The organism is Ruegeria sp. CG4 (assembly GCF_056537185.1).
On sequence record NZ_JBQFRB010000016.1, the window covers coordinates 1 to 53,487 of the forward strand.

Annotated in this window: 56 protein-coding genes and 1 tRNA gene; 34 read left to right on the forward strand and 23 right to left on the reverse strand. The window is 51.9% G+C overall.

Annotation, left to right across the window (positions count from 1 at the left end; all coding sequences use genetic code 11):
• Positions 1-120: 120 nt before the first annotated feature.
• The gene (locus ACR0J2_RS23475) at positions 121-1,836 is read left to right on the forward strand and encodes an adenylate/guanylate cyclase domain-containing protein (RefSeq protein WP_480814059.1); all 1,716 of its coding nucleotides are present in this window, start codon (positions 121-123) and stop codon (positions 1,834-1,836) included.
• Positions 1,837-2,080: 244 nt separating this feature from the next.
• Here ACR0J2_RS23475 and ACR0J2_RS23480 read toward each other — a convergent pair whose 3' ends face one another.
• Complete coding sequence (locus ACR0J2_RS23480; protein WP_058282241.1) at positions 2,081-2,275, reverse strand: DUF1059 domain-containing protein; 195 nt, start codon at positions 2,273-2,275, stop codon at positions 2,081-2,083.
• 31 nt (positions 2,276-2,306) lie between these two features.
• The gene (locus ACR0J2_RS23485; RefSeq protein WP_082643648.1) at positions 2,307-2,717 is read right to left on the reverse strand and encodes a GFA family protein; all 411 of its coding nucleotides are present in this window, start codon (positions 2,715-2,717) and stop codon (positions 2,307-2,309) included.
• Between the two features lie 183 nt (positions 2,718-2,900).
• On the opposite strand from ACR0J2_RS23485, the gene ACR0J2_RS23490 reads away from it, so the two are divergent.
• Positions 2,901-3,773, forward strand: a complete 873-nt coding sequence (locus ACR0J2_RS23490; RefSeq protein WP_058282239.1) for a LysR family transcriptional regulator — start codon at positions 2,901-2,903, stop codon at positions 3,771-3,773.
• A gap of 53 nt (positions 3,774-3,826) precedes the next feature.
• Here ACR0J2_RS23490 and ACR0J2_RS23495 read toward each other — a convergent pair whose 3' ends face one another.
• From ACR0J2_RS23495 to ACR0J2_RS23505, 3 genes are all read right to left on the reverse strand, one after another.
• Positions 3,827-4,201 carry a rhodanese-like domain-containing protein gene (locus ACR0J2_RS23495; RefSeq protein ID WP_170352233.1) on the reverse strand — a complete coding sequence of 125 codons (375 nt, stop codon included), beginning with the start codon at positions 4,199-4,201 and terminating at the stop codon, positions 3,827-3,829.
• A 207-nt stretch (positions 4,202-4,408) separates the two neighbouring features.
• Positions 4,409-6,055, reverse strand: a complete 1,647-nt coding sequence (locus ACR0J2_RS23500) for a hypothetical protein (RefSeq protein ID WP_058282237.1) — start codon at positions 6,053-6,055, stop codon at positions 4,409-4,411.
• A 385-nt stretch (positions 6,056-6,440) separates the two neighbouring features.
• The gene (locus tag ACR0J2_RS23505) at positions 6,441-7,721 is read right to left on the reverse strand and encodes a tetratricopeptide repeat protein (protein WP_480814060.1); all 1,281 of its coding nucleotides are present in this window, start codon (positions 7,719-7,721) and stop codon (positions 6,441-6,443) included.
• Positions 7,722-7,987: 266 nt separating this feature from the next.
• On the opposite strand from ACR0J2_RS23505, the gene ACR0J2_RS23510 reads away from it, so the two are divergent.
• The 3 genes from ACR0J2_RS23510 to ACR0J2_RS23520 all read left to right on the forward strand — a co-directional run bounded on the left by ACR0J2_RS23510 (position 7,988) and on the right by ACR0J2_RS23520 (position 10,339).
• A complete protein-coding gene (locus ACR0J2_RS23510) occupies positions 7,988-8,908 on the forward strand; it encodes a sulfurtransferase (protein WP_480814061.1) in 921 nt (306 codons plus the stop codon).
• Positions 8,909-8,971: 63 nt separating this feature from the next.
• Positions 8,972-9,763, forward strand: coding sequence for a methyltransferase domain-containing protein (locus ACR0J2_RS23515; protein WP_170666545.1), 792 nt, complete (start codon positions 8,972-8,974; stop codon positions 9,761-9,763).
• A gap of 66 nt (positions 9,764-9,829) precedes the next feature.
• Positions 9,830-10,339: a MaoC family dehydratase gene (locus ACR0J2_RS23520; protein ID WP_480814062.1), complete on the forward strand. Its 510-nt coding sequence runs from the start codon at positions 9,830-9,832 to the stop codon at positions 10,337-10,339.
• A gap of 159 nt (positions 10,340-10,498) precedes the next feature.
• Here ACR0J2_RS23520 and ACR0J2_RS23525 read toward each other — a convergent pair whose 3' ends face one another.
• The 5 genes from ACR0J2_RS23525 to ACR0J2_RS23545 all read right to left on the reverse strand — a co-directional run bounded on the left by ACR0J2_RS23525 (position 10,499) and on the right by ACR0J2_RS23545 (position 14,221).
• On the reverse strand, positions 10,499-11,512 hold the full coding sequence (locus tag ACR0J2_RS23525; RefSeq protein WP_082643646.1) for a LysR family transcriptional regulator: 1,014 nt from the start codon (positions 11,510-11,512) through the stop codon (positions 10,499-10,501).
• Positions 11,513-12,068: 556 nt separating this feature from the next.
• Positions 12,069-12,224, reverse strand: a complete 156-nt coding sequence (locus tag ACR0J2_RS23530) for a hypothetical protein (protein ID WP_480814063.1) — start codon at positions 12,222-12,224, stop codon at positions 12,069-12,071.
• Between the two features lie 116 nt (positions 12,225-12,340).
• Complete coding sequence (locus ACR0J2_RS23535; RefSeq protein WP_480814064.1) at positions 12,341-12,877, reverse strand: hypothetical protein; 537 nt, start codon at positions 12,875-12,877, stop codon at positions 12,341-12,343.
• Complete coding sequence (locus tag ACR0J2_RS23540) at positions 12,861-13,631, reverse strand: hypothetical protein (RefSeq protein WP_480814065.1); 771 nt, start codon at positions 13,629-13,631, stop codon at positions 12,861-12,863. Before ACR0J2_RS23540 ends, ACR0J2_RS23535 begins: the two co-directional genes overlap by 17 nt.
• A gap of 74 nt (positions 13,632-13,705) precedes the next feature.
• On the reverse strand, positions 13,706-14,221 hold the full coding sequence (locus ACR0J2_RS23545; RefSeq protein ID WP_117870863.1) for a DUF805 domain-containing protein: 516 nt from the start codon (positions 14,219-14,221) through the stop codon (positions 13,706-13,708).
• Positions 14,222-14,781: 560 nt separating this feature from the next.
• On the opposite strand from ACR0J2_RS23545, the gene ACR0J2_RS23550 reads away from it, so the two are divergent.
• From ACR0J2_RS23550 to ACR0J2_RS23585, 8 genes are all read left to right on the forward strand, one after another.
• On the forward strand, positions 14,782-15,081 hold the full coding sequence (locus ACR0J2_RS23550) for a hypothetical protein (RefSeq protein ID WP_170520114.1): 300 nt from the start codon (positions 14,782-14,784) through the stop codon (positions 15,079-15,081).
• A gap of 201 nt (positions 15,082-15,282) precedes the next feature.
• Positions 15,283-15,744, forward strand: coding sequence for a hypothetical protein (locus ACR0J2_RS23555; protein ID WP_480814066.1), 462 nt, complete (start codon positions 15,283-15,285; stop codon positions 15,742-15,744).
• Positions 15,745-15,799: 55 nt separating this feature from the next.
• Positions 15,800-16,414: a hypothetical protein gene (locus ACR0J2_RS23560; RefSeq protein ID WP_480814067.1), complete on the forward strand. Its 615-nt coding sequence runs from the start codon at positions 15,800-15,802 to the stop codon at positions 16,412-16,414.
• Between the two features lie 52 nt (positions 16,415-16,466).
• Positions 16,467-16,772, forward strand: coding sequence for a hypothetical protein (locus ACR0J2_RS23565; RefSeq protein WP_480814068.1), 306 nt, complete (start codon positions 16,467-16,469; stop codon positions 16,770-16,772).
• Complete coding sequence (locus tag ACR0J2_RS23570) at positions 16,762-16,989, forward strand: hypothetical protein (protein ID WP_170709943.1); 228 nt, start codon at positions 16,762-16,764, stop codon at positions 16,987-16,989. The genes ACR0J2_RS23565 and ACR0J2_RS23570 overlap by 11 nt, the downstream gene beginning before the upstream one ends.
• Positions 16,990-17,109: 120 nt before the next feature.
• Positions 17,110-17,754: a protein-tyrosine phosphatase family protein gene (locus tag ACR0J2_RS23575; protein WP_480814069.1), complete on the forward strand. Its 645-nt coding sequence runs from the start codon at positions 17,110-17,112 to the stop codon at positions 17,752-17,754.
• 19 nt (positions 17,755-17,773) lie between these two features.
• On the forward strand, positions 17,774-19,207 hold the full coding sequence (locus ACR0J2_RS23580; protein ID WP_480814070.1) for a hypothetical protein: 1,434 nt from the start codon (positions 17,774-17,776) through the stop codon (positions 19,205-19,207).
• On the forward strand, positions 19,197-20,138 hold the full coding sequence (locus ACR0J2_RS23585) for a metallophosphoesterase family protein (RefSeq protein ID WP_171676889.1): 942 nt from the start codon (positions 19,197-19,199) through the stop codon (positions 20,136-20,138). Before ACR0J2_RS23580 ends, ACR0J2_RS23585 begins: the two co-directional genes overlap by 11 nt.
• Here ACR0J2_RS23585 and ACR0J2_RS23590 read toward each other — a convergent pair whose 3' ends face one another.
• Positions 20,139-20,897, reverse strand: a complete 759-nt coding sequence (locus ACR0J2_RS23590; protein ID WP_170428316.1) for a DUF4956 domain-containing protein — start codon at positions 20,895-20,897, stop codon at positions 20,139-20,141. It lies immediately after the preceding gene.
• Between the two features lie 182 nt (positions 20,898-21,079).
• Here ACR0J2_RS23590 and ACR0J2_RS23595 point away from each other — a divergent pair, with 182 nt between their 5' ends.
• Positions 21,080-22,009 carry an SdiA-regulated domain-containing protein gene (locus ACR0J2_RS23595; protein WP_171676891.1) on the forward strand — a complete coding sequence of 310 codons (930 nt, stop codon included), beginning with the start codon at positions 21,080-21,082 and terminating at the stop codon, positions 22,007-22,009.
• A gap of 88 nt (positions 22,010-22,097) precedes the next feature.
• Here ACR0J2_RS23595 and ACR0J2_RS23600 read toward each other — a convergent pair whose 3' ends face one another.
• The gene (locus ACR0J2_RS23600; RefSeq protein WP_480814071.1) at positions 22,098-24,176 is read right to left on the reverse strand and encodes an autotransporter family protein; all 2,079 of its coding nucleotides are present in this window, start codon (positions 24,174-24,176) and stop codon (positions 22,098-22,100) included.
• Between the two features lie 574 nt (positions 24,177-24,750).
• On the opposite strand from ACR0J2_RS23600, the gene ACR0J2_RS23605 reads away from it, so the two are divergent.
• A complete protein-coding gene (locus tag ACR0J2_RS23605; RefSeq protein WP_480602540.1) occupies positions 24,751-24,924 on the forward strand; it encodes a hypothetical protein in 174 nt (57 codons plus the stop codon).
• 259 nt (positions 24,925-25,183) lie between these two features.
• Here ACR0J2_RS23605 and ACR0J2_RS23610 read toward each other — a convergent pair whose 3' ends face one another.
• Complete coding sequence (locus tag ACR0J2_RS23610) at positions 25,184-25,381, reverse strand: DUF3955 domain-containing protein (protein WP_170657922.1); 198 nt, start codon at positions 25,379-25,381, stop codon at positions 25,184-25,186.
• A gap of 123 nt (positions 25,382-25,504) precedes the next feature.
• On the opposite strand from ACR0J2_RS23610, the gene ACR0J2_RS23615 reads away from it, so the two are divergent.
• On the forward strand, positions 25,505-26,281 hold the full coding sequence (locus ACR0J2_RS23615; RefSeq protein WP_480490771.1) for a 2-keto-4-pentenoate hydratase: 777 nt from the start codon (positions 25,505-25,507) through the stop codon (positions 26,279-26,281).
• A 129-nt stretch (positions 26,282-26,410) separates the two neighbouring features.
• On the forward strand, positions 26,411-27,862 hold the full coding sequence (locus ACR0J2_RS23620; protein WP_480814072.1) for a DUF2779 domain-containing protein: 1,452 nt from the start codon (positions 26,411-26,413) through the stop codon (positions 27,860-27,862).
• 85 nt (positions 27,863-27,947) lie between these two features.
• Here ACR0J2_RS23620 and ACR0J2_RS23625 read toward each other — a convergent pair whose 3' ends face one another.
• The gene (locus tag ACR0J2_RS23625) at positions 27,948-28,922 is read right to left on the reverse strand and encodes an adenylate/guanylate cyclase domain-containing protein (RefSeq protein WP_480814073.1); all 975 of its coding nucleotides are present in this window, start codon (positions 28,920-28,922) and stop codon (positions 27,948-27,950) included.
• Between the two features lie 465 nt (positions 28,923-29,387).
• On the opposite strand from ACR0J2_RS23625, the gene ACR0J2_RS23630 reads away from it, so the two are divergent.
• The 6 genes from ACR0J2_RS23630 (at position 29,388) to ACR0J2_RS23655 (ending at position 32,118) form a co-directional block, all read left to right on the forward strand.
• Positions 29,388-29,481, forward strand: a tRNA-OTHER gene (locus tag ACR0J2_RS23630).
• Between the two features lie 19 nt (positions 29,482-29,500).
• Positions 29,501-29,662, forward strand: a complete 162-nt coding sequence (locus ACR0J2_RS23635; RefSeq protein WP_170517544.1) for a hypothetical protein — start codon at positions 29,501-29,503, stop codon at positions 29,660-29,662.
• A complete protein-coding gene (locus tag ACR0J2_RS23640) occupies positions 29,655-30,713 on the forward strand; it encodes a hypothetical protein (protein WP_480814074.1) in 1,059 nt (352 codons plus the stop codon). The genes ACR0J2_RS23635 and ACR0J2_RS23640 overlap by 8 nt, the downstream gene beginning before the upstream one ends.
• Positions 30,706-30,870, forward strand: coding sequence for a hypothetical protein (locus ACR0J2_RS23645; protein WP_170334772.1), 165 nt, complete (start codon positions 30,706-30,708; stop codon positions 30,868-30,870). The genes ACR0J2_RS23640 and ACR0J2_RS23645 overlap by 8 nt, the downstream gene beginning before the upstream one ends.
• A 144-nt stretch (positions 30,871-31,014) precedes the next feature.
• The gene (locus tag ACR0J2_RS23650; protein WP_170334771.1) at positions 31,015-31,326 is read left to right on the forward strand and encodes a hypothetical protein; all 312 of its coding nucleotides are present in this window, start codon (positions 31,015-31,017) and stop codon (positions 31,324-31,326) included.
• 195 nt (positions 31,327-31,521) lie between these two features.
• Positions 31,522-32,118, forward strand: coding sequence for a hypothetical protein (locus tag ACR0J2_RS23655; protein ID WP_480814075.1), 597 nt, complete (start codon positions 31,522-31,524; stop codon positions 32,116-32,118).
• A 711-nt stretch (positions 32,119-32,829) separates the two neighbouring features.
• On the opposite strand, the gene ACR0J2_RS23660 is transcribed toward ACR0J2_RS23655, so the two are convergent.
• A complete protein-coding gene (locus ACR0J2_RS23660; RefSeq protein WP_170613983.1) occupies positions 32,830-33,306 on the reverse strand; it encodes a MarR family transcriptional regulator in 477 nt (158 codons plus the stop codon).
• A gap of 209 nt (positions 33,307-33,515) precedes the next feature.
• Between ACR0J2_RS23660 and ACR0J2_RS23665 the strand changes: the two genes are divergently transcribed.
• The 6 genes from ACR0J2_RS23665 (at position 33,516) to ACR0J2_RS23690 (ending at position 37,454) form a co-directional block, all read left to right on the forward strand.
• A complete protein-coding gene (locus ACR0J2_RS23665; RefSeq protein WP_170613982.1) occupies positions 33,516-34,046 on the forward strand; it encodes a GNAT family N-acetyltransferase in 531 nt (176 codons plus the stop codon).
• Between the two features lie 38 nt (positions 34,047-34,084).
• Complete coding sequence (locus ACR0J2_RS23670; protein WP_170613981.1) at positions 34,085-34,483, forward strand: helix-turn-helix domain-containing protein; 399 nt, start codon at positions 34,085-34,087, stop codon at positions 34,481-34,483.
• A gap of 71 nt (positions 34,484-34,554) precedes the next feature.
• Positions 34,555-34,827: a helix-turn-helix domain-containing protein gene (locus ACR0J2_RS23675; protein WP_170613980.1), complete on the forward strand. Its 273-nt coding sequence runs from the start codon at positions 34,555-34,557 to the stop codon at positions 34,825-34,827.
• 1,477 nt (positions 34,828-36,304) lie between these two features.
• Positions 36,305-36,442, forward strand: coding sequence for a hypothetical protein (locus tag ACR0J2_RS23680; RefSeq protein WP_170613979.1), 138 nt, complete (start codon positions 36,305-36,307; stop codon positions 36,440-36,442).
• Complete coding sequence (locus ACR0J2_RS23685) at positions 36,442-37,131, forward strand: hypothetical protein (protein WP_170613978.1); 690 nt, start codon at positions 36,442-36,444, stop codon at positions 37,129-37,131. Before ACR0J2_RS23680 ends, ACR0J2_RS23685 begins: the two co-directional genes overlap by 1 nt.
• A gap of 74 nt (positions 37,132-37,205) precedes the next feature.
• Entirely contained in the window at positions 37,206-37,454 is a 249-nt protein-coding gene (locus ACR0J2_RS23690; RefSeq protein ID WP_170613977.1) for a ParB N-terminal domain-containing protein, read from the forward strand.
• Here the strand turns inward: ACR0J2_RS23690 and ACR0J2_RS23695 are convergent.
• From ACR0J2_RS23695 to ACR0J2_RS23720, 6 genes are all read right to left on the reverse strand, one after another.
• A complete protein-coding gene (locus tag ACR0J2_RS23695; RefSeq protein ID WP_170806681.1) occupies positions 37,446-38,459 on the reverse strand; it encodes a fatty acid desaturase in 1,014 nt (337 codons plus the stop codon). The two genes, ACR0J2_RS23690 and ACR0J2_RS23695, sit on opposite strands and share 9 nt — an antisense overlap.
• A 72-nt stretch (positions 38,460-38,531) precedes the next feature.
• On the reverse strand, positions 38,532-38,738 hold the full coding sequence (locus ACR0J2_RS23700; RefSeq protein WP_170328727.1) for a cold-shock protein: 207 nt from the start codon (positions 38,736-38,738) through the stop codon (positions 38,532-38,534).
• A 749-nt stretch (positions 38,739-39,487) separates the two neighbouring features.
• Positions 39,488-41,317 (reverse strand): TniQ family protein, encoded by a 1,830-nt coding sequence (locus tag ACR0J2_RS23705; RefSeq protein WP_170567567.1) that lies wholly within the window; start codon positions 41,315-41,317, stop codon positions 39,488-39,490.
• Positions 41,289-42,269: a TniB family NTP-binding protein gene (locus ACR0J2_RS23710; RefSeq protein WP_170567565.1), complete on the reverse strand. Its 981-nt coding sequence runs from the start codon at positions 42,267-42,269 to the stop codon at positions 41,289-41,291. The genes ACR0J2_RS23705 and ACR0J2_RS23710 overlap by 29 nt, the downstream gene beginning before the upstream one ends.
• Complete coding sequence (locus ACR0J2_RS23715) at positions 42,250-44,202, reverse strand: Mu transposase C-terminal domain-containing protein (RefSeq protein ID WP_170567563.1); 1,953 nt, start codon at positions 44,200-44,202, stop codon at positions 42,250-42,252. Before ACR0J2_RS23715 ends, ACR0J2_RS23710 begins: the two co-directional genes overlap by 20 nt.
• Complete coding sequence (locus tag ACR0J2_RS23720; RefSeq protein ID WP_170567561.1) at positions 44,199-44,852, reverse strand: hypothetical protein; 654 nt, start codon at positions 44,850-44,852, stop codon at positions 44,199-44,201. The genes ACR0J2_RS23715 and ACR0J2_RS23720 overlap by 4 nt, the downstream gene beginning before the upstream one ends.
• Positions 44,853-44,973: 121 nt before the next feature.
• On the opposite strand from ACR0J2_RS23720, the gene ACR0J2_RS23725 reads away from it, so the two are divergent.
• A complete protein-coding gene (locus ACR0J2_RS23725; protein ID WP_170567559.1) occupies positions 44,974-45,798 on the forward strand; it encodes a hypothetical protein in 825 nt (274 codons plus the stop codon).
• Between the two features lie 267 nt (positions 45,799-46,065).
• Here the strand turns inward: ACR0J2_RS23725 and ACR0J2_RS23730 are convergent, their stop codons facing one another.
• Entirely contained in the window at positions 46,066-47,979 is a 1,914-nt protein-coding gene (locus tag ACR0J2_RS23730; RefSeq protein ID WP_480814076.1) for a DUF3604 domain-containing protein, read from the reverse strand.
• A 264-nt stretch (positions 47,980-48,243) separates the two neighbouring features.
• On the reverse strand, positions 48,244-49,602 hold the full coding sequence (locus ACR0J2_RS23735) for a tetratricopeptide repeat protein (RefSeq protein WP_010443745.1): 1,359 nt from the start codon (positions 49,600-49,602) through the stop codon (positions 48,244-48,246).
• Between the two features lie 118 nt (positions 49,603-49,720).
• Here ACR0J2_RS23735 and ACR0J2_RS23740 point away from each other — a divergent pair, with 118 nt between their 5' ends.
• From ACR0J2_RS23740 to ACR0J2_RS23755, 4 genes are all read left to right on the forward strand, one after another.
• Positions 49,721-49,963 carry a hypothetical protein gene (locus ACR0J2_RS23740; RefSeq protein ID WP_029622278.1) on the forward strand — a complete coding sequence of 81 codons (243 nt, stop codon included), beginning with the start codon at positions 49,721-49,723 and terminating at the stop codon, positions 49,961-49,963.
• 21 nt (positions 49,964-49,984) lie between these two features.
• On the forward strand, positions 49,985-51,625 hold the full coding sequence (locus tag ACR0J2_RS23745; protein WP_010443743.1) for a sulfatase-like hydrolase/transferase: 1,641 nt from the start codon (positions 49,985-49,987) through the stop codon (positions 51,623-51,625).
• Between the two features lie 67 nt (positions 51,626-51,692).
• Complete coding sequence (locus tag ACR0J2_RS23750; protein ID WP_170806687.1) at positions 51,693-52,439, forward strand: hypothetical protein; 747 nt, start codon at positions 51,693-51,695, stop codon at positions 52,437-52,439.
• 198 nt (positions 52,440-52,637) lie between these two features.
• The gene (locus ACR0J2_RS23755; RefSeq protein WP_170798961.1) at positions 52,638-53,282 is read left to right on the forward strand and encodes a hypothetical protein; all 645 of its coding nucleotides are present in this window, start codon (positions 52,638-52,640) and stop codon (positions 53,280-53,282) included.
• Positions 53,283-53,487 lie beyond the last annotated feature (205 nt).

Sequence of the window (53,487 nt, forward strand, 5' to 3'; positions counted from 1 at the left end):
GAAGCAGACATTCACAGTCACGCTTTTCAGTTTTGCACTAAGCCATTCACTACGACATGCGCGACGTTCAGAAAATCATGTTGTCTTTTCCAAGCAGCGTAATTTGCGCTACCAATAGACATGAATGGAGACCGCAGACTTTCCGCAGTACTCTCGGCCGATGTAGTAAACTACTCAGGCCAGATTAAGGCAGATGAAAATAGGACTCTCAGCGAACTTCGTGTTCTACGTCGAGAGTTATTTGATCCTTTGGTTAGCGATCATCGAGGTAATGTCGTTAAGAGGATGGGTGATGGATGGATAGTCGAGTTTAACTCGGTATCTGATGCAGTACGATGCGCCCTTGATCTTCAAAGCCAGGTGTCAACTCAGTCCTCATTGAAACTACGAGTGGGTGTGCATCTTGGAGATGTCGTATTCGACGACGATGACATTTTCGGCGATGGCATCAATCTGTCTGCACGTCTACAAGAGGCTTCCAACGAAGGGGCTGTGTTAATTTCAGATGTCGTCCATCGCAGCCTTGACGAGCGCCTCGCTGAGCAATTTTATCGCGCTGGAGAGCGACAGTTTAAGAACGCGCCGTCACCAATAGAAGTTTTCCAATGGTCGCCGCCAGGTTCTGCCCCACCGCGAGTAACTCCGGCTAGCCATACAAAGTCTCTGCTAATCGGCGTCTTACCTTTCGATAATCTTTCTTCTGACCCCGATCAGGAGTTTTTTGCAGATGGAATTACCGAAGAGATCATCACCACTTTATCAAAACTCCCGAATTTACTGGTCGTCGCGCGTAACTCTACATTCGTCTACAAAGGTCGCTCCGTTGACGTGAAACAGGTCGGTCTGGAGCAGGGTGTCGATCTTGTTCTTGAGGGAAGTGTCCGTCAAAGCGGTAACCGGGTGAGGATCACAGCACAGCTAATCGATGCAAAGTCCGGCATGCATATTTGGGCAGACCGCTATGATCGCCTCATTGAAGATGTATTCGAAGTTCAGGATGAAATCGCACTTAGGATTGCAACCGAGCTTCAAGTCGAACTGTTGGCGGGAGAAATGGCTCGTTTCAGAGGATCCGGCACAAATAACCTAGGCGCGTGGACTGCTCAACTAAAGGCCGTTGAGGCTTCGCGCAGAATTACCAGGGAAGCTCAGGCCGACGCTCGCCGATTTGCACAACAGGCAATTGCACTCGACCCGGGTTACTCGGCTCCGTATTGTACTTTGGGATTCATTTGCACTGTCGAAGCACGACATGGATTTGTTGCTGACCGGCGTGCCGCGCTAACGGAGGCTCGTGACTGCGCTCAGCGGGCTCTGGAAATAGACAGCTACAACCCAGAGGCTCACGCTATTGCGGGTTTTGCGGATGCAATCGATGGCAAGCTGGTTTCGGCTATCGAGAAGTTCAACGAGGCACTAGCGCTGAATCCAAACCACGCTGACGTGGCTGCCAGACTGTCAATCACCCTAGCTTTCAATGGACAGGCAAATGAAGCGATCCAAGTCGCACAACAAGCCATTACCCTGAACCCTCACTATCCAGGTTGGTACGCAGGCGTTCTGGGTTTAGCCCTTCGACTCGACGGTCAATACGAGGAAGCCAAGAAAGCATTCACCGAATATGGTCAAAGGGTTGAAGGCTTTGGTCACCTCGACCTCGTAATCGTCCATGTAGAGACGGAGAACCTTGAGGCCGCTCGCGATGAAGCACGGAATGTGATGAAATACCGCCCTCAGTTTTCCATATCGGACTGGGCGAATACTCAACTTTTCTCTGACAGAAAAAGGCTGGAGAAAGACTGTGCGTCTTTGCGACTAGCCGGTTTGCCTGAATAGAAGCAGGGTTTCGCTGTAGCAGGATGGTTTGTGATGGAAACCAATCTCACACGTTTCCGATTTGGGTTCGTGATGGCCTTGCGCTTCTAGGCGCCTTGGCGGTAGGCCGCAGCCCAAACCGGATACTCACAAATGGGCCTAGCAATTTCCCAGCTGCGGAGGAAAGCTGCCCTTCGCGGTTAAACAAACCAAGTTGATAGTTTTGGCCGATTATCCGTAGGAACTTGAAGCTTAATTTATTTGATCACGCGGGCTTTATCAGTGTTTCCAGATATTCTCGAGTGTCGGCATCCCACGAGCTGGGGTCCTCTCCATGGGCGACCACCGCGTGCAGTTCCATGAGCTTCCAGACTTCGTCCTTGGTCGCTGCAACCACTTTGCCTGGGCAGGCCTCCATGCCCTCGCAATCATTGCAGGCATATGAATAAACAGTGTTCATCGCTTTCTTCTCCGTTCGCTCGAAAAGTTGCTTAAAACTCAGGAAACGTCGGCAGCCCGTCGTCGAGTTTTATCCATGGCTGCTGATGTGACACGAAGATGTGGGCCTTGGGTTGCGCAATCGATGGGTCGTCCAACGTTACAGCAGAAAACCAAGCGTCAGCGCTCCAGTCTTGGCCCTCAACTTCATTTAGGGCGGCATAGGTCAACGTCGTTCCACAGTCCCGACAAAACCCGCGGCGAATACCCGAAGTTTTCTCAATGTGTTGGATTTCGCCTTTGATAACGGCGAAGTCTTCGGCGGCTACCTTAGCCCAAGTTGCAAAGGCGCCACCAAGGGCCATTTGGCATGAACGACAATGGCAATGCCCCGACCAGACAGGTGGTGTCGCGATCTGGTATCGAACAGCACCACAGTAACATCCACCTTGAATTTTTTTCATCGTATCAAGCTCTCATGACGTACGGCTAGGTTTACATCGATAATGAGGCATCTGCTCTAATATCTCATGATTTTAGAACAGATTTCACTGTGAATAATGTCAAGAATGCCGATATCATGCGACTCAAATAGTCTAACAAAGCTTTAGAAAAACTACAGTATGGATTGGTTGCACCTTCCCCCGATGAACGCTTTGCGCGCTTTCTCAGCAGTTGCGGAAGCAGGGAGTTACACCGTGGCGGCTGAACGCTTGAACGTTACCCAAGCGGCTGTCAGCCAGCAGGTGAAATCGTTGGAAAGACATTTGGGTGTAGCTCTCGTTGCTAAACGTGGGCGCAGCATTGAGCTGACCGAGCCAGGCATCATGCTTGCACGTGAACTGGGTATCGGCTTTGAAATTATCGGAAGGGGTGTCGAACGACTGGCAGAACACACAGCGCAGCGCCCCGTTCAAGTGACAATGTCACCCGCATTCGCGGTGGAGTGGCTATTGCCGAGAATGGCAGAGTTTCAACGTGAACATCCAGAGATCACTTTGATGCTGAACCCAACTTCGGAACTGGTTCAGATAGGACCAGGTGGTATCGATGTCGCCATTCGGTATCACGACAGACGCATGCCGAGAAAAGAAGAGGATACTGTCCTTGTTTCCGACATGGTCGTGATCGGGGCACCTTCACTGGTGGGAGGCCAAGATCTGCGTGACCCGGCCTCTTTAACGAAGCTGCCCTGGTTGCAGGAACTGGGCACCAACGAGGCGGCTGACTGGTTCACCTATCACGGGGTTATTCCTGCCGAACCATTGACCATAAATCACATGCCGGGGAACCTGATCATGACTGCGGTTCGCCGGGGTGACGGTATCACGTATACCGCCAGAGCTTTTTTCGAGGACGATCTATCATCTGGTCGGATGACTGAATTGTTCTCTGAGCCTCTCTTCGGCGTCTATTACATCCAGACGCAGGCAGAATTTCAGCGCCCCGAGGCTAAGGTTTTCGTCAATTGGCTAAAATCTCAGTCGCAAGTCGTATCGAGACACAACTCTGCAAGCTGAGAAGCTTCTATTGACCCCTGCGTGTTGGCTCAACACCGTTGGTTTCGCCTTTTTTAAGGCTGCTTTGTAGAGGAGCCCGCTGCGATCAGAGCCGCCATCCCTCCATCGATGAACTGCACGTTTTGAAAACCCATCGCAGTCAATACATTTGCCGCTGCCGCGCCTCGATAGCTCGGAGCTCCGCCACAAGTGGTGAAAATTCGCCTTCCACGATCCTGTAACTCTTGAGATCTGTATTCACTTTCAAGGTCTGCCATCCAAGCGACGGCGCGACCAGGAGCCGGAATTGCTCTCGGGCTGATACCTGTGGCCGCCATTTCAGCGCTATCCCTTACGTCCACCACAAGTGCGTTGGGGTCTTCGATCAGTACTGCCAGCGCGTCAGTTGCTGAAATTGGATTTGCTTTGGATATTTCCTGAGTTTCCATTTGTGCGAATGTTAAGACCATGTTGCCCCCCGACTGCAAATCCTACGCGATGCTACCATGCGGCTGATTTACCGCAAAACGGCATCCAAGCGATGATTGCCGGTCTTGTGGTCGCCCAGACGGTTGCCATCAACGAAGTTAAACAAGTCCCGATCAACGGCAGAAGCGGGCCTCGCAATTGCCCCAGCCATTGCTGTTGATCCGAGATTACTCGGCGGCCAACGCCTTCTGCCTGCAATAACACGACGCCTTTATCGGCACCTCGGCGCGGGCAGCGGCCTTGTCCAGTTGTAGCTTAATGTGGGCGGCTTCGACCGTTTCACCGCGCCGGGCGAGACATTCGTGCAAGCCATGCAGGCTCCAGACGTTGCCCGGATGCTGACAGGCCCGGCTAAGCGTTGCATCCAGGCCAAGGTCTGCACGGTAAACAGCTTCGGCTTCCTCCATCTGGCCCTGTTCAAGAAGAAGAGCACCCAGCGCATGACGGGTGGGTTGCATCCAGCCCCAGGGCTCGTCGTATGGCAAGTTGTCGTCGATCTCGACTGACTTTCGCAGGTGGTCAAAGGCCGTTTCTTGCTCTCCTGTGTGATAGGCCAACTCACCCAGCATCATTTGCTCAGCGACCTTCAGAATGTCCCGGCATGTGTTGTTGAACAGCATTCGGGTCTCAGGAACTCTGGCTAGAGCATCATAGAACTTGGCTTTTTCACTCTCGGCTTCAGCGACCCTGTGTAGGTTGGCCAAGGCAACCGTCCTTGCATACCGCATCATGGCGATAGTGACGCTGTAGAGCTCCGCATCTTCAGGTAAATCCTGATCAAGGATAGCCTGCCAGCGTCCAAACCTGATCAATACATGTTGTTTCATAGGAATGAACGCCTCGAACCAATCAGCCATTGGCCGAAGTGTCTCTGAAGGTAAAGTTTCGACAAGCTCATCAGCAGCTTCCAGTGCCGCCGTTGGCTGCCCCAAAAACATCGCTCCGTAGATTTTGAAGTGGTAGTTATGACACCTGTAAACGGAATAGAAGTTGTCAGGGCCTTCGCGTTCCAGGAACTTTCGATCTGACAAGATGGCTTTGTGATTACGCAACACAACGTTCATGTAATCTCCACACAAGACGTCAATATGGGTGGGCATGTGAAGCAAGTGCCCGGCTTCAGGCACCAACGTGCTGAGCACATCACCATGGCGAAGGGCTCGCTCAGGATTTGGCGACATTTCCATCAGGTGAATGTACATGTGCAGGAGCCCTGCGTGTTCCCATGCTCCGGGGAGTGTATCAAATGCAGTTTCGAGGACTGCTATGGCTTCAAGTGTATCGGCCCCTTCGGCGGGCTTTCCGGTCGGCAAATCCCAAAGCTGCCAAGGTGTGCGGTTCATGAGCGACTCGGCCAGAATCGCAGACACGTCCAGGTCCTGATCGAATTCGGAGTGAACCTTTCGCATCGCATCAGCGAAGGCATCATTCCAGGGGCTGAAATCCTCAATATCCGATGAGGATGGATAACGCGCTGGAATGGCTTCGATGAGCGCGCGTTCAACAGGCGTCAGTTTGTCCTTTAATGACGCAGCAGCCTCGATTGACGCTTTTGCCAAGGCGATACAGTCAGGCTTCTCGTCTTCTTCGAATGTTTCCCAGGGCTTGTTGTAGTTCGGCCCAATGCAATACGCGATGCCCCAGTGCGCCATTGCGCAATTTGGATCCGCAGCCACGGCATTCTGAAAGCATACAATCGCTTCTTCGTGGTTGTACGCGTAAGTCCAAGCCAAACCACGATCAAACCAAAGCTGGGCTTCGTCCGACGAGGTTGTGATCCTTCGGCTGTAGCTACCTAGATCATAGTATTCCATCACAATAACCCCCTAATTAAAGGTAGGAGATTACCACAATGGGCTGTTTCTCGATACTAGCGACATCAAAGCCGATCCAAGGCATAGACCCATCTTATTTGAACTCCATTTGATCGAAGCACTCTTCTTGGCGACTGATCAACTTGTTGGCCGCGTGAGTGACGCGTCGTCCAATCCCTCCACAGTAGCCCACCGACAAGACCACAAACACCGCTCGCACAATCCTAAGACGGGCTTTTGAGAAAGCTGATGTTAGCAGTCAGATTGGTCTTTTCCGCCAACCAACACTTTTGGGGCCTAGTAACGTCGTGCGACAGCTTCTGTTCTAACTGGCGTTGAAAACGTGTAATTTGCGCACATTGCGGGCGTCAAAAATGCGGGCACCCTATCCTTCTAGCGTGGCAACTGCATGGTCGTGAGAGGTATGCGGTCGATGCATGTTGAGAATGCGTCGAGCTTCATTCGATTGTCCCGAAATTGCCAGCGCATGCGCCAATGAAAACTCAATAATGTCGCGTTGCGCCCGGCTGCCGCCAAGGCGTTCGTGCTCAGACATGACACTTACGAATTTCTCAATCGCTTCATCCGCATTTCCATCCGCAAGCGCGCGGAATGCGCCTGCGACTGAGGCAACGGTGGGGCCTGCGGGTCCCTTTGCGCCGTCAATGGTTGTTTCCAGACGCTCTCTGTTTCCAGCCATCGCATGCGCAAGAGCCGCGTGAACATCCGCAAAAGCCAAACCGGGTGAAGGAAAGAACTGAACAGCATAGTCGCTGAGTTGTTGCCAACGCTCCTGAGGAATTTGCTCGCCAGCCAAAAAGGCGCGGTGAACAATTGCCACACTATCAGTCAGAACGTTCAGTGGTGGCGCAGGAGGTCGGTCGGGGGAAACATAATCATCGAACAGCTTCCACATACCTGCCACATCGCCGCTCTCAAGCGCCCACAGAGCGACGTGCCAGCTGAGATGACAGTGCAAATACGCTGTGAAGGGATAGTCTTGCCAGAATTCGCGCAGATAAGCGTAGCCAGCGTCCGTCTCCCCGTTCTCATAGTAGAGATGGGCCCTGACATGTGCACTGTGTGCGCTGTCTGGCTTCAACTCAAGCGCGCGCTCGATGTTTTCCGCGGCCGGGCCGATCTGTCCGGCCTCCATCTGGGCAAATGCATGCTGGCAGAGAAACCACCAGTCGTCGCCATAGTGTGGCTTCAACAGGGTTGTGTACGCAAGCTGCTCCGCCTCGCGTCCAGCCTGACCTGAAAACCCAATTAAGCCAAATACGCTGGTACATGTCTGAGCAAGCAAAATATCTCGCGGATGGTCTGTGACGTGATCTCGGATGCGCCTGTAGGCCTGCGGTGCACGCCCCTCAATGAGATCGCTGATAATGTCGATCTGGGCGGCTTCGCGCGGGCTGACGCCATGCGACAGTTCCTTTGCGACGACTATTTCACGCTTTGCATCTTGTCCACGCCCGACAGTAACAAGGTAGCGTGCAAGGCCAACATAAGGCATAGCAAAACTATCATCTGCCCGCATTGCAGAACGGTAGGCTTCTTCAACATCATCAAAAGCACCCAGAAAACGGTCGATGCCTTCAACGTAGGCGTCTCGCGCAGTTTGTGATGTGGTCGTTAGCGGGCTTCCATACCGATCTTCAAGCATCCAAACCTTCCACTATCTGTACCAATCCTGTCCGTCAGTGAGCTTTATGAGCATGCCTAGCCATATACGAGTCAAAGGAAATCGACGTTACGAGGCGCCATGACTTCAGCATCCGTTTCTTTCAGAAGTCTCACGAAATCATCGAAATACCGTTCAAACCAAAGTTGCTTCATCAAATCTCGATTTTCCAAAATTGGACTCCGAAAGCAATTTTGGGGATTATTCCATACGGCTCGACCCGCGTCCGGTTAGAGGAGAACGTAGGTATGACAACCCCAACTCGCCCGCTCATTGATACGGCTTGGTTGGCAGATAACCTGACTGACCCGAAACTACGCATCATTGATGTTCGCTGGAAGTTTAGGGAGGAAAACGGCAAGGGCGTAGCCTATGACGATAGGAGCGAGTTCCAGGCCGAGCACATTCCTGGCGCCGTGTATGTTGGCATGTCGACGGAGCTTGCAGACAGCACTCAGAACACTCCCGACATGATGCTCGGCCCAGAGGACTTCGGGGAAAGGATGCGCGAGTTGGGTGTTTCCGACGACAGTCATGTCGTGGTCTACGACGACTCCGGGCTTCCATTGGCGTCTGCGCGTCTTTGGTGGGCACTTTCGCACTATGGCCATAAAAACGTGCAGGTCTTGGACGGCGGCTTGCAGCAATGGAAACTCGAAGGTCGACCCACTGAAACTGGCGATCTAACCGTTGAGCATGGTGACTTTGAACCAACAGTGCAGAGCAATTGGATTGCCCGCAAAGCTGATGTCTTGGATGCGATGGGTAAGCCCGGAGTCAGAATTGTGGACTTTCTACCAAACAACCTCTTCCGAGGCGACGGAGTTCACACATGGGGAGGTCGCTCGGGACATATTCCCAGTGCCGTCAACATACCGGCGATATCGAACATCGATCCGGATTTGGCACACATACCCATTGCCGAACGTGCAGCCAAACTAAAGGAACGTGGTTCATTCAAGTTGGCGGATCATTCCAAGCTCCTCAAGCACTATCAGGACAAGGGAATTCAAACTGACGATGAGGTCATCGCCTATTGCGGCCGTGGCATAGCTGCTTCTTGTGGGCTCCTTGCGTTGCGCCAAATGGGGTTCGAAAAGTCCCGCCTGTACGATGGTTCATGGGCTGAGTGGAGCGCCGATGAGAGCCTTCCGGTTGAAACCTCGTGAGATTACGATTTTGGGTCACTTTGGGTGGTCCAATTATTGACGCGTTGCTAGGAGGATATTTTGATGACGGACAATTTCCGGCTGACCAAAGAGGCTGCGCAGAAGTACAATAACCATAGTGTGCCTGCGATGTTCGGCCCATTGGCTGAAGCAACAATGCAGAAGGTTCAGCTTCGAAGCGGCACTTGTGTTATCGACATCGCATGCGGCACCGGGGCTTTGACGCGAGAGATTGCAAGGAAACTGACGGGCAAAGGCCGGGTTGTTGGCGTAGATCTGAACGAAACTATGATTGAAGTCGCGCAGTCCAATCAGCCGGATTGTCGTCATGTGCTCGAGTGGTATGCAGCAGATGTAACCGAGTTACCTTTCGAAGATGCTACGTTTGACTATGCCTTCATACAACAGGGGCTTCAGTTCTTCCCCGACAAATCCGCCGCTTTGCAGGAAGTTCATAGGATCTTACGCAATGACGGTCAGCTATTTTTGACATGTTGGCGCGCAGTGTCGCCCTTCAATGGAGCGCTTGCAAAAGCTCTCGAACGGCATGTTGGAACAGATGCCGCAGTAAAAGCCAGAGCGCCTTTTTCGTTTCGAGATGGGGACCTCATTTCTAAGTTGTTGGTCGATGCAGGCTTCAAGATAGCTCGTCACGAGCCATTGGTACTAGAGCGAAGATTTATTGACCTTCGTGCGCAAATCATGGCGCTGCCAATCGAAACTGATCTTAGGGATGCAGGTGCTGACGTCACCAACAAGGTCGTGGAAGAGGTTGCAGACGCTTTGTCTAGATATGACAAAAAAGGCGTATTGCACGTACCGCAAGAAGCGCACCTTTTTGTCGCCGCGGTATAGGTCAACGACCACTGGCTCAGTTCTCCAATACGATCTTTGCCATGGCCGAAAGATAATGCGGCATTAGTGGCGGCCGAGCCTGGCTCCGCGTTGACGGTTGAGTCTGCATCAAACTATACTTTTGCCATGGCTAGCGGAAAATACATCGACGATTTGTCGGTTGGCGAAACCTTCGAAACCGGAGGCGTTACGCTGACCGAGGGAGCGATTATTGACTTCGCACTGGTTCATGACCCGCAGCCCTTCCACGTTAACAAAGTGGCTGCCGCAGAGTCGATGTTCGGCGGTCTCATCGCCAGTGGATTTCAAACAATAGCGCTTACTTTCAGGTTGTTCCGCGACACTGGTGTACTTACCGGCACCAATCTGGGTGGACATGGTATGGACGAGGTACGGTGGCTGGCTCCGGTGTATTCCGGTGACACGATCAGCGTGCGCGTCACGGTTGAGGCAATTACACCGTCACGTTCAAAGCCAGACCGGGGAACGGTCAAATTCCGATACCAGACATTTAACCAGAACGATGTTGAAGTTCTTAACCTGGTCATGCACCACGTGATGGCATGTCGGAGTTAAGGCGGTTTGCAGCGACTGGGGCGCGGCGATCAATTTGATCTCCCCTTGTCATCTTCAAGAGTATCCTTGGGCTCGCCACATAAGGCTTCTATTGCTGCGGTCGTGGCGTACATGCAAACTAGTTTGTTCGCGTGTTCTCAATCCTTTTTGCATAAATAACTACTTGTAGATTGCCGCATAGCGAGGTGCGAAGAACTTAACGAAGGCTCTAACCTCTGGCCGACGATAGGCTTCCGGCGAAATGAGCATTAGGTGCGGCACCGCAAGTTCAGGGATTTCGTCGAAACATCGGATGAAAGACATGTCTGTTTCCACCAGCTTGACATTGCTGATCCCAAGGCCTTGCCCTGACCTGATCGCCGCATGCATTAGCTCCAGTTCAGTGAAAGACATGACAATCTGGTCCGGCTCCACGTGATTGGTCAACCATTCGTGGAATACATTTGGCACATCGTCCCGCTGAAAGGTAACAAACTGATGCCCGGCCAGATCATTCGTTGACCCCGGTAAGCCAAATTTGTCCGCGTAGTTTCTGCTGCCGAACAAAGACCAGCGGGCCGTGCTGATCTTACGACAGATCAGGTCAGGATCGGGATCGGTTCTTGCAAGGCGCAAAGCAATGTCGGCCTCGCCCGCCATCAGGTCCAGCGCCCGAACGCTGGACAAAAACTCGAATGCGACATCCTGATTGACGGCGGAAAACTCGTTTACGATTTCGATCATGCGTGCGGAGAAATTTGCCGAATAAGCGGTGATACGGATGGGTTGTGTCGACGTCAATTCTTTCGCGCAATCGACAAATTCAAGGACTGAAGTCTCGATTGCTTCGGCGAGGGGAACGAGGCGAAGGGCTTCTGGGGTCGGTTTGAACCCGTGCGTACCGCGCTCAAAAAGCGTCAAGCCTGTTTCTCTTTCGAGAACATCAATGCGTCGGGCAACCGTTGGTTGGGAGACCTTTAGCTTTCTGGAGGCCGCAAGCGTCGACCCTTCTCTGAAGACAGAGAGGAACACACGAATATCCGACCAATTTCGGAACCCGTTCTTCATTTTTGTAGAACAGCACAATTTTGTGCCGGATACCAGAAAAACAGGTGAACAGTTACTGTTGTTGCGACAGCACAAGTAACTCGGAAAGGACCATGAGATGGCTTCCCATACAATGTCACCCAGCATCTGGACCGTATTTGGTGGACTGTTCGGTTGGACCAAAAGAGCCTTCCCCGAAACCCGGAAACCGCGGCTTACGGACAATGATCTTCACTCGGAACGCGACTATATAAATGAGGTGATCTGGAATAATCCGGACGCGTTTTCGAGTGAGCTGGACGTTCAGAACATGATGAGTCTGTATCCAGAAAGGTTCTGAAAACACTTGGTGACAATCGGCCGAACAGGGCGATTAGATCACGCCAAATACAGCTGCAAGCTGGAAGTGACAGCCACGCACCTGTGTTGTCGCCATTGAGTAAGTACCAATACGAGACCTTCTGTCATCACGCCTATCGCTGCGGTCGTTCGAACGTCTGATCAATGCCTGCACGTCTGGCACTTCCTTGGGACTTCACCGACGACAATTAAGTATGGACAAAGGATTTGCAGCACCTGTTGGGGCGCCTGTGACACCAATGGGGGTCTCTTGAACCGCGACTTTCATGAAGCCCGCGAAAGAACCTAGGCCGATTTACTTAGCTCAATCACCCCTTTTTGCGCACCACGACGACAAATTGGGTCATCGAAAAGAAGAAGCGTCCAGTCCTTGCAAGGCTGAGCTGCTCATCAAACCACGATTGCGCAACTGCGGGATCAACAACTGCTTGTAGGTGCGCTCATAACGCTGCATTCCCAAAATTGATTTCATTGAAGAAAATCTTGAAAGATTGCCCATAACTCTGCGCGGTATTTGCGCATAGCTATGCACAATTTTCCCTTAAGTTTACATGCTACAGAGAACCCATCGAACAAACCAGCTCCTATGGCTTATCTGCAATTCTCAAATGCAGCTTACTCCCAATCGCCAGCAGACGAGCGCCACGTTTTAGCATCCGCATCCCAAACACTGGCGGTGACGCAAGGCGTTGGGTTTATTCCGTCGCAATTGGATCCATGAATATCCGCAACAACAACGCGTTGACGCCCAAAATCAACAACCGTCCAGCCCTGGTTGAGCAAGGATTGAACCTCCTCTTCAATCAAGAAGTGCGACATGCATCCGCCAGTTCCGCAGTAAAGAGATGCGGCGCTCGAACACGCAAAACCAGACTCATTCAAAACCCAGTCGCGTTGTAGATCTCCGTCGAGATCGACCCTTTCAACCGCGCCCCAATCTAAGTCAAAGTGACCGTTGTTGAACTCCGTGCAGGCTCGTGCCGCCAGATCAACCTTCGCCTGCAAACCGGGCGGAAGTTGCGATACATCAGCCGCGACAGCTGGTGAGGTCCAAACAATGCCCGAAGCAAGCATAACCCCGGCGACCAAACATTTCATCTGACGCGCTATTTGGGAAGCTGGTTGGAAGGAGGTATCAATTGCACTGATCATACCTGTAGTCCCCATATTCCAGCCAGTTTGCCGAGCCTTCGTTAAAAATCAGAAATTCGGACCTGTCTTCCCCAAGAAGGGCGACGATAAATCCGGCCGGTGGCTCAGAGTTTCCGAAGTAGCTGTAGGCTGTCATGGCTCTGATCGACTCGCCGTTGACCGTTACTCTCGCGTCCCACTCCTCCTCTGGATTGTCCAAAATTACGGGTTCGATCACGCGCTCTATCGCCCCGCCACCACAATAGACGATGCCTTCGGGCGCTTCGTAGGAGGCCCCCTGGTTAATATCTGACTCGCAGGCGGAACGAAGGGACCGAATTGCCGCGCTGGAACCCTTCAAGTCAAAGATTCCGTAGCTGACATCTTGATCAATCATCGACAGATTAACCGATGCATTGGCCGCAAGCTGGGCCAGTACAAAACCATAGTCCTCTTGACTATTGAAACTGACCTCGACCGGATAGTTGTCGACGATCTGGACGGCAGCGTTTTCTGCGCCAACCTGAAATGCCCCAACTTCGGTGGTGCCGTTCTTCAAAAATCGAATGGAGAGCCCCTGCTTTTCCACAATGTCCTGGCTGTCCTCATATCCAGCCGGAGCGAAGCGGATACGGTTACACTGAAGTTCCAGGGTCATGTTTCCGGTCTGAATAAACGCATTGGGATTAGGCCCGGAGTTGAACGACCACTCCGCTGATGCTGTGGTCGCTCCTGCCATCAGTAGCATTCCAATGGAAATCGATTTGAAACTCATTTTCTCTCTCCATGGTGTTGTGGTTCGTACTGTCATTCAGCCAGAGTTTCCGGCCCGTTACTCGGGCAACCAGATCAGGAAACAGGTGCGCCGTATTCGTTTGCGCCTTCTTGGGAAGGTCGCGTCAGCCACCAGATCATCAGGATGGACAGAACCAATTGAAGAATTGAGACAACAACAATGCCGGTCACGCCCAGGACGGCCGCAGGTCCTCGCAATGCATCGGGGTTTTCGGTCCCTTGCTCCAATACCGAGAAGAACGCCACCCCACCCAGCATAACAAAAAGAGTTACAATGCTGAGCGCCATCGGCAGTAGCAAGTACCAGCCAGGTCGTCCTGTATCGTGCAGCCTCCGCCAACCGGCGGCCAGCATAGGTATGAGAACGGCCAGTTGGAAAACAGAGGACAAAACCCGTGATCCCTGCCCCGTTTCAGGGTTGGTCCCGAATAGGATCGTATCCAGCACAGCTAAAGCCGCACTCACGAGAACCACAAACAAGAAGAACCACCAGTATTCTGAGCGTATAGCCCGACCGGAAAACTGGAAGTATTTCGAGAAACACGTTTTAACGGCTTCACCAAATCCCATTTTTCAATCCCTTCATTGTTTCTGTGCGGCCTCAAATCGCTTCGCCACTCAGGGGAACACACTCGCAGCTCCCACTTACTTTTTTGTTTGAACGCAGAGGCCTATCGTACGAGAGCGTAGAGAAATTTACGCGCAGAAAAAACATTGATTTATGAGAAATTAGATTCAAACATGCGAATTCGACACAACTTTATTTTACCTCCGTTGTTGTCGTTGCTGCTCGCTGTGCCGAGCCCTTCCGACTGCTGGAGTGAGTGCTGGCGGTCGGAAGGCACTTTACATTGATTGAGCGCTGGGAGGACGCGATGCTCAGACTTAACGTACTCGCCCTCTTTCCAGAGTTTGCTCTAGCATTTGCCAGTGACGTCATTCGGCCTTCACACGTTATTGTCGGCCCCGATAGTCAACGAAATATCGTCCCGCCGACCAAGCCCCCCGCGGCAAGTTTTGGGTAAGATGGTCACAGGATCGAGGTATGTTCTATTGGCTGCACAGACGCGAGAGCTTCAAACAAGCGCATCCAATTTCAATAATTTCATGGGAACAAGAGGGAGAAGAAAATGTCCAACAAGATGGTGATGATTGCAGGCGCGACATGTTTCGCACTGCTTGCGGCCTGCGACGAGACGAGTACATCCAGTGCGTCCGCCGAACTCACGCCGGCTCAGCAGGCGTGTTTGCGAGATGTAGCCAACACGACGAACAATTCGCAAGTCGTGGTGCTCTCATCTGCGTTTAGCGAGGCGGGAACACAGGTCACAGTCGGCGTTGGCGAGGATCGTGCTCCTTGGAATTGCATTGCTTACAGTGATGGCGCGACAGCTGGTATCGAGTTCCTGGGCGACGAAGGCGCATTGTGACCTGTCTGCTGCGTAGCTGAAAACGGCTGCGCAGCACTGGCTTGATCTGCTGAGGCTCGACTTGGTTTGTAGAACCACCATCATCGTATTCGCGGTCCTGTACCTGTTGGCGTTGGTTGCATTCTTGACAGGCACATTTGGCTGGTTGGGACAGGAACGAGACCCTTTGTCCGGAGTGTACCTACTGCCGTTGGGACTACCTTGGATACTTGTAGCGGACTTAATTTCGGAGTCCGCCAAGCCGTGGTTTGCAGCGATTGCTCCGATGCTCAACATTTTGGCGCTGGTTTTCATTTGCAGATGGGCTCGCAGTTTACACCAGAAATGAAGGTGGAGCTCTGTCTCACCAAAAGGGAGGAAAACATGGGAAAAGTGATCTTGGGAATTGTGATCGGGCTCGTCCTCGGCGTCGTTGGGGCGATGACCTTGGGTGGTGGGGCCGCGATGGGTGTCGGCGTTGCGACAGGCTTGTCCGCCGGTGTCTGCACCACATTGAAAGGAGCACAAGCTGAGAACCTTATCACCGCCGAGCAAGCGGATCAGATCCTCAACCGCGTAAATTCCGAAATGGCGTCACTGCAAGGAATTGAAACGACGGGCGAGATCGTCGGCAGCGCACAGGCATGCGATGAATTTCTGTCAAAGTTACGAGAAGCGAAGTGAGGTTCCGCTTTGTAAGGAACAAATCTCTAAGGACAAGCCAACAGGGAACCATCTGATGAAACTCGTTTTATTCAAACTCCTCACACCCATGTTCGCAATCGCGGGCGCAGCTGCCTTTGCAATGTCAGAAGCCGACGACGCGTGTATCGACCATTTGCGGCAGGTTGGTGGACCAGACGGTCAGTCCGGTACGATTGAAAGCTCAGAGTTCTCAGAAGCGGGCACGCTCGTCATGCTGCGAGATGCAGGTGGAACATTTTGGCGCTGCATCGCGTACAAGGATGGAAGCATCGGCGAGATGTCGGTTGTCGAAGCGATGGATGATGGCGGTGGAGCCATGGCAGGCGCCGCCGGGTCTACTGGTAGCCAACGTGTCAAATTTGATTCTGGTTCCACTGGCGCAGAACTTGTTGGTGAACTCGCGCCCGGAGCGTCGCAGCAATACGTTCTGGGTGCCAAAAACGAACAGTTCCTCTACGTTCGCGTTGCTCCGCGAAATGGCTCCTTGGACTACGTTATTCGCAACCCCGATGGTTCTGAACTGTTGGGATTGATGTCGGCGGACAAGGAGTATCGAGGACAGCTTTGGCAATCTGGTGATCATGTTGTGGAGGTCATCAATCGCAGCAACTCTTCCGTCGGCTACAACGTAATTTTCGGAATTGAATAGGTGATCAATCAGAGACCCTGGAACGCAAGTCCAAAAAGCGAAGGAAAAACAGATGAAACCCAAGGTCCTATTGGTGATCGGCACAGCGTGTATTTCTGCGCTTGCAGCATGCGACGACAGTGGTGGATCAGTGGATGCAAGTGCACCAACTGTGGGCAGCTCTAGCGATCTTTCGTCATTTGAAGGGGCAAAAGCGGGCCAAGCTGAAATGGGCATCCAGAGTCTCGGATTTGAACTCGTCCGCAGCGAAGGGCTGACCTCGTACTGGTTTAACAAGGATACTGTTGCTTGTGCTCGGATCACGACGTCTGAGGGAAGGTACTCAGATGTAACTATGCTGCCATCAGGTGACTGCTGACACATTTTTCATCAATCAAATATCTGCAATAGGGAGCTTTAGTTTGCATTTCGACTTGGCACATGCGGCGGTTACCATCGTCGCTCTAATTGTAACAAACCTGGCATTGAAATCGGCCGGCGTGATAAACGAAGAAAACAAACACCAATTGAACTGGAAAGTTTTTCTGGCCTACTTCGTGGTCGTCTTTATCATCAATCTGGTGTGGCCGATTTAAAGCTTCACGTCGGAAAGTCTATCGCGCACTTGATAAGGCTGCTGAGATTGAGCCGCTCCAATAGATTTCCAAGTGGGAAGAGTGTGAGCATAACAGGCTGAAAAATAGAAAGGAGCTGGCATGCGGTTTTTGACGTCCCTCATATTCATTGGTGTTCTCGCAACCGCTGCGAATTCTGACGTAACCAGTCGAAATGGCGGTCCAAGCAACAGTCAAATGCTCTCAAAAGGTAGCGACGGAGGCGTTGACGGCGTTGCTTTCTTTCGCCCAGTTTTAAGCGGAGTATTGTATCGCTCTGGTTTCAAAGGTGGCGATAAGGATCGAACGGGCCTGAGTGAAGGTCAACGCGAAACTCTGTGCGGTGAAGGGTTTTCAACCGGGTTTTATGCCGACTTTGGCAAAAACACTGAATACGGTCGCACCAGTTGTGGAAACGGATCCTTTGACTATCAGAGCGCCAGATCCTCCCGTCCCAGTGCCGTCATGGCGTCCATACATGAGGTGATTGAAAACCCAAGAAAGGGTCCTGTTCTGGTGCACTGCATGTGGGGCGTTCATTCCTCGGGAGCATTGTCGGCAATGGCGCTCGTTCAGTTTTGCGGTTGGACGGAAGAAAGGGCCAAGGATTATTGGAATGAGGCCCGTAACGGTGCCCCATGTTCAGGCGGGTGTGACCAGTGGATTGACTCAAAGTTCTCCAAATTCAGTGTCGACCCCAATTTGACGATCTCTACCGAACAACAGGCAGCGATTTGCCCCAAATGATATCGGGAGGAGTATCCAAATGAGGTTCAATCTTCTGGGGTCACTGGCTTTCATTGCACCCACTGCCTTGTGGGCGAGCGACGATGTCCTCGGTGAAGCCACGACATTTGAGAGTCCCAACGGCGTTACGGAACGCTGCATTCGGATCGAAAAAGTTCCAACGGGCGCGTATCAAAAAAGCGATCTTGAGGAAGAGACAGCCTATTGCGAGATCGATTTCTATGCCTCCGAAATTGCTATTTGCCCGAAAACCTGGAGCACCAGCCCAGGAATGGCCGTCTACGATATTTCGGAAGGACCCTACACGGGGAACCGTTCTGAGTTCGAGAGAAACGCTTGCAAAGAGGGGAAGGCGGCGAAAGATCTGGCCAAGGACAGGGTGGCCAAATTCAAATCCACCATGAACCAAAAGGGCACCAGTGGAACCTTTTCCACCTCGTCGCTGCTTTACTATCATTTCTCCAGATATTTCGACACGACTGTAAAAATTCCAGTCGCCGTTTGGCGTAGCATGGACACCCAGGCGCATTTTTCCGAGGTCGCCGAGCCTGGCCTTGCGATTTCTGGTGGCTCTCATGGCGGACGCATGAACCATGAAGGCTGGCGGGTCTTCGCAGCTGCGGATGCTGACCCAGCCTCATACCAGCCAACCGACGATTTATTCACTTCGGATCGAACGCAAATATACGGTGTACTGCTTGATAGTCCTGGGCATAGATACGGCTCGGAAATCAACGGCACACGCAAATCTGGATGGGGGAAAGGTCAGAACCGCGATTTTCAGGAAACCCCCGCTTTCTTAGCTTTGCGTTCTTCGAAACCCATGCCAGAGGCCATTGCAGAGGGCGTTGAAGAAGGCCGTAAAGACCGGATGATCAACAAGGATCTCGGTCCCGATGTCAGTGACCAACAGATGACCTTTTGGATGCAAGAGCTTACCGAGATTGTTCTCCTTGATTTTATCTTTAGCCAGCAGGACCGCGTGGGAAACATAGACTTCACACCCTATTGGTATTGGGTCGAAGACGGAAAACTGAAGCATAAGAAAGCCAAGCACCATGAACCAAACGATGGAGACGTTCCCGCCGACGCGTTATTGATCCGTCGCAGCAATCTAAACGACAACGATGCTGGTGGGCGTGTCGAGTATGCCAACTTCGCGAAATCTACTCAAATGCTGGAGAAAATTCGCCACTTCTCTCCAAGCACATATCGACGCCTGGTTGCATTGAATAGTGACCTTCAAACCCAAGGCCCGATCCATGACTGGCTATCGCAAAGCTTTGGTTTGTCAGACAGTCAGATTGCACAAGTTGTCAAAAATACTGCGCTGGCAACGTCCATCCTCCAGAGCAATTGTTCAAATGGCGATTTGATGTTCGACTTGGATCCTGTCGCATTCTTTTTGAGAAACGACACCGAGGTAGGGGCCTTGGACTGTAATGACCCGTAGGTGTTCTGCTCTTATTGCGGTGTTCATTTGGACCGCTCTGCTCGCCTGCAAAGCGGCGGCATTGGATGTTATCGTCATATCGGATCTGAACGGAAGCTATGGTTCGGTAAGATACGATGCCCGCGTCGACAAAGCGATTAAGCGGATAGTCGAGATTGATCCAGATCTGGTTATTTCGACCGGAGATATGGTTGCGGGACAGCGCATTCCCAACGTGTCCGACAAACAGGTCAGGGATATGTGGAAGGCGTTTCACGAGGCCGTATCAGATCCTTTAGAGGCTGCCGGCATTCCATTTGCGGTCACGCCAGGAAACCATGATGCCTCTGCGTACCGTGGGTTCGAGCGTGAAAGAAAAATATACGCAGAGGAATGGATACCACGAAAACCAGACGTCGATTTTCTGGTTTCGGATGACTACCCGTTCTTCTACGCTTTTGAGATGCAGGGCGTAACGTTTGCGTCTTTGGACGCTACGACCTTGGGACCTCTATCCGGCGACCAGCAGGACAGACTTGAGGAACTGGGGGCAAATGGAGACCCGATTGTCACTTTCAGTCACCTCCCACTCTGGCCCTTCGCGATTCAGCGCGAACGCGAAATCATCGGTGACCCAACACTTGAAAAAATCTACCTGGAAAGCGGTGTCGTACTGCATTTGTCAGGGCACCATCATGCCTTCTATCCAGGTTGGAAAGACGGCGTGGCTTACGTCTCTCAAGCTTGTTTGGGAGGTGGCCCGCGACGGCTTATCGGCTCAAAAGCCAGATCACCTCACAGCTTCACTCATGTTACGTTCCAGCCAAACGGAGAATTTGGGATAGCAGTATATCGTGGACCCGATTTCGAAAGGTCGGTAAACTTCAAGTCGCTACCGAAAGAGATCAGATCCCCGAATGCGGTATTAAAGCGCTTAGACCTTGTGAAATGATTAGAGGTTGAGTTTCAACTCAACTTTTTCAGGGACCAGATCGTTTATCATCTCTTCGATCCGAGCTTCCGACAATCCACCCGAAGTGATGAAAAGCAAAGAAACGCGAGATTTTCCAGGAACGTGGTGTTTTCGGACCAACTTCCAGCCAGCGTCTGCGGCCATGGCTTCAATGTCCCCGCTGACTTTCAATGAGTGCTCTTCGTTTGAAGCCTTGAGCGAAATTTCCACGCCCTTGTTTCGCCCACCGAGCCAAATGAAACACCAACATACAACCGCCACCAGTGTGGCCATCAAGGGCAAGCCCAGCCCTACCGCCAGCCCAAGCACGGTGACTATAATCATTTCCACCGTGTCGACCGGGTCATCCATATTTGATCGGAACCTTAACAGAGCTCCTATTCCAAAAATCACGAACCCGATCATCGATCCGTGCTGTACGACCAGAAACCCAACCGCCATGCCGACAAGCGCATAAAGGAAGAACAGTCGCGGCATGACGATATCGCTGACACTTCTACGGGCTTTACGTCTCACCGGATGATAGACGATCAAGCCAGCCAGAATGATCGTAACGATCACATCGAGAGTAAAGAAATACAGTTCCTGTTTGCCACGAAACTGCGTCCACCGGCGTTCGATAACGATTTCCGACCCCGAAGCCCCGGCCAGCATCGTCGCAGGGTCGACTTGTGACACCGCAGCACCTGGCAACAGCAGCATCAACAACACGGTCACAAATGTGAGGGTCGTATTCAACTTGTCTTCCTTCCTGCTCACGCCAAAGGCTTACGCTTCACCAAAGGCACATCGTGCCCTATTCAATTCAATCGCAACAGGCGGGATCAGGTAAAGAGATTACCGTGCATTCTTCGGACATCGCGTCCGGACTGTGATACGAACGCTGATACAAGGATATGGTCCAAGCGCGAGAAAACCCAATGTCAGAACACAAGCTGCTTCGGTCGAAACTTGGGTTTTCACGGTGCTTCCCCAAGCTTGGAACACTAGCTTCTTTTGCAAGCGCTACTGTTGCATTTCTTGCATGGATCGAGCTCGCCCACGCCGAGAGTCCCGGTTTGACTCTCATCGACTCCTTCAAGGTGGCGGATAAATCGGAAGGCTTCTCGGAGCCTTCCGGATTGTCTCTGTCCAACGCGGAAGGCTTCTTATGGTCAGTAAGCGACGCTGAACCTAAACTGCACCTACTTGGAATCGACGGGGCATTAGGAAACTCATTCAAGCTGCCTTCATTGGCGGGATCAGATCTGGAGGGCGTCGCATCACGAAAAGATGGGTCTGTTTTAGTACTTCAGGAAACTGATCGATCAATTCTAGTCGTTCACCCGACAGACCCCATTCAACTAACTACAATCCCTCTCACATCTCTCACGGGCTACTCGGACGCCTCTGAATTTCTCGTCGGCAACCCTTTGAACAAGGGACCCGAAGGCATCGCCGTTGACCCGGAATCTGGGCGGGTCTTTGTTGGCATTGAGGGACAACCAAGGTTGTTAATGGTGTTATCGCCAGAACTAGACGAAATTGTTGAGATTATTCCTTTAGCCCGCGATGCAGGTTTTATCTCCGAACGTGTAGATGATAATGAACTGGATTTGAGTGGCCTGGCATGGTCTCGGTCCTCGCGTTCACTTTGGATTGTGAGTGACAAAAGCCGTCAGATCTTCGTCTACAATCCAAAATCCAAGTCAGTAAAGTCTATCAGTTTGACGTTCTCAGAAGATGGCAAACAAAAGGAAGTTAAACATCCCGAAGGGATCGCTCTCGATGAGACCAAAGGGCTTCTCTACATCCTGACAGACGATGCCAAGAAATCGCGGCTCTATGTTTTTAATATCCCCAAATTTTGATCGCTGGGGAATGAAGCTCACATCGCCACAATAGCTTCCGCAAGTTGTTGCAGCTAGATTACTACTCCTCTTCGTTGGTGCGCCCTAATCAGAACCGAACACTTAAGTTTGCACCGAGGCCATGCTCTTGGCCGTTGGAGCGAACTGAATAGCCATATCCTGCCGTTAGTCTGGCCAGATCAGAGATCTGATACCCTAGCCCCAGGCCAAGAACGAAGCCATTTGCTCCTCGGTTTTGACCGACTTGCGTGAACGTGCCAAATATCGGGCTTGTTACAGTGATTTCGTGCTCACTGTCTTTGTTGGCAAAGAAGTCATATTCATACCGGGCAAAGGCGATTGGTGTTAGCAAACCATTCTCTGTCAAGAAGTCCCGTTGGTAGTCAAACCCAATGGAAGCGACCAGAGACTCTGCATCCGCTTTTTCAATTGAGTAGTTGAAGTCACCACCGCCAGTCTCTGTGCCTGAACCTTGTTGAATACGCCCGTAGTTCAATCCAAAAACCGTAGAAACCCTTGCACCGCTGTCCAGGTTAAACAACTTCCGTGCCTGGATACCGGCGTGGATTCCCTCTTGGTCCAAATCGGACTTTGCCTCGCCTCCGGTAAAGCCATCAACAGAAGGGTTATTCCGCTTGGCGTCGGTTTCACCGAACATGTAACCGATCAGTCCGGAGAACTCCCAAGTTCCGGTTGTTGTACGCCCATAGACGCCCACATGATAGCTGTCGGTCGAAAAGTCCTGATTGACTTGATCGTGTTCATCCATGGAGGATGTCCCAAAACCTGCGTACACGCCTACCACACCTCTATCGGTGCTTGCGACATCCGCTCCGACCAAAATGGTGCCCAGCGAATAGTCGAATGTCCCAAGGCCATTGCTTCCATCAACGTCCCCGCTCACATAGGCCGTGTCGATCCACCAGCGCCGATCAGAGCAGTCTATTGCGCCACTAGGGCTCTGGGCCGAGTCGATGTCGCCTGCTGCAACGGGTTGATCCGCGTTGCTGAAGCCAACCGCTTGATACTTGCGGCAGTCAGCGTGGCTCAGCACTGTGTTGGTTATCAGGTCAAGTTGCTCCAACCCAACGGTCAAATTGGAGGAATAGGGTTCTGCGTGCACACGATTAAACCCAGCTAAACCTGAATTGGTGAGCGTGTTAACGGTATTACCCAGGGTAGAGCCGTTGGTCAGGTTGGTTCCAGGTGACGTGTTTGTGGTGTTGGCCACCGCTCCAGCAAGGTTGCTTGCATTGGGAGATCCAACAACTGCTGGATGCTGCGGTAAGCTCGAGACAGGGAGGGTCGAAAACGCAATATCAATTCTACCGTCCGCGGTTGGCGTGTTTGAGATACTCAGACTGGATAGGGCGGGCAATGATCCTCCGGCAACAAGAGTTGGGGAGTTTCCATCGAAACTCGAGGCTTGAAAAACCGTGTAGTCGTTGCCAGCAGCATAGTCCTGCGTAGTCAGGCCGGGACGAGCGGCTTCGACTTGTATAGTGGCGCGGTTAATCCCTATAACGGGCCCGCTGGATGACACCAAATCGGCTTTCTGACCGGCCGTCGGATCGACTTCACTTAAGATCCTTGACCCAGTTTCAAAGGCGATACCGCCACTATTGTTAAGCGTACCAATTGAAAAGCCCGGCGAAAGCACCCCTCCGTTCTTAACTGTGAAGTTGAATGCGTTCACGGTTCCCGTTCCGGCCAGCGTGCCAAAATTCTCAAAGTTTACGGTGTTCAAACTGCTTGCTGCATCGAGCCGAACGGTCGTGCCTGCCGCTATCGCCATGTCACTGGTTGAAGAAATCGAACTGTTCGTCAGTGTGAAATCAGAAGCCTCAGCAACCCGCGTCTGAATATAGTAGGCCCCAAAAACCACTTCAGTAGCACCCATAACAGTAAGGTTGTCGTACGTTAACGGTCGGTCTGACTGGAAGTAGACTTCAGTGGGGTCGATATTCGCGCCGTTGAAGGGAGCGAACGTCATTGATCTGCCGGAACCAATCGAAGTTCCAATGAGGTTCACTCTGAGCTTCCCGTTGATGTTTGTTGCCAACGCTTCCCGGGATACAAAGTCTCCGCTACCCGCCGCGACATCAACATTCAGAAGAGTTAACACAGAAGCATTGCTTGGGACGGTATTTTGGCCCGGAACATACAACTCAATTTCACCTGAGGACGTAATTGAGGAATTTCCAATTGTAAGTCCTGTAATGGGTCCGTTTGGGATCGGGAGACACGTGCGTTCCGTCGTTGAGATTGTTTGATTAACGCGAGTGCTTTCAGATCCAGAAGCATACTCTATTCGAGGAGACCCCAATTCTACGCAGGCCTGTGAGCTTTGGGCTTGTACTTTGGTTGGCGACATCAAATAAGCCAAAATTACGAATGAGATATTCGCCAGAGTGATGAGCTGAGCAATTCGACTTAGTGGGAACGGCCTATTGTTTGTCACCAACTTTCTCCTCTCGCGGTACAAGCGAAGCTACCTCAACTTAGGACTGGAAAAACAAAGTTTATCTTTTTGGATTTTTTGTTGTGGCATATGAGCAAACTCACAACACGGGAAGGTCTGCCCAATGCAGACCTGCTCGTGCAATTACTGCGAGGCAAGACAAGCCGGGTTTTGCATTCCGACCATACCCACCTTTGCGTAGAAGCAGTCGCAAAAGGTCAAGCCTTGAAACGATTTTCCCGAGCTTGACGGGCGCTGAACAGCGCCATTGAGTATAGGCATGGATCATTGGATTTCGGAGTCGATAGCTAAGATCAATGCAGATGCTCACCGCTCTGCCGATACGCACCTTTTCAAGCTAGTAGGCCAAAACTTCTGGACCGAGATTGATCTGATCGAGGGCGCGTTCCTTATTCAGAAACTCGACGAAACCAATTTGAAGTTTGAGTTTTAGAGTTTGCCAATTTTCGACAATATCTGAAAGCTGGTTGACTGACACCAAGAGAATGAAACAATAAACTGAGCAATGACACGGAGTACGAAGATACTGTTGGCGCTCACCGTATTGACGGTGGGGTTATGCATGTTCCTAGCGGGACGTGCGGTCGAACGTTACCAATATTAGGAGGCCTGCCTAGACTTGGGCGGAGGTCGCCATCCTGGAGATTACCCGATTTGCGTTTTGGAACAGCGTTCTAACTGACGGACGCGTCTCAGTCACGCCGCGATTGGAACAAAGAAGCTACGAGCACAACGATGCCAATTGCTGCGAGAATGAAAGTCAGCGGCAAAAAGAAGCTTTCTTGCAGAACGCCGTTTGGGTCGACACCGCCATAAAACAGATGCTCTGAAAGCCCACTTAGTGCTGCAAGGAAAAGGATGACGATACCAAAAAGGCGAAGTTTGGTCATGTCAGGTCTCCTAGGGAATGGACCAATAGTTAGCATCGTTTTTCATACCTGTGCATTGAGGAACCTAATTCTTCAATACCTTGATTGCATCGCAATCCAGCCGTCGGCGCGTATAATGCGAATATGACAAGAGATATTGAAGCTAACGCTAAAACAATCGCTGATGCCCTGACCTCTGCTCAGCAGATAACTAAACTGTCTTCAGATGCAGTACCGCTGACTCTGGATGACGCTTATTCGATTGCAAGTCGCGTCCGAGAGCTACAGGGCAAAAAGAGAGTTGGCCGGAAGGTCGGCTTCACGAACCGCGCGATTTGGCCTGTTTACGATGTAGATCAACCCATTTGGGGAGAGGTCCACGCAGATGGGCTGTTTTCGACTGATCAGCCGGTAAACTTGGCAAGGTATTCAGAACCGAGAATCGAGCCAGAAATCGTACTTGGTCTTGGCTATACGCCGACGGCTGAAATGAACAATGAGCAATTGGCAGGTTGCGTAGAGTGGGTTGCTCCAGGATTTGAAATTGTTCAATCGATTTATCCCAACTGGAAATTCTCGGTCGAAGACTCAATCGCAGCACAAGGATTGCACGGCTGCCTTGTTCTTGGCGACAAAATCGCGGCGACGCATGATGTCTTGACCGGCTTGGCCGAAGTGCCTCTAGCATTGTTCAAGGGCACCGAGGCTATCGAGTCCGGCAAGGGTGAAAACGCGCTCGGTGGCCCAATTGAAGTCCTGGCTCATCTTGTTTCTCTGCTCTCAGACGCCGACCGGCTTCAAGGAGGCGAGCTAGTCACAACTGGTACTTTGACAGACGCATGGCCAGTGTTTCCGGGCGAACAATGGTCAGCGGGCTTTGGTGGTGTCATGGACACCGAGCTGTCGGTGCGATTTACATGAGGCTGTAATAGAGTTGTGACGCCTACTTCACCAAAGAAAAGTTACTCTCAATAGCTGGGCGCGATAGTCTTCCACTGATTTCATCAATTCTGGAATGCAAATTATACGATGCTATCCAAATCAGATTACATGATGTTTCTCAGGCACCCCGCCTGGCTATGGATCAAGAAACACGCCAGGCATCTGCTGCCGCCGATTGACCCTTCATTGCAAGCGCGTTTTGACGAGGGGCACGCGTTTGAGCCATATGCTGAGGAGCTATTTGGTGATCTCGTTCGCCTCGGTTTTTCAGATTTTTCAGAATACCAGGCTCTGCCCGCGCGTACTTTGGAGGCTTGGAGAAACGGTGCAAACGCCGTGGCGCAGGGACGCTATGAAGATGGAACCATAACTTGCATCTCCGACATCGTGAGCCGCAGTGACGATGGGTACGTTCTGACAGAGATCAAGAGCGGGACATCTGCAAAGCCCGAACACACTTTTGATCTCGCATTCCAGCGTGTCGTACTTGAGGCAGCGGGGTTCCCCATTGCGCGCTGCGAAGTGGCACATGTGAACCGTGATTACGTCAGAAACGGCGAAATCAATCCGCAAGAGCTTGTCAGCATCACTGACATCACGGATGCGGTGACTGAGCAGCTCGAAAAAACACGCACGCGTATCGATCAGGCATTGAGCGTCGTTGCCAGCGGAACGATGCCTGATCCGTCCCCCGAACGTGCGCGCCTTAAATCCTATGGTGAATGGCTGGAGATCCGCGAAAAACTCGACCCACCTCTCGCGCATGACAGTATCCACCGCCTTCCGTTCATGAATGCGGAAAAAGCCTCGGAACTCATCTCAGACGGGATCACAAAGATTGACGAGATCAGTGATCCATCTGTGTTAGGCAAGTCGACACAGCGCTACTTGAGAGCAGTGGCGAACGGTGAACGCACAATCGATCATCAGGAGTTAAGCAGGTTTCTGAGCGAGATTGTCTATCCGGTTCACTATTTTGACTACGAGACGTCTCAGAGTTTGCTGCCACCCTGGGACGGAACGCGTCCCTATCAGCAAGTGGCTTTCCAGTATTCCTTGCATATCCAGCATGAGCCTGGCGGAGAAATTGAGCACAGGGAGTATCTCCACCGAGACGCCAGTAACCCAATGCCAGCCTTGCTGAAAAGGCTTCGTGAGGACATAGGAAACGTTGGCTCTGTAGTGGTTTGGTATGCTGTGTTCGAGAAATCGCGCAATACGGAAATGGCGGAAACTTATCCAGAGCATGCAGAGTTCTTGGAAGGCCTAAACGCCCGCGTTGTAGATCTTATGAAGCCGTTTGCGGATGAAGTGATCAACGATCCCGCGTTTAAGGGAAGCGCCTCTATCAAGGCCGTTCTTCCAGCGTTTTTGCCAGAACTTTCATACGATGATCTGGACATCAAAGAGGGGGCGAGCGCGTCTCGCCTTTGGAAGGACGTAACACTGACCGAACCGGATGATCCAGCGCGCGAGAAGGTCTATTCTGGTCTTGTGGCGTATTGCACGCGCGACACCTGGGCGATGGTCGAAATTCATCGGGAATTGCTGGCGATGTGAGGTGTGCCGCGAACCTCAAAACAACTGGCGGTGCTGCTACCCTACGAGACTAGGCGATTTGCCGGAGTTACGGCGCCCCCAAGACTTAATCTTGCCAATCCAGCCGATACAAAACGTGGTGACCGCGTAGACCTTTCAGGAGTCTGGGTTCTATTTCAGAAAAAGAGAAATCGGTTCGTCCTCCGACCATGGCGCGAGTCGCATCTGAAACAAGTATCTCGCCCGCCGCACCAACGGTCGTTATGCGTGACGCTTTATTGACCACCGTACCGAAAAAATCTCCACGAGATTGCACGACATCACCAGTATGAATCCCAATCCGAACACCGAAAGATGGCTCTGCGGATGCCGATGCAATGGCCCCCTGAATCTTGATAGCGGCCGCTAGTGCTTCTTTCGCGGACGGAAAGACGGACAACGTTCCATCTCCAAGGGATTTCACGAACTGGCCATGATACTTTTCAATGATCGCCGCCAAGACTTGGAAGTGGTTTTCGATCAGCACCGACCAACGCTGATCGCCCAACGCCTCCGCCAACGTTGTGCTGCCCTCCACATCAGTGAAAAGTACCGAAGCCAAACCTTCGGTTTGGATCAGCTCGGGTCCATCTTCGCGCGCAGCATCAACCAGTTTTTGGATGGCCAGCTGCTCTTTACCCACGAGTTCAATATTTGGAGTTGGCACTGAAGCGTGGCGATTGATGATCTTCCAGGCTGCTCCCTCCAGGACAAAAATCAGAACGGTGCGGTAAAAGACGGCTTCATCAAAGCCGACAAACTGAATCTTGTGGACGAAGGATGACCATCCCGTCTCTCCGTTTTCGAAGGCCTCAGCTTCAACTTCTTCGAAAACGACGGGTGCCGGGATCTCCGCGAAAAAGCCGCTAACCCCATCGCGAACTGCTTGCCCGCTCCAAAACTCACCTTCTCCTGTCCCAACGAACCGTAGTTCATCTGCTTTCGACAGAAAATCCTGCAACTCGTCAGTATTCTTCTTGGTTCTGAGTATTTCATACCAACGCCTCGAAACCGCCAGCAGCTCAGGTGAGGAACGTGTCATCACAAATGACTCGAGACGCTAAATGGAATGAGGCTTACAAGGTCTTGCAACCGGGATCTCCATTTTTCGAAAGTTGCAGGTCAATGCTGCCGCTGAGGTTTGGTCAGATCAAGACTTTTGTATTTCTCCAGAACGGAGCGCATAAGACGCAGATCAAAAGACGCACGTCGGTTCAGAGCGAACTATCGACGGAGTTTCTGAGTTCGAGTCCGGATCACAGGGTATCGAATCGTTTCGCTGTCGGAGAGCTACTCGACGCTGTACTGACCCGCAAAATAAGATGCATGAGTGTATCGGGCACACGCTAAGCTAGAAGGTTCCCAGAACTACGCGGTGAAACTCGAAGTGCAGCAAGCGCCGTCTTGACATGGCTATGCGAACTGGTTCAGCTTGCGGTCATGACGTACACACGCATCCACTGCCATCGAATATCGGCCTGAGGTCGATAACCCACGCGAAATCCGTGGGAGGCAGCATTGGTATGCGGGCGAGGCTTATATCCTTGTAATTGCTCCAGATTAGAGTGCACGAGTCGGTTCGATTCCGACGCCTCCTACCATCCTCAGGAGGTGTCCGACATGGCGGGCGACGTCACGAACGCAATTGATTTCAAAGACATCAAACAATCGGTCGAGGAGAGCCTCGGACGCACACCCGAAGGCTGGTCTGGCTTGCCAGATCTCGAGAGGGGTCTTCCATCTCAACAAGACCAAGTTCTGGAGAATGTGACTGATGGATGATGTCGAAAAGAGCTGGAAGGAATTCCGGGAAAAGGTCCGAGGTGTGATCGAGGACCATGGAGCGCCAGATGATCTCCGATCTTTTGACGTCTGGTACAGCGAGGAGATGCGGTTGGTGATGGCGCACAACTACCCAGCTCCGCACGTCTCTGACGTCACATGGTCGACCGAGGGTCTGTACGTCGAGTGTGATGACCTCGAAGTGGTCGACCGTATGATGACTGCTATGGCGGAGGTTTTACACGATCTCAATGAGGCGCGGGCCCGGAGGTCAGTGATGAGCAGTGTTGTCGACTGGAATGATATTCATGGAAGCGTCTTTAAGCAGCTTGGTGAGCATCGTGCCGGGTGGGCGGAGCAGCTTACGCTTGCACTTGAGAAAGTGAAGAGGTTGATCGACGAGCAGCCCGAGCTGTTTGGCGATGAACGCCCGTCCATCGTTCAGATCAAACAGAAATGGGGAGGCTTGCGCGTCTATGAGGGCCCGGGCTGCAACCAGGCTACGAGTGAAGAGATTCAATGGCGTGTCGATCAGATTGAGCAAACTTGTGAAGGTTGTTCTAATTCTGCCCAACGCCAGAACATCCTTGGGTATGTGACGACACTTTGCAGCTGGTGCTACAACGATGCTCTGCGGCGGCGATTTGAGGGCGCCGAAGAATCCTGGCCCGACAGCCTGAAGCTGGACATTGTGGAAAACTATCCAGACCTCGTTTCTCGGGATTGCACATATCTTGTTCCTGCTGTCGGAAAGGGCTGGCTCGTCTTGATTTCGCAAGCACTCCACAAGCTTTCCTTCAGTCAGGACTTCAGGGCACTGGACCCTGGAACTATTCAGATTTCGGACATTAAGAAAGGCCAGGATGGCAAGATTTGCATCGGTTTCAGTCGATACCACGATCTCATTCAGGAGTACGCTGTCTGGATGGAATTTCGATGCGGTGTGACGTGTGAAGAGTGTGGCCGCGTTGGTGACATCGTTCGGACAGCCGACGGGTCTCAAGTACTCTGTTCTCACTGTTACTGTACTCGGGAGAAGTCTGATGGGTGATGACGACGACGTTGAGCTGGATGAACAAACCTTGCGTTTGCTTAGACTTCGGGAGGCTGAAATTGCGGCCGGTCGAGCAAAACTAACCAAGCCGATTACCTCGGATGAGATCCGGTCGCGAAAGGTGCCTGATCCGAAGGGTAAGCCAGATGAGTGACATGACTACAGAAGAGGAAATCCCAATTTTCGTAATCTGCGAGACTTCGGTGAACGGCCAACTTCGAGAGATTGAAGGAAAACAGATCACCGTAAAACCAAACAAGATCTTAGTTTTATCGATCAGTGTCGAGGATGTTGAGCGATGATAGATGATTTTTCAGAAGAAGATATCTTCGGGCGCCCGTTACAGGATGTTCCTCTAAATGACTTGATCGCAGAGTTGCAAGCTCGTCGCAAAGAGGGTCCGGACGTCTGGCTTGCATTGCGCAAAATGATTTTCGAGCAAATCGCCGATTTTGCACAGCGTCCGGCCGACGCGCCCAAATGGCGGGATGAATGGGTCAAAGAGAACACCTGGGGTCTAGTGACTGACGACGATGATGTCGAGATCACTGATGGTAGCGGCAACGTGTTCGACGACCTCGGGATCGAAGACCCAAGGAAGAAGACTTAGTGATGCGGGCGGAGCCTATCAGCTTGATCTTATCCGCCGTGATCATTGTCGCGTTGACGATCTACGTCAGACACATCGTCCACACTGCTGGAAAAGATCGCGAAGTCGATCCAGAGCGAGTTCAAAGGATAATGCGAGATCTAGACTACAGCCACCTGGACCGAGTGATGAACCGGCGAAGGAAGAGGTAGTGGGATGTTGAAGGTGGTTGTCTATGTTGGTGATCAAGAGGTCGCCCGAGCTGTGGCTGAGAACGATTCAGAACTCGCGGACGTGTCTGATTACAATATTCGAATGAACGAACGGGCCGCTGAACAGCTGGGCATTCAAGAAAAAGGTCTGGGCGGCCAGATTGAAGGCCACCCTCGAAGTCAGACGGTCTGGGCGCTCGTCCGCAAGATCGCAGACCTTTGGCTTGCGGGGACCGGCGCGGGCGAAGAAAGCGTTGAGGCAGAGCTGCTGCCGATGATCCGCAAGTCTATCCGCGAACTAGATGAGAGGGTCGAAAAGGAATCGAACCAGAGCGAAGATTGGAATGCTGTGATCAAGCAGATTTCTGATGACGAGCCGTATTCCCTAGGCTTCTACGCAGACAAATTTGAGTCGTGGACAGCGGACGAGATTGAAGCTCTTCGATGTGATGTGGTTGAGACAGCCACAGAGGAAGAACTAATGGCCGAGGTCGAACGCCGGCGAAGAGCTGGTCTACTGCCCAAGGAGGCCTCGAATGATGGCTTCTCAGATATGGTTGATGATCTCTGGGGCAAACTCGATACAGACCCAGACCGCTAGTACAGCGTACCTGCCGCCCTTAACCAATATTTGACATAAGAAGTCTATGGCGACTGTCGTCGTAGTAGTGCGTGCTTCTTCTAAGCGCCTCTCCTGCTAGGAACCAAAGCGCCACGGATAAGCATTTCCCCAGCACTGCTCTGCGGAACTATGTACCACCAGTCTCTACTATGAGCATGGTTGACCGCAACCAGCCCGAAGCGGACATTGGCGACGAAACTTAGCAATACCATTTAAGCAACTTTGCTGTGTATTGCATGTCCAAGTCGAACAACAAATTTTGACATAAGCGCCCGATGGCATCAGGCATCCATCATATGCTCGACCAACGAGGTCAATTGTTTGTCATCATATCCATCCTCCCACGCCGCTCTTGTACGGTCATGCATAATTCGGATTTGCCCCTAGACGCTATGAAGCAAACTATCCGAGCCGCATTTTTGTCCAGAATTTAAGAAGCCAATCTTTTCCTCGCTCTGTCTCATGAGCCAATCGGTCTTAGTGTCGCCGTTCGCGCCATTACATCTACGACTGGAGGCAGCCCAAAGCGGAGCTGTCGTTCTAAAAGTAGGGATTGGCCGCTAGCGCGCAATGAATATGTGGCAATGAAAGATCGACCAAGTAGACGACGGGTCCGTTCGGGCCGCCAAATCCTTTCTTGATAAAAGCCTCAACAAAAAGGTACGCGAAGGGGTCGGTAAATCCGGCCCATTATTCCGTCTTGTTCAAATCGCCAGTTGTCAGGATCGCGCCGGCCTGAAGATCTTCGGCGTCCAGCATCGTTGCAACCCTTTCGAGCGCGGCAACAAGCATTGCCTGCTCCCAGTCCTCCATCTGCTTGAACCGTTGCACATAGAGCTGTTGCAGGGGATCAGGGGCGTCCTCAAGAGTTTGCCGCCCTTGATCCGTGATCAGGATATTGGTCTGCCGTCGGTCGGTCATGGATTTCTCGCGCACAACCATGCCGCCCGAAGCCAGCTTGTCCACCAGCGCTGTGACAGTGGCCTGGCTGACATGCATACGCATTGAAATTGCTTTGGCCGTGGTTTGCCCGGTCTCGCCAATCACTTGCAGCACACGAAGCTGGACCGCGGTCAGCCCGGCGGATTGCGCCAGTTCCCGGCCGGACATCTCGGTGGCGCGCAGGATTCGGCGCAGGGCGACAAGGCTGCTGTCGATACGATCCATGTATCTACTCCGCATTCGAATGGAGTGAGATTGTCAAAATTGTATTGATTGCTCAAGCGTTAACGGAGCGCAATATAATTAGCCTTGCAAATTAAAATATCGCAAAAATAGCTATATTTATGACGTTTCGGTAGAATTTTGCTTCGCCTTTTGAAGTTTTGATGCCGCTGTGTTACTTAGCTAATCAAAGTTTATTGATGGAGCAGTACATGCAGCATTCTTTGGAGTTGTTCGAACAACCTATTCCGGTTTTGCGTCCCCCTTTGCCGGAAGACGGTGCAGCTGTGTCTTTGCTGGCCAGTACCGGGGATCAGCAAGCTATTGGTGATCTGCTTGGTGAACTGGCGGCGTTTGATGACTACAAAGAATTCTCGGTTATTGCAGAACTGGATGGAGACCTGGTCGGCGCGATACTGGCTTATGTTCTGCCATATGACCCGGAAACCCTGTTTATCTGGCGGGTCGGCGTTTCAGAGGGTGAGGCGGACAAGGGTCTTGCGTCGCTGATGCTGGGGCAGGTGATGCGTCGGGACGTCTGCACCGATGTCACCCGTGTTCAGACTGTGATTACGTCCAGCGACGAGTGCACCTGGGCTTTGTTCCGCAGGTTTGCGCGGTGGCAGCGGTCCCGGATGGATATCCAACCCTTCATCACGCAGGCGCTGACCCCATATCGCCGTCATGAAAACAGCAATCTTGTGACGATCCGTCTTGCGGATCGTAGCGAACTCGCGGCCTGACCGCGCCACAACATTTTCAACCAAAGTGAGAGAGCAGAATGAACGTAGCCACGACTATATCAAACGACACCTCATACTACGGTGATGAAGCGGCAACTCTGGGCGACCGGATCGTCGCCGCGCGCGAAGCCGTTGGATACTCGCAAAAGAAGCTTGCCAGTCGCCTGGGCGTCAAACTGAAGACCGTACAGGGATGGGAAGAAGACCGTGCCGAGCCACGTGCAAACAAGGCGCAGATGATGTCCGGCATTCTTGGGGTCTCTCTGGTTTGGCTTCTGAGCGGTGAGGGGGAAGGTGTGCTTGAACCAACCGATACCACTTCCGGATCGGAGGATATTCAAGGCATCCTTGATGAAATTCGGAGCCTCCGGACGGATATGACTCAGACCACCCGCAGGCTGAGCACTGTTGAAAAACGCCTGCGCGCCAGACTTTGACATCTGCGCAAATGCGAACTTCAGGCATGACCTATGGCCATGCCTCAAACGACAATAACAGGGAGCAGATGATGACAGGACCGGATCCCAGCCTTGTGTCCGTTGATCCGGCGCAAGGCGCCCGTTCGGACACCAATTCCGAGCCCGTGGCTACACCGCTTGAAGTCCGCGAAAAGGCCGGATTGACCGTGGCGGAAATGGCCGAACTTATCGGGATGAGCGAGCTCGGTTACAAACTGTGGGAGAACGGAGCCCGCCGCCCCGGAGGACCTGCGTTTAAGCTCCTCGCGCTACTGGATGCCCATCCGAAAGAAACAGTTACTCGACTTCGACAACAGATTTGAACGATACCCGTGCGGTTCGCTTCGTTTTGCTTGCCAGCCGTGGACACGATTGGTCTCGTTGTCAGGCTAGGAACAGAACTCAAATTTACTTTGGCAATGGGCCGATCACACTGCGGTATCAATGTGCCCAGAATTCCTGTCTCACCATTGTGCCCTAGTGCCCGAAATTGGCCTTTGAAGCAGACTTTCAGCGCAATGCGTGCGTGCAGCTGCACTGAGCATCACAGAACTCAGTTTCTGCCAGTTCGTCAATAGCTCCGTTTCAAAGGTGGTATCACGCTGAATTTTTCCTCTCAGTTATTCTCTAAGCCACCTAGTCATTCACTGCTCTCAAAAATTAACATCTCCGTAGCACACGCTTTGTGACGAGGGTGCGTCCTTGACTCTTCACAGGCTAGGAACCACAAGAGTGTATTGGAAAGATATATTCGTCGCCGCGATGCTGCCGGCTTCGATGATCCAATGGCCTTCAGACTAACTGTAGCATGTGCCCCAGCATTGGAACGGGTTTCGCTGGGGTCTTCGCTATGAGCTCGTTCCTCGCTAGCATTCGCAACTGTCACCTGACAAGCGCCAGCCATCGCGTGACCCATGAAAGAAGGCGCCGTATGAACAACACATGGCTCATAAATTGCGTGCTTGATGCCCGATAGATCAGGTCTCAGGCTCCGTTTCAATCAGTCATTCATCCTGTTTGCGCGCTGCATTCTTTGTTTGATCCCGACAATCTTGGTGTTGTTCTCAGGGACGCAGCTTCCTGCCCAAGTCGCAGGCAATGCCGATGGATCGATTTGTGACGAAGGTTTCGAAAACAAGAACGGATCCTGCCAAATAACAGACGTACCAGAAAACGCATATTTGACGGGCAGCTCCTACGGCAGTGGCTGGGAATGCACTCATGGTTTCCAGAGTGTAGGAGAATTTTGTGAGGAAATAAGAGTTCCAGAAAATGCCTATCTTGCATCAACCGGAGATCGGTGGGAGTGCAACCGGTTGTTCCAGCGTATCGGGGACGAGTGTGAAGAGGTGATTTCACCTCAAAATGGGTACGTCGAAACTAGGTTTGGCGTACAAGAAATACACTGCAACTGGGGATTTCGTAAGGAGGATCAGGATTGTGTTGCGATTAATGTCCCGAGCAACGGCCGCCTGACTGACAAAAACAGCGCGGATGGTTGGGTGTGCCTCAGAGGTTACAGGGCAGCGGAGAGTAGCTGTGAACCTGTGGCAATTCCACAGCATGCATATCTTGCGCCTGAAACCTTTTCTGGATGGAAATGCAAACGAGGTTATCGCGCAAACCGGGACAGATGCATTGCGATCCTTGTCCCTTCAAATGCTCACTTGAATCGGAGAGGTGACGGTTGGGAATGCAATCGGCCGTTTACACGACAGAACGATAAGTGCACCGAAAATGTGCCGCGACAATAGGTTGGTGGGAACCAATACCTCCTGACATATCCGGAAGGACGAATCCGTGAACCATAACTCGATTGACGAAAACCTGGGTAAAATACTCAAAGCCGAAAAGGCGCAACGCTGGTCCTACAGCATAAAGATGTTTGTCGCATCGGCGGTGATTGTTGCGGCCATAATTGTGGTGGTGTTTCTCTGATGCGTAAAAGCACCCCTCAGGTTAGCCTCCGACACCCAAAATCGGCAATTCGCGACCTAGAACAAAGAGCATTTCAGGAACGCAGTGTTCGTAAGTCGCGGAACGCTGACGTAGCCGGTGTGATTGAGGAACAGTTTGGCAAGTACTTGATTAAGGCCGGCATTCTGAGTGGTAACTGCGTTGCGCGCGCATTTCCCAAGCCACCGGCTAAAACGCAGGCAATGATTGCCGATGCAGTTGGCGAAACACCAGCATTGGCCATTGAAGCCTTAAAAGAAATTCTCGAAGAACGAGACAGGAAACGTAGCGGTCAACGACGTTTGGAAGGAAACTCCGGCACGCTCGTTCCCAGTGCAAGAGAATATGCAGAGGCATTGCGCCAGATCAGGCTCACCCCTGCGCAGGTCACAATGCTCAAAGCACTTACTATCGCAGGTAGGGAAGGTCTGACCATTGGTCACTTGTCTCAGGCAGCCGGTTACAAATCACGCGAGGCCTCCATCAAGGTTTTCAAGAAAATCGGACTATTGATCGCAGAATATCTGGAACTGGACCTACCCGAAGCCGGATCGGTACAGAATGATGGCGCCGCTCAGGTCCTGGCATTTTCTCACATCGAAAGTGACGATGAGCCAGCAACTTGGATTATGCATCAGGAACTGCGCGACGCTGTTCGCTCGGTTCTATGACGTACGTTCCAGCCCCCGCTTTGGAAGCGAGCTCTGAACCGGAACAAATGCACGAAAGGTTGCCCACGTAGCTAATGTTGGAAAAAAGACCATATCCGCTCGACCTGATCTATGTTCCTGCGAAACGGGCGAAAACGCTTGATCAACAAAAAGTTCTGACGCTGGCCGAAGATATTCTGAAGAACGGCCAGAAGACCCCGATCCAGATACGCTCGGACAACAAGAGGTTCGTGCTGATTGAAGGCCTTCACCGACTAGAGGCCATTCGCGCCCTCGGCGGTGATACTGTCGACGCCTTTTTGGTGCGCGCCAGATTACACTAAACTCTTGTTGGGATTGGCGTTTGACAAAGCCTCGGAAAATGTCAGCAGGCGCTGACTTTCTTCATCCCAAAGATGCAATCGTGCGCAATGAAGGCTCTCATATAGAGTAATACGCTGGCAATTTTCCAACTCGGAATGGTCACGCAAAACCTCGTTTAGCCGATAAAACGGTATGCGGCTGGCCAGGTGGTGAACATGGTGTATGCCGATATTAGCAGAGAACCACCGAAGGATGCCTGGTAGGGCATAATGAGAACTTCCATAGAATGCGGCGTTCTGAAGATTCCACCCCTCTTCCCCTTCCCAGGTCGTGTGCTCAAACTGGTGTTGAATATAGAAAAGCCAAATACCAATCGATGATGCGACAATCATGGTTAGCAGGAAAACATATACCAACACCTCAAAACCTCCGGCCCGAAAAACCAGAGCCAATATCCCTGCAATCGCGACGTTTGTTCCCATCGCACTTGCCCAGTACAGCCAGCCCGACCGCATGAAACCAAGAGGTAAGCGGTTTTGAAGAAAGAACGTATAGATCGGCGCAACACCGAACAGGAAGACGGGATTCCGGGTCAAACGATACGCGGCACGCCCGAACCACTTCCGCTTCAGGTATTCTTCAGTGGTCAATGTAGGGATGTCACCCATTCCACGCCGATCAAGGTTACCGGTTGAGGCATGGTGAATCGCATGGCTTTGCCGCCAGACGTCATAGGGTGTCAGGGCGAGAACACCCAGAACCCGGCCGGTCCAATTGCAAACGGTGCGGCTTCTAAAGAAAGATCCGTGACCACAATCATGCATGATGATGAAGATACGGACCAGAAACGCGGCATTCAGGATGGCCAGTAGTATTGCGATCCAGACACTAAAAGATAACGCAAACCACGCTAGGGCCCATAGCGCGAATAAGGGAACAACAGTGATCGCAAGTTCAAAAACACTGCGCTTCGCATCGGCAACACGGTATTGCGCGAGCACCCGCGTCCAGTCTTTGGGTTGCAAGTTACTTGTTCTCCGACGGCTTATAGTAGCCCATTGTTCAAAAGGGCACCCGAAAAGGGTGCCCTTAAAAGGTCAGGCGAGGGCCAGATTAGCGGCGCTTTCGCGTCCGTCACGACCAGCTTCGACGTCAAAAGTAACCTTCTGACCGTCTTTCAATTCGCTAAGGCCGGAACGTTCGACTGCTGAGATATGTACGAACACGTCGCGCTTGCCATCTTCAGGCTCGATAAAGCCAAAACCTTTGGTCGAGTTGAACCATTTTACTGTGCCATTTGCCATGGTGGAAGTCTCCAAATACTTGCCGCCCGCATTATTGCGGCGACTCGGCGTGGTCGGTCTGAATCGAAAGACTGAACGCCGAATTGAGGAGACAGCAGGTCGAAAAAGAAAAACGTAAGCCTTGTGTATATGGACTTCGAGTACCCACGATACAAGTCTTGATGCGGTGGAGGGCAACAGAGAAATCGAGCCTGTCTAGCTTAGAATCCGACAAGTTGAGATGACGCTGTTGCTCTGCGATCCAAACGCGAAGGCGGCTTGGGTAGGCGGTACAAAAGATCAATAACCGCTTTTGGGACTCTATCCCGCAACATCCGAGACAGCGATAAGCGTCCGTTTTGATGCTGTGGCGAGACTTTGCAAAGTCTGCTTTCTGCGCATAGCTGACCTTAGTATCCGCTGAAACATTTGTACCTTGGGCTCAAGGTAACCACTGAAAGTGTACTCACGACTGGCCGTTTTTCTCGTGCGGCGGTGGTTGGCCGACGAGAGCCCAAACGCTCCATAATTGCGACTTATGTTAAATCCCAATCAGTCTCTGGATCAGGGGCAAAATCCGCAATCCAAATAGCTCTGAGCGTCCGTATCAGACTGCCGTCGCTTTCATTTTTGTGCCGCGAGTGAAGCCAAATAGACCACACCGCCTCGGCCGGTTTCATCGAGGAAGCTGAGCAGGTTTCACGCGACCACGAACCCGCAATTGGACAGCGCATTTCAGTGGTGTTCTTTTCGGATGGTGCAGGCAAGCACTAGGCGGCCTTAGACAGCAGCGAAGCCAGATCACTCAGCTTTACCAAGTGTCCTCGCGTCGTCTTACCTTCCATTTGCGCCCCATGGGTCTCAATTCCTTTGCTCTCAAAATCCGACAGGAGCTTTCGGGACGTTGTTCCTCTTGACCTAGCCAGTGTCGCAACGGGCATGTACTCGCTTTGAAAGATCGCAAGCTGCTGCGGCTTGACCAAGAAAGACTCGCTTGGGCCATGCGGAACGGTGCGAGATCCGAGTAGGCCCAGCTTGCACCAGTGAGTTACAGCCTGGGCCTTCCAACCCGTCAACTTTGCGACATCATTTGCGGTCCAGTCTTTTGATAACCGCTGCGTCCCAAGTTCGCGGTCGATGTCGGAAACTGAAAAATGAAACTCCCCAAGTCGCATGTTTTCTTCCGCAACAACAGGTTTGATAACGCCTGTGGAGATTTTCTGAAGAACATCCATTAAAGCAGCTCGATCAGTTGTGCGCCTCAGGTTGAGCTGATTGAACGGAATAGTTTCGCCCGCTTGAACTTGAGTGCAGTTTCGAATGTTTGTTGTGAGCTCTTTTAGGCTTTCACTATCAATGCAACCATCAACCAGTGGAGGACGGTGTTCAGCAGCAACCTCGTGGATCAATTCTGACCCGCGGAGCAGGTCAAATTGCTTTCTAGTGACACCAAGGTAGGCTCTGGCCTGTAATCCATCCCAATACCGCCTCCTATCCAGATAAATGTTCGAAATTTCGAAGCGTGGAATCATCGTATGCTGGTGCCCATACCCGCTACGGGCTTGCTTTCCGGCAATTTGACCTGACTGAACTTCAGCCACCAAGCGCTGTGCAGAAATTCCCAGTTCCTTGGCCGCTTGTTTAGCCGAGACCCATTCCCGAGCTTGCAACGGCGTTAGCTTTCCCAGGTAGGCTCCCTTGAACTCGGTCGAAGCAGCACGCGACACTGCATCTCTGAAAGGTTGGTACGCATCATCGTCGAACTTCATCAGTCTTTGATACCAGCTCCCGAGCATTGACGGCACAGAATTGGATTCCGAATTTCCGGCCAGTATCAATCCTCGGACATGTTCTTCGAACCCATGTGGCCAATGTTCGAATACAGTCGCCAACGGCTTAACTAGTTCCAATGAATCTGCGACGCTTTTTGGTGTTTGTGTTTTCCCAGACTTGCCCGTGCGGTTTTGAGTGAAACCACTCGCTAGGAAGTTAATAAAAGCGCCAATGTCTTTTGGGGCCTGACGCCCTCCTGCAAGGTCAAGAAACCGCTCGCCAACCGTTGAATCTCCCGCAATCAAGGCGGAGATGATCACTTCGTGGTCCTTTGCTGCCACCCGCGGGAAATCGGAGTAGCTAAAACCACAACTGCATTTATCAAAGCCGCCGGACGTCGGACGCAGTGTGGCCTTGCAGACAGGACAAACATCTTGAAGTCGTATTTTGTGATGGTGACAGGCAGTCACCAAGTAGTGACGCCAAGTTTGTTGAAAAGGTAGGCCATCGGCAAGACATGAAGGGCAAATCGGATCGCTATGATGCCGCTCGAAGCGCCAGTTCAGGCTGGGTGACTCAGGGTTGGCAGAAGGGGAAATAGCAACCAACAAACCACTTTCTAAGCCCATCTCCTGCTCTAATTGCTCGATGTTCTCGACTAGAATTCGCCCATACTTCCGCTGGAACCGTGTCAAAAATTCAGAGACATCTCTGTATCCATTTACGTGGGCTAGGCGGCGCAAATATCCGATAAGGCTCTCGCCTTTCATTGGTGGTACTGAAAACAAACCCGGCACCTCATACACCTCGCATAATCGCAAGCTCATGCGACGTCATAGGCTCTACTTCGAGACCAGCATCTGCCATGACTCTGATGTATGACCTGATCAGCTCAGTATCCGATGGTGGTTCTTCTTGAAAAAACGACTGATACGGATCACGCTCTAAACCTGAATCCGTCGCTGCCCCGGCAATCGTTTTGGTGCTGTATGGTAAATTTTGGCCACCTAACGCCAGGGGCGCGCGCAGCACTTCCAACGCCACCGGCACACGCCCGCCGGAAACTCCGTACAATCGCCGCACCATATCATCTTGGTCAAACTCCAAAAGGATGCCGGACTTCTCAAGGCAATCGAACGCAGCAAAGATTGCATCGCAGAACGCGATTCGATCAGCTTCAACGGTCCACCAATAGGGGTTCATTCGAATGGTGTTCAAACAGCGCCCCGCAAACTGCTCGTTGCTGTCCATAACCGCTTCGAACATTGGCAACCCAGCTAAAATCAGAGTGACTGAGGTTTCATCAACAATAGTCTTGAAGTGATCAGCGGCTTGTCGACGCGAGTGCCTGGTCAGAGTTTCGGCGCAATGGTTCACTTCGTCGATAATGATTGTCTGGATGCCGTGTTCAACTACGAGCCGAAAAAGACGTTCTCGAATTTGGGCAGGTCGCTCTCGTTCTACAAAATCGAAGCCCATGCTTCGCAAGCAAGAACCGTAATAATCCCGCTCGGAAGGCCGTGGCGGAAGTCGACCCAGAATGACATCTGAAGATACCAGAATAGCACTTGGGCCGTTGCGGTCATTTTCAACTTGTGCCTTCAAGTCCTTTGTCAGTTCTGTCTTTCCACATCTCGTCGGCCCCAAAATTGGTATGATCCGTCCACCCTCGGTTGCAGCAATTTTCAAAAGACGTTTTATCTCCGAGACAGCCCATTCGTGGCGGCTATGTCGGATGAATGCACCTTGCAGAGCTCTACTAGTTGTTTGGTCCAGCATCTTTTCTTTCGACCCTTGGCAAGTTCTTTGATCTCGTAACTGCGAGCTTGTTGTGACCAACCTCTGACCGTATTTGGTCAATTAGTTGTGGTTCTTTCAAACTTCTGTTCTGCATATCAGCGGCCCGCAACTTTTCGATTTCCGCAGAGCGGTTCCTTTGCAGTTTAGTTTTTTTGCCCTGCTTATACGTCCTGCGCGCTTGGATATCTTTGTGGATCTCCAAAGCCGTTTTGATTGGTCCGTTGTGTTTCGCCTTGGGCGACCGGCATTCTCTTAGCTCACGATAAGAAAGTGCTGCCAAGTCTTTTGCTTTGTTGGACGCGCGCACCAACTCGCCTGTATGCGGATCCACGACCAAAATTTCCCTAGCATCAAGTGGAGCATAGCGTATTTCAACACGCTGGCGCGGGCCTAGTCGTCGGTACAGCCTTGCCAAGTCTTCAGAGTTGTATTGCATACTCTCGAATTCGATACCGTAGTGCCACAGAGTTCGAGATTCGGATTGGATCATCAGCGCTGCGTGATGCTCGTCCAAAGACGGGGGTTCTGGCACTATGTGTTCATCTGCCAATCTGTCCCAAGCGGCGCTAGGTGTTTCACCCCGTTTAAAGATGTCTTGGACTTTTCTCCTCGGAGTTCTTCCATATTCATCGTAGCGCCAGCGTTGCATTATTGAATTGAACACTCTTAGCGTCAGACGGGCTTCATCCATTGCTTTTTTGGTTCGATCCCGGTCGGGATATGCCTTTGACTTAGTCGCACCCGGAAGCTGGCTGACTTTGCTTCGAACTGCCCCGAACAAGTTTTCGATAAACGGCTTTTCCTGGGGTTTTCGAGGTTGCGCCCAATGGCCATGGACACCAGCAACTTCGATAAAAGCATCGATGGGTTCGCCCACGTTCTCTGAACCCTGATCCATTACAACCACTTTCGGCAGTGCGGCGATTTTTTTCCTGTTTACAATTTCGTGCTGTTCGAAAAAGTCTTCCTCTGGGTAGCTAATCATCTCCTTTAGAGCTTTGGCCACATGTTCCGATGATGGATCTGGTAGGAAGACCTGAAATGCGACAATCCAACTAGTAGCACAGTCAATCGCTGCACAAATCCACGGCCGACCTATTACCTCCCCGCTATCGTCAACCAGCATTATATCAGCTTTTGTGCAGTCCAATTCTATTTGATCGTAAGGTGCTGTTATATCATAGTATTTTTGGGCAATTCGCATGTGTTGGCGCGCCTCGTTGCTGCCCAGTTGCCACTTTAGAACGTCAAAATGAGGGATTGTGTGCACAATCGCTTCGACTGCCTTGCGTCCGCAGCACCCAGGTTTTATGCCATTCTCCTGGCAAACCAACTGGTATTGATTATAAGCGTCGCTAGACAGACTTGTTAGATTTTGTCTGTCCGACGACGTATATTGAATTTCCAATAGATCGAGCACTATCTCGTGGAAAACGCTGTCAAACCTTGGCATACGATTTCCTGAATTGCTGTGCTTGGGCAAAAGCGCGTCCGGCCCGCCGCGCCGATACAATTTGACCCAATTCTGAACAGTCGATTGCCTCGGAAAACGGTTACCCTTGATTTTGAAAGTGGGTTCTTCGGCGAACTCGCGTTGAAGTATCGGTATGCGTTTTGCCCAATGAACGCCTTCCTCCCCAAGCTTTAGTGCATTTTCCACAATGCGTAGTCTGAGCTGAGCTTCACGTGCATCTTTAGCGGTTACATTGCGAGGACGTTTGTCGAAGCCTTCTTCCTTCACTAGCCCATCGTGCACATGGTCCCGATATTCTTGTCCAGATATCTCAAAAGGATCACCTTGGGAGTTCGATATCTGATATGCATCCCGCCCAGCTATCGCTCCATCGACAGCATAGGTTTCTCCCCTATATTGAATGATTCTCTGGTGCCGCTTTTTGACAATCTGCTTCAAAATTCGATTACCTCCAGATGTCTTCGGTCGCGGTTCGCAGTATTGAGGTTCGTGGATGGCCCAAGAGCTTCACGTGAAAAATCGAACACCAGGTAACCATCAAGAATAAGGCGAAGAATCTTCGCTTGGGGGATACCAATATTCTCTCTTAGTTCTTTGAACGTCACACGTTGCTGTTTGAGACTTGCTATTTTGCTTGCAAGTTGAGGGGCGGTCTCTTCGGCTTGTCCTTGCAATAGCAGCCAAGCATTTCGATCAATCGGCCCTTGTAACAACGCCTCAGTAACTATGACCAAGGGAATTCCGACTTCAGCAAGAAGTGAAGGATAGTCTAGGTACTCTGGCTTCCTATTTATGTGAGCACTGTGTTTGGCGTCCAAATATAACACACGCCCGTCTACAAGTTCGATTTCCAGATCTGGTGTATAGAGCTGAGGCCTGTACTGACGCCCTTCATTAGCCTCTAGCGCCGCTTCTTTGTTTGCGAATGCTCTTCCGGTTCCCATGTCGATTGTGCAAGGCTGTGGCTTAAGCGAGATCACACGAGGGTCGACCTGCATGCAACGAACCAGTGCTGCTTCCATTTGGCTTTCGAGCTGAATGACGCCTGGGAACTTGACACCAGACATTTTGCCAGCGCGTTTTTTCATTCCGCGCTTGTGAACGCGTCGGGCCGTCGGGGGTGCGTGTCGATCTATCCTCATGTGAGCTCTATACATGCATCCATTCGCATTGGCAATGGGCTCAATGCGAATAAAATGATTGCGACTGATGATGACTGAAGACGAATTTCAAGATTTGGCCAAAACCGAAAACTGGATTGCCCTCGGAGCGTGGCTGAATCGCGTTGTCCAAGACAGCCAAGCCTTTGGGTTCGCGTTTCCGGACGATGCACTCCAAAGCGTTGCCGCGATCAGAGGCACAAAGCCTGCAAGCCTTCGCAATCCGATGTCCGCTGCGAAATGGTTAGAACAAAACCGACCCGATCTTTTTGAATCAAAGCCCGACTGGCTGGCCATGATGCAAGTTATTTTGCTTTCAAGGATAGATCGGTATGACCCCAAGAAATCCAAAGAGATAGCTGATGCCGTCCTTTCAGGGGAGTTGTCTCAAGCGGATACAAAATCTATTCTTGATGAAGCTCGATTGGCGGAGAAGCCCGCGGTCGTGATTGCCAGAGGTGGTTTTGGCGGCCAGCGAAGAGCCCGAGACTTCGAAGTAAGCGCAAAAATGCTTTTCAAACAGAACACTAATGACATCTTCAATGTGGAAAATTTGACTGTTCGAGAAGGCAGAACGTTCGAGCCTCTTGCCACAGACTTAATCGTATACGAAGGCTCCGAGCCTTTTGCAGCGATTGAGATCAAAGGCCCAAGGAATAGAATTGATCCTGGCTACTTGATTGACCAACTGGCAAGAGCAGCACTTCTTTTGAGAAAGGTTCCTCAAGTACTATACGTTGTTCCTGAGCAATCTGAGTACAAACTGAATGAACTTGTGGCGATACGCGACAAACTCGAAATCGAAGGAATTAAATTTGGGACATTGCCGGAGAAAAGTCGGCTCACACCAAAAGATCTAAAGGTCCTGGGATGATGTACTCGCTAAATGTTGGGTGTTATGCCGTGCGCGAAGGTCTGCAATGCGCAGAAAGCAGACTTTGCAAAGTACAGCGTGTGGCCACTGCCGGCGTTACCAGCGAGAAGACACGGTGGCACCGGAACGGGTATTAGATTTGTCCTGCAACTGAGCCAGAAGGCGTCCTCACGCTTTCGAGACTTTCGAGCCATTGGAGCTGGTTGCCAACGTGTTCCGTGGGAATCGAAATTGATCAAGACCAGCTTTGTCGCAATACTAGTTTTACTATTCGGCGCTGAACCAAATCGGCGATGTGTAAGCACGGTCTTGTACTTCTGCGGGAACCGCCTCGGGCAGCGGTATATCGTAGAAAGCTGCGTCTATGGTCGTCCATCGCGGCTTTGGAATTTCGATCACTCTCACATAGTAAAAAGCGTTGTTGTTCGGGTCAAAATCTGGGTCTTGCCAATAACCGGCGAGCTCCACGGAACCGATTGAGTTGCTGTATGTCGCGCTTTCAATGTCTACCGTCGAGCCTACTGGTTCGCGTGCGCGGCCATCCTCTCCAATCTCTCGGCCATCGGAGACTGCCACGTCGAAGATCCGCTCATGGGTTTCGCCACTCTCGTCGATCCAGCCTATGATAATTTGGACTCGGTCGAGGTTCGCGCCATCTGGGTCGCGCAGCGCCCGGATCAGGAAGCTGGGAGAAACCCCATTAGGCGCGTTCCTAAGGTCTCCGCCCATCGGCACACCGTTCTTATACCCGTTGGAAACAAAATCCGAGGCGTACAGATCATCGGCATCAAAATCCCAGCCGCCAAAGACCCGGACTCGCATTCGCGGCCCGGTCGTAGCGTAGGCCTCTTTACGCTTGATTGCTCCGTGGACTTCCTCGCGGGTGTTTTCGCGCGCCCAAACAGCGGTGAGGCCAGCAGCCGATTCTTGCGCCGTAATGATACGCAATGCCGGGTCTTCGGCCGGGATTACATCAAAGTTGTGACGGTTCGCTGAAGGCTCTGTGTGTTGGTACTTTCCAAAGTAGTTGTCCTCGCGCGTGGTTGGGAGCGCGGTGTGCGTGTCCGTCGTGCCGTAGAAGCCGAACTTGAATGGGTTAACGCCTGTCTTCCGCTGAACTTCGAGCCCGACCTTCAACGCAGAGCGCCCATACTCGTAGCGCAACATTTCAGGGGTCTTTGCGACGGTGCCCGAGATGTTCGCAACGTCCCAGGTTTCGAAATCCGCAAACTCATCATCAGGTGACAGCAATGGGTGCGTTTCCTCATCCCCCTTAATCTGGGTTACCTCATGCATCGGCTCCCAACGAATGCGTTTGGCCGCGTATTTCGCATCCATAGGTGTTCCGTCGAATTTCGTAGGCGCGAACATTATTCCGTTGGATATATTTCCGTTATGCGGAACAGATACTGCGCTTCCGCCCGTCTCTTCTTCGTACGCAGCCAGATAGTCCCACAGCGGCTCAGGGTCTTCGCTTTCAAAATAGGTAAATGGGCGGGTTCGACCGGTCTTATCGACGCCGTCTCCGAAGATCACCACTCGGTGGAGATTGTTACCTCTCGGAGTTGATGTCCACTCGTACCCAGCCAATGATGTGAAGACGCCGGGTTCGTAGTATTCGTCGACCGTTTCCACGATTTGTTGCCAAAGGTCACCGTCCAAATCCAATCCAGCGGTCGGGTCTCGCCCTTCGATTGATGCGATTTCGATGATATCAGCGAACGCCTCCATCCGACCTTCTTGCCCGGAATTGAACCTTTCGTAAGTCAAACGACCCCACTCGTCAGCCAAAAGCCGAGGGTCAGCTGCTCGAACGGCGGTCGCAAGTCCCAACATTTCCGCGTGTTCAGTAATTGCGAGGAAATCGAGAGGCCTAATGAGTTGAACAGGTTGCCCAGTGTTTGAAGTTATCCTCTCACCGCGGGCCACGCGAAAGGCGTCGTGGATGTTCAAAGAAGTCCCAACAAGCCCTGCGTCGAATGAGATTTCAGTGTGGAAGTAAAGATCACCAAATAGAACTTTATCAGGATAAGATCGGTCAACAAACGGAGAGTAGGTCTGTGCGGGGACCACCGTATCAGGAGGCACTTCGCCTTCAAAGCCAACTGCTTGCGTTCCAAATGAAAGCGCTAAGGCGGTTGCAGCATACAACGTAATCGTGGGTTCAAAATGAGTTCTCATGACTGCCCCCCAGACAAAAAATAATGTATATATGTACGAGAAAACATGCATAAAATCGAATATTCAAGTGAGTGGGGTCCACCGTCTCCCATCCGCGCGCGTGCACCTGTCTAAGACTCGATTTTGTAGGTCTGCTTTGGGCTGTCTGCGGCCCTTTGGAGCAATAATGCCAATGGCGGCAAAGTCCGCAAATTAGACGTTCAAGCAAGTTGTAGCGAACGACCGCATTGCGAGAAATAGCGGCCGCAATTCGAATTCAAACTCCTAACTTGGTGGCTTCCAATTGGCCTGTCTCATTGCGTTACCAAGGTCTTCCCCGTATTGCGGATTTGCAAAAAGCTTCTCAAACAGCGCACCCACGCGACTGTCAGGCCACTCGCGTGACAGTTGTTCAGATAGAGTCTGAGCTTCAGCCTTATTCCCCAACATCTGATGTGACGCCATTAGGTAAGCAACGGTTACAGGTCCGACAGGGCCGCCTTTTTCCGTTACTCGTTCAAAGGCTGACACAGCGCCTTCATAGTCCTTCATATGGAACTTTGCTGACCCCATCGCGTTCTGAAACACATAACCCCGCTCTAGTTTGATTTTTGAAAGTGCGTCCTCGCTAATTTCTACGACTTGTTCAAATGAACCGGAATAGAGAAGAACCAGCGAGACGAACTCCAAAACATGTACGTCGTGCGGTGCCAAACGCCGTGCTCTTTGCGCAAATTCTATGGCCTCAGGCCAGTTTCCCTTGGCAAACTTGACCCAGGCCATTGCGGACTGACTCCACCCCGTTTCCGGGGCCAACTCGATGGCCCTGTTTGCCTGAGCGTCGGCGTAGTTCAACATTTCCTTAGCTAGGTCGGCATCTGATGTAAGCACAGCAATTGTCGCAGCGACCTGCGCAGCGCCTGCATGACCGCCGAAGTAGCTTTCGTCGTTTTCAATTGCCCCCTTGAATATGGTTAAGGCCGCGTCAAGACGCGCAGGTTCCAAGGCCGGAAAGATTAGATCACGACCAGTATTGGCCAGATTTACAGCCTGAAGGCGCATAGGGGATGCATCAAATATGGCGCTGCGCTCGTCACGACTCAGTCCGTCGGCTGGCGAACCGACTGGATCCGCCAGTTTTTTCGATAGCACCACAACAGCAACGACAAAACAGGCTAGAACGAAGAGGCCGGCAACTCCAACGAACGGGCGACGCCAAGTGTTTGCTCTGATTTCCGACCCAGCCGGAGGAGGCTGAAACGTCTCGGGCGACCTGACCAGAATCTCAGGTGCATAGCCGCCCTTTGGCAGGTCGAATATCGTGCCTTCTTCGAGACCGTCTTTGGCATAGTATTCGGCAAGCTTGCGACGCAGTCGACCAGCATCGACCCGAACCACGTTTTCACGGCGCGACATCTCTGACGGGGTCCCACCATAAACATCCATGGCGATGGTCTTGGCACGAATATCATCGGCCCGACCGTTGAGCGATTCTTCGACCACATACACCAAAAAGTCCTGCAATCGCTGCGAACCCGCGAAGGTCGAAGATTTGACAAGCCGCTGAAGTGCCGCCCGAACATCTTTGGGCACAGGTGACCCGCCCTCATTCAGTGCAGTAGATGTGTCTTTGGTTAAATCCATATTTTCAGTAAGTTACGCATTAGATTACACCGTATTATGCCCCGATAAACCTTTTGTGAGAAGTGAATTCGGCGAAAACTCAGGGCAGTCTGCTGATCCATCGAATGAGTCATCGCAATTGGAACGTTACGCCTTTGATACCCTGTTTCCCGATCACCAAACCGCAATTGCGGATTTACGGCGCGCGGATACGGAATTCGATGAGATCTGCCGCGACTATCAGCTTCTATGTGACGAGTTTCTGTCAATGAACTCGGAGCCGGGAAGCCACTCGTACCAATTCGCCTGCGATATCCGCGATACCCTGGATGGTCTTCGGGATGAAATCCTCCAATCGCTGCGGCGCGCAGGAAAGATGTAATCCATAGGGGAAGGGATACCGATGAGATCATTATTGAAACATGCCTCAGCCATGGTGCTGATGGCTGGCGCGGGTTTTGCCCAGGATGCGCCCATCATCCATGATGGAGAGTTTGAGTTCTTGCGCGCACAGTTTGGAGAGCAATGGGATGCGCAGGACACCGAGATTGAGGCGAAACTTGCCGAGATCCGCGACGCCAATGGCGGCCAGCCGCCCAATATCCTGTATATCCTGATCGACGATGTCAGCTTCGGTCAAATGGGTAACCGGACGATGAACTACGTCACCGGTTTCGATACGCCCAACATCAACGACTTTGCCACCGAAGGTATGTCCTTGATGAGGATGTATACTGAGCCATCCTGCACACCGACACGAACGGCCATGTTGACCGGTCGTCATCCGGTGCGCGCCGGCGTTGAAGAGGTCAAAGTTGCGCTGGTTGGCGAAGGTCTTGCAGCTGAAGAAGTCACGATTGCCGAGATCCTGAAGGAAGAAGGATACAACACTGCGCATGTTGGGAAATGGCACCAGGGCGATATTGAGCAGGCCTATCCGCACAACCAAGGGTTTGATTGGGCCGCATTCCCCTTGCATCAGCAGGTTCAACTCAGCCTGATGACCCGGGATGCTATGGTTGCCAACAACATGCTTGGCTTCCATCCATCCGGTCAGTCCAACCAATTCCAGCTGGATGAGCGATTCAAGCCCTACGGTCTGGTAACCGGCGTTGAAGGGGAAGTAGGCGGCTTGGCTCGCGAAGTCGACATGGCGCCGGGCGAAGAATGGACACAGGCCAAATACGAAGAAATGAACCTGCGCTATCAGCGACAGGCACTGGAACAGCTAGACCGCCTCGCCTCGCAGGACGACCCATTCTTTATGCAATACTGGCCACTCTATCCGCTGAATTTTGCTTATCCGGATCAAGCCGTTTCCCGCAATGGTGGCTTTCATGCCGACAAGTTGCAGGTTCTGGACGGCTGGATCGGTGAGGTTCTGGCTAAGCTGGATGAAACTGGCAAGGCGAACAACACCGTCGTCATGATCATGGCTGACAATGGCTTGATGTATCACTACGAAGGAACGTCCGGTCTGAACCAGTTGATTTATCGCGGCGGCAAGACGCAGCACCTTGAAGGCGGTGTGCGAACTGACGCGTTCATCCGCTGGCCCGGCGCTATTGAGCCAGGTAGTGCAGCAGGTGACATCGTGCATGTATCTGACCTGTTCACCACCTTCGCGCGGATCGCAGGCGCAACTGACCGCATCCCGCGCGACCGCGTGATCGACGGCATTGACCAGACTGCGCTGCTACTTGAAGGTGAAGGCAACTCGCGTCGCGACTACGTCTATGTGTACGAAGGGCCCGTGTTGCGTTCAGTCGTGAAGCAAGAGTTCAAAATGCATTTGCCGGCCCCCGGTCAGCCCGGAGCTGCGGCCCCCGTGTTCAATGTCTATCGCGACCCACGTGAAGAACATCCGCTTGTCGGGTATTCATTATGGTCCGGTGCATCATTCCAAGACATGGTGAAGCGGCATGAGAAAACCATTGCAAAACACCCGCATCTGCCGCTGGGCAAGGGTGTGCCGTATGAAGGTATTGAGAACCTTCGTCCCGAAAGCGAGTTGACCCGAGAAGTCTTCTCCAGCTGGCAATGATGAAGGTAGACGGCGGCGAGAACCTGTCGCCGTCTAACCTGACCATCCAACTTCTCCCAGGTGTATGATGTTACGCAACTTCCATTGTCTTGTTCCTCTGATCTATGCACTGGTCGTGGTAGGCTCTGCTTCCGAAGCTGAGGAAAACGCGTCAAATCCATTGGCTGCGGTTAACAACACCGACATTCGATATCAGTACTTCGATTTGGCACGGGGTGCAGACCGTCAGGATGCCTTTGTCGATGGTGCATACATGTTACGCCCCGATCTAAAACTAAAATACGAGCTCCACTACAATTCAACGAATGCTACTGGCGAAAGGTTCAACGGGTTCGAAAAGACAAGCTTCAAGCTGATCTACTTTCCCTCACAGAAACCCTTGAATGACACCTGGAGCGTGAAGTCCGCACTTGGTTTGGAGTGGATCCTCGATTTTGGTGACCCTGACGAAGGCATCGGCACCGGGTCGGATCAGATAGCCCCATTTGGTGGGTTCGCATTTGCAAACACTAATACTGGGCTGACTCTGATCCCTCTGGTCCAGCACTTTGCTTCATATAACGGTTCGACCGATGTCAGCCAGACTGCGATGCGCCTTATTGCGCTTCAGCCATTTGGTGACGGGTATTGGGTCAAAGCAGATATCAAAGCTCCATACGATTGGGATAATGATGCGTGGCCCGCGACCGCAGAATTCCAGATCGGTAAGAACCTCAGCCCTGGAATTGCCCTCTACGCAGATGTGTTGGTCGGTATTGGTGCTGACAGACCCTACGACCAAGGTGCCGGGATAGGTCTCAGATTCAACTACTAACCGCCGCCAATATGCAAGGAAACTCCGATGCTCCATCTCAGATTAATTAGCGCACTCGTATTTCTGTCCGGCGTATTATCTATGCCCGGGCATTCCCGCGCTCAGTCTCTACCTGCGCCAGGTCAAAACGAAACAGGCTGGCGGCATGAAGCCTCATTCTATCTGTTCACACCCCTAAGAACCACAGGTACGTCAACCGTGGCTGGACAATCCGCGGAATTGGATCTGGACCTTGGTGACGTCCTGGATGTGCTCGATTTCGCGGCAGCCGGCCGGTACGAGGCTTGGAACGGGGATCTTGGGATCATCGTTGATGCGAATTATGTGGGGATCGAACAGGATACCACATTGCCTGGCCCTCTCGGTGCCGGGATTAACGTCGACGTTCGTCAAAAATGGTTTGGTGTGCTGGGGGCTTACCGTGTTGCAAATGGCGTGTACGGTAGCAGGAGCCAGCGATATGCAATCGATCTCCAAGGCGGTCTGAGGTACAACTCCATTCGTCAGGAAATTGACCTAACTACCCCGGGACCGAGAAATCCACCTACATTGGGCGGAGATCAGGGCTGGATCGAACCAGTAGTCGGAATACGCGGAATGTGGCGGGTAAACCAGAAATGGACTGGGATTGCGTCTTTGGAACTTGGCGGGTTCGGTGCCGGTGGAAATGATCTCCAGGTTGGCGCAAACGTTGGTTTCGACTATCAGCCGTGGGAGAAAGCTGCGCTCACATTCGGATATCGTTACTTTAGCGTAGACTATAGTGACACTTTGAGTTCCGGTGAATTCGCCTATGATGTCGACCAGCATGGTCCATACATTGGAATCAAGTACTTTTTCTAACGAATGGGCGTGAAACAAGTTCCATAAGAAACGAACAGGGCCGGAAACTCGCGCTGCGTCAACTCTGTCGCTAGTCTGACCACGGCTCGGGGACATTTGCTTGATCGCACTAAGGTCGATCTACGCCGGCATCAAGTGCAACTGCAAAGCGCGGTTACCTCCAGCATTTGGTTAGCGAAAAAACTCGGTTTTGATTGTCTCCTCT

Excerpts from the sequence above, each read along its gene's own strand:
- ACR0J2_RS23475 (WP_480814059.1), top strand. The coding sequence starts at position 121 with ATGAATGGAGACCGCAGACTTTCCGCAGTACTCTCGGCCGATGTAGTA.
- ACR0J2_RS23480 (WP_058282241.1), bottom strand. The coding sequence starts at position 2,275 with ATGAACACTGTTTATTCATATGCCTGCAATGATTGCGAGGGCATGGAG.
- ACR0J2_RS23485 (WP_082643648.1), bottom strand. The coding sequence starts at position 2,717 with ATGAAAAAAATTCAAGGTGGATGTTACTGTGGTGCTGTTCGATACCAG.
- ACR0J2_RS23490 (WP_058282239.1), top strand. The coding sequence starts at position 2,901 with ATGAACGCTTTGCGCGCTTTCTCAGCAGTTGCGGAAGCAGGGAGTTAC.
- ACR0J2_RS23495 (WP_170352233.1), bottom strand. The coding sequence starts at position 4,201 with ATGGAAACTCAGGAAATATCCAAAGCAAATCCAATTTCAGCAACTGAC.
- ACR0J2_RS23500 (WP_058282237.1), bottom strand. The coding sequence starts at position 6,055 with ATGGAATACTATGATCTAGGTAGCTACAGCCGAAGGATCACAACCTCG.
- ACR0J2_RS23505 (WP_480814060.1), bottom strand. The coding sequence starts at position 7,721 with ATGCTTGAAGATCGGTATGGAAGCCCGCTAACGACCACATCACAAACT.
- ACR0J2_RS23510 (WP_480814061.1), top strand. The coding sequence starts at position 7,988 with ATGACAACCCCAACTCGCCCGCTCATTGATACGGCTTGGTTGGCAGAT.
- ACR0J2_RS23515 (WP_170666545.1), top strand. The coding sequence starts at position 8,972 with ATGACGGACAATTTCCGGCTGACCAAAGAGGCTGCGCAGAAGTACAAT.
- ACR0J2_RS23525 (WP_082643646.1), bottom strand. The coding sequence starts at position 11,512 with ATGCTGGGTGACATTGTATGGGAAGCCATCTCATGGTCCTTTCCGAGT.
- ACR0J2_RS23530 (WP_480814063.1), bottom strand. The coding sequence starts at position 12,224 with ATGGGCAATCTTTCAAGATTTTCTTCAATGAAATCAATTTTGGGAATG.
- ACR0J2_RS23535 (WP_480814064.1), bottom strand. The coding sequence starts at position 12,877 with ATGATCAGTGCAATTGATACCTCCTTCCAACCAGCTTCCCAAATAGCG.
- ACR0J2_RS23540 (WP_480814065.1), bottom strand. The coding sequence starts at position 13,631 with ATGAGTTTCAAATCGATTTCCATTGGAATGCTACTGATGGCAGGAGCG.
- ACR0J2_RS23545 (WP_117870863.1), bottom strand. The coding sequence starts at position 14,221 with ATGGGATTTGGTGAAGCCGTTAAAACGTGTTTCTCGAAATACTTCCAG.
- ACR0J2_RS23550 (WP_170520114.1), top strand. The coding sequence starts at position 14,782 with ATGTCCAACAAGATGGTGATGATTGCAGGCGCGACATGTTTCGCACTG.
- ACR0J2_RS23560 (WP_480814067.1), top strand. The coding sequence starts at position 15,800 with ATGAAACTCGTTTTATTCAAACTCCTCACACCCATGTTCGCAATCGCG.
- ACR0J2_RS23565 (WP_480814068.1), top strand. The coding sequence starts at position 16,467 with ATGAAACCCAAGGTCCTATTGGTGATCGGCACAGCGTGTATTTCTGCG.
- ACR0J2_RS23575 (WP_480814069.1), top strand. The coding sequence starts at position 17,110 with ATGCGGTTTTTGACGTCCCTCATATTCATTGGTGTTCTCGCAACCGCT.
- ACR0J2_RS23580 (WP_480814070.1), top strand. The coding sequence starts at position 17,774 with ATGAGGTTCAATCTTCTGGGGTCACTGGCTTTCATTGCACCCACTGCC.
- ACR0J2_RS23585 (WP_171676889.1), top strand. The coding sequence starts at position 19,197 with ATGACCCGTAGGTGTTCTGCTCTTATTGCGGTGTTCATTTGGACCGCT.
- ACR0J2_RS23595 (WP_171676891.1), top strand. The coding sequence starts at position 21,080 with ATGTCAGAACACAAGCTGCTTCGGTCGAAACTTGGGTTTTCACGGTGC.
- ACR0J2_RS23605 (WP_480602540.1), top strand. The coding sequence starts at position 24,751 with ATGGATCATTGGATTTCGGAGTCGATAGCTAAGATCAATGCAGATGCT.
- ACR0J2_RS23610 (WP_170657922.1), bottom strand. The coding sequence starts at position 25,381 with ATGACCAAACTTCGCCTTTTTGGTATCGTCATCCTTTTCCTTGCAGCA.
- ACR0J2_RS23615 (WP_480490771.1), top strand. The coding sequence starts at position 25,505 with ATGACAAGAGATATTGAAGCTAACGCTAAAACAATCGCTGATGCCCTG.
- ACR0J2_RS23620 (WP_480814072.1), top strand. The coding sequence starts at position 26,411 with ATGATGTTTCTCAGGCACCCCGCCTGGCTATGGATCAAGAAACACGCC.
- ACR0J2_RS23625 (WP_480814073.1), bottom strand. The coding sequence starts at position 28,922 with ATGACACGTTCCTCACCTGAGCTGCTGGCGGTTTCGAGGCGTTGGTAT.
- ACR0J2_RS23635 (WP_170517544.1), top strand. The coding sequence starts at position 29,501 with ATGGCGGGCGACGTCACGAACGCAATTGATTTCAAAGACATCAAACAA.
- ACR0J2_RS23640 (WP_480814074.1), top strand. The coding sequence starts at position 29,655 with ATGGATGATGTCGAAAAGAGCTGGAAGGAATTCCGGGAAAAGGTCCGA.
- ACR0J2_RS23645 (WP_170334772.1), top strand. The coding sequence starts at position 30,706 with ATGGGTGATGACGACGACGTTGAGCTGGATGAACAAACCTTGCGTTTG.
- ACR0J2_RS23650 (WP_170334771.1), top strand. The coding sequence starts at position 31,015 with ATGATAGATGATTTTTCAGAAGAAGATATCTTCGGGCGCCCGTTACAG.
- ACR0J2_RS23655 (WP_480814075.1), top strand. The coding sequence starts at position 31,522 with ATGTTGAAGGTGGTTGTCTATGTTGGTGATCAAGAGGTCGCCCGAGCT.
- ACR0J2_RS23660 (WP_170613983.1), bottom strand. The coding sequence starts at position 33,306 with ATGGATCGTATCGACAGCAGCCTTGTCGCCCTGCGCCGAATCCTGCGC.
- ACR0J2_RS23665 (WP_170613982.1), top strand. The coding sequence starts at position 33,516 with ATGCAGCATTCTTTGGAGTTGTTCGAACAACCTATTCCGGTTTTGCGT.
- ACR0J2_RS23670 (WP_170613981.1), top strand. The coding sequence starts at position 34,085 with ATGAACGTAGCCACGACTATATCAAACGACACCTCATACTACGGTGAT.
- ACR0J2_RS23675 (WP_170613980.1), top strand. The coding sequence starts at position 34,555 with ATGACAGGACCGGATCCCAGCCTTGTGTCCGTTGATCCGGCGCAAGGC.
- ACR0J2_RS23685 (WP_170613978.1), top strand. The coding sequence starts at position 36,442 with ATGCGTAAAAGCACCCCTCAGGTTAGCCTCCGACACCCAAAATCGGCA.
- ACR0J2_RS23690 (WP_170613977.1), top strand. The coding sequence starts at position 37,206 with ATGTTGGAAAAAAGACCATATCCGCTCGACCTGATCTATGTTCCTGCG.
- ACR0J2_RS23700 (WP_170328727.1), bottom strand. The coding sequence starts at position 38,738 with ATGGCAAATGGCACAGTAAAATGGTTCAACTCGACCAAAGGTTTTGGC.
- ACR0J2_RS23705 (WP_170567567.1), bottom strand. The coding sequence starts at position 41,317 with ATGAGCTTGCGATTATGCGAGGTGTATGAGGTGCCGGGTTTGTTTTCA.
- ACR0J2_RS23710 (WP_170567565.1), bottom strand. The coding sequence starts at position 42,269 with ATGCTGGACCAAACAACTAGTAGAGCTCTGCAAGGTGCATTCATCCGA.
- ACR0J2_RS23720 (WP_170567561.1), bottom strand. The coding sequence starts at position 44,852 with ATGAAAAAACGCGCTGGCAAAATGTCTGGTGTCAAGTTCCCAGGCGTC.
- ACR0J2_RS23725 (WP_170567559.1), top strand. The coding sequence starts at position 44,974 with ATGATGACTGAAGACGAATTTCAAGATTTGGCCAAAACCGAAAACTGG.
- ACR0J2_RS23730 (WP_480814076.1), bottom strand. The coding sequence starts at position 47,979 with ATGAGAACTCATTTTGAACCCACGATTACGTTGTATGCTGCAACCGCC.
- ACR0J2_RS23735 (WP_010443745.1), bottom strand. The coding sequence starts at position 49,602 with ATGGATTTAACCAAAGACACATCTACTGCACTGAATGAGGGCGGGTCA.
- ACR0J2_RS23745 (WP_010443743.1), top strand. The coding sequence starts at position 49,985 with ATGAGATCATTATTGAAACATGCCTCAGCCATGGTGCTGATGGCTGGC.
- ACR0J2_RS23750 (WP_170806687.1), top strand. The coding sequence starts at position 51,693 with ATGTTACGCAACTTCCATTGTCTTGTTCCTCTGATCTATGCACTGGTC.